Below are 57,671 nucleotides of genomic sequence, written 5' to 3'. Positions count from 1 at the left end.
GCGCGTTTTGCGTTTTTGCTATTGACCGCCTGAACCACCCATCCTTTCTGGAACGGGTCGGTTCATGGCGAGTTCAACGCCGACACTGCAAGGAACGGCGATGAACACGATTTTGATAAAACTCCACAAACTGGGCCGCCCTTTGGTGGCCTTTTCGCTTGTCCTGGGCACTGCGACCGCCGCCATCGCGCCCGTTGCCGTATCGGCACAGGCCCCGTCCGCCGAGGTTGACCGCGCAGTTGCTGCCTTGCGCGGCATTTCCACGCTGCGGGCAAACTTTGTCCAGACTGACCGTTCGGGCAAGAACACCACCGGCGTGTTGACGATGAAGCGCCCCGGCAAAATCCGCTTCCAATATCAAAAAGGCGTGCCGCTGCTGATCGTGGGCGATGGCAAGGCCTTGACCATGATCGATTATCAGGTCCGCCAGGTGCAGCGCTGGCCCATCGGCAACAGCCCGCTGGGCGCCTTGCTGAACCCGAGCAAAGACGTGGCGCGCTTTGCCAAACTGCTGCCCACTGGCGATGCGGGCGTCACCAGCCTGCAAGTGCGTGATCCAAAGCACCCCGAATATGGCACGATCACGATGATCTTCGTGCGCAACGGCGCAGCGCCAGGCGGCCTGCAACTCGATTCGTGGGTCGCGCTCGATTCGCAGAACAAGCGCACCACGATTCGCCTTTCGGGCCATCAATACGGCATCGCGGTGGACGACAAGACTTTTAACTGGACCGACCCGCGCCGCCCGACCACGCGCTGAGGACGACTTATGATTCGGTGCATCTGTTTGCCCTGCGCCACAGCCCGTCGCCTGTTCGCATCAGCTCAACTGCAAGGCGTGCTCCTTATGCGACAACTTGCGACAGGCTTTTCAGCCCCGTTCATCCAAGGGCAAGCGGCAGGGGCTTAAACAGATTGTCGACGCAGCGGTTGAGACAGGTTTCCCCCCTGTTGCCGGTCTCTTACAAGCCGCCCAGTCAAGCGTGACGAACGCAAAATGGAACCCTCGGACCAATGCCCCCGGTCCGGGGGTTTTGTTATGGGGCCAGCCGGGCAAACAAGGCTGCCCTAGCCCAACGCCTCAAGCCGCGCGCAGCAACTTCGGCAGATCACCGCTCATCCCGCGCGCCTCATCCATGAACCAGCGCTTTAGCGGTCCCATACGTTGCACACCTGCCATGCCGAAGCGGCGGATGGCCGAGGGCACGCGTCCGGGTAGGCCGAACAGGCGCGTCAACACATCGGTTGCGGTGGCCACCATGAAGGTATCGGCGGCACGCCAGCGCTCATAACGCGCCAGCAATTGCGCATCGCCCACATCCAGCCCCAGCCGCGCGCCATCTGACAGCACTTCGACCAGCGCGGCCACATCACGCAGACCAAGGTTCAGGCCCTGCCCCGCAATCGGGTGCATCCCGTGCGCCGCATCGCCGACCAGCGCCAGCCGTTCCTCCACGACGCGCACGGTGTGGTGGAAGTTCAGCGGATAGGATGTGCGCGGGGCCGCCAGTTCGATCTTGCCAAAGATGCCGTGCATCCGTGTTGCCACTTCGCCGATGAACATTGCATCAGGCATGGCCAGCACAGCGGCAGCGTCCTTTTCCGCCACGGTCCACACCAGCGCCGAACGGTGCACGCCGTCTGCGCCATCCAGCAGCGGCAGCAGCGCAAAAGGCCCTGCCGGATAGAACACTTCCCACGCCACATTGCCATGCGACTTTTCATGCGTCAGCCCCCCGATGATCGCGCGGTGGCCATAGTCCCAGCGGGCAGGCGTAAAACCAGCCTCGTCGCGCGTGGGTGATTTGCGGCCCTCGGCCCCCACCAGCAACCGCCCTTTCAGTACGCGGCCATCGGCCAGCGTGACACTCACCCCATGCTCGCCGCGCTCACGCGTGACGACGTGCGCGTTGGGGTGGAAGCTAATCGCCTCTTCACGCGCAGCGGCGGCATACATCGCGATGCGCAGATCGCGGTTGGCATACATTCGGCCCAATGAGCCATCGGCTTCACCCGGCTGGAAATCGATCCGCCCCGGCTTCATCGCATCGGTCACCGCAATCGACGCAATCGGGCAGCCCAGCGGAGCCAGCGCCTCGGCCATGCCAAGGTGTTCGTACAAGTTCCAGCTTGCGGTTGAAATCGCCGAAGCGCGGCCATCGAACCCTTCAGCGGTTTGCGCCGCAGGGTCTGAATTGTCCACCACGTGGCTGCTGATCCCGGCTTTCGCCAGACCAATCGCCAAAGTCATGCCGACGAGGCCACCGCCCAGGATCACAACGTCAGCATGTGCTTCATTCATTTGGCCGCTCCACAAGTATTGCCCGCGCCACCATCCAGATCAAGGCAGCGTCCGTCAAACGAACCTTCGGGCACTTTCAGCCCCACCAATGCGGCAAGGCTGGGCGCGATGTCCACCGTTTCAATCGCGCTGGGCTGTTCAAACCCGGTCATCCCCTTGCGCCAGAACAGGATCGGCACGCGGCGATCATAGTCCCACGGGCTACCGTGCGTTGCCACATAGCCTGCACGCGGCGTCGGAATCGGCACCACGCCGCGCTTTAAAAACACCACGAAATCGCCCGAATGCAGCGGATTGTATGATGCACGAGCGCGTTCGGCCATGGTCCACACTTCGGGCGAGTGTGTTGGCATCGGCGTTGCGGCAATCTCGGCAGCGGTCAGCACAACCTCTACTTGGCTGTTGGATTCCAGCATAGCTTTGGCATCGTCCACGATCTTGCCCTTAAGGCCCGGGGCCACATCGGCGCGCACCCAGTAATCGCCCGATGCCCCGTCCGACAGGATCAGATCCTTGGGCTCAAGCCCGTAACGCTTGCCCAAAGTGGCCGAAAGCGCCTCGGGCGAAACATCGTTGGTCACGCGCGCCGATACTTCCAGCGCTTGTTCATGCAAACGCTCGGGCAAGTCGAACCCGCCGTGGTCTGCGGTCAACACCACCGCGTAATCAATGCCGCGCTGATCAAGGCTGGCGAAGAAATCGCCCAGTGCCAGATCAAGCTGCGTCAACTGGATGCACATTTCTGCGCCCTCGGTGCCGGTAGCATGGCCAACATAGTCTGTGGCCGAAAGGCTGACCGAAAGCACATCGGGCACGGCGTCCTTGCCCAGCTTCTCCTCGTCGACCAGCTTTACCGCCAGATCCAGCGTTGCACGGTCCAGCCGTGGTGAAACGCGGAAAGCATCTGTTGCCCCGGCCTTCAGAGCAAAGCGCCCTGTGCCGACGGTAGCAGTGCCTGCCTGAATCGCGCGATCATTGCGCGCGCACCAGGCCGGCAATGCAAAGGCAGGCGCGCCCTTGGCCAAAGTTGCGGTGATCGCGGCGTTTTGCGCGACGGCGGTTGCGCCCAAGGTGCGGCCTTCCAGCGTGGTGAAGCCTTTGCCCTTCCACCAGTACACCTGATCGATATCGTGCCCGCCCATCATCAGCGCGCCGCGATCCTTACCCGAAACCGCGATGTTGCGCGCCGCCGGATTGACCCGCTTCAGCAGATCGCCCAGCGTCGGCACCAGAAGGTTTTTGACAGAGGCCACGTAATCGCGCGATCCGGCGGTCCGCTTGGCAACGTCTTCGGCGCAATAGACCAGCTTCGGTCCCACGCTTACCGACTGGTCGATCCACGAATTGGCGATGATGCCGGTATGCGCCGGACGGTTGCCCGTCAGGATCGTTGAATGGCCGGGGCAGGTCTCGGTCGCCGCGTGGCTTTGATAGCCCGCCGGAAACACCGCGCCGCTGGTCAACCGCGCAAAGCCGCCGGTAAAGCGCTGGCGATATTGGGCAAAGATATCGGACGAAAGCTGGTCAATCGCAATGGCCACTACCAGACGCGGGGCGTTGGCGGGCACGGTTTGCGAAACCGGCTGGGCGGCTTCCTGCGCCATGGCGGGCACCACGGGAAGAGCACCAGCGGCAAGCAACAAGGCGGCTTTGCGGGCAAAGTTTTTCACGCAGGACATACTCCATCGGGCACGCAGACTGGACTTGGGCCGAGGCCAATCGTAGGACGCTGCCAGAGCGCTACGCATGGCCCCGGCGGCGTTCCGGTTCAAGGGGCTTGTGGTGGAAACCGATGCCCTTCTCGCCGACAATGCGCACTATAGCGATGTTTGTGACGGCCTTGTGGCTTTCGCTCAGCCTGTCGATCATTCCTGCCCGCGCCGCACCCAATCACATGCGCGCCTCGCTGCTCGCCGAAGGTCCGGTCGCGCCGGGTGAAGCTGTCACGCTGGCGCTGCTGATGCAACCAGAGCCGGGCTGGCACGGCTATTGGTCCAACCCCGGCGATGCGGGCTATGGTCTTTCGCTCGATTGGACCCTGCCTGCGGGTGCCAGCGCGGGCGCGATGCAGTTTCCTGTGCCGCAAACGCTGCTGATTCAGGGGCTGATGAACCATGTTTACGAACACGAATATGCCGTGCTCGTCCCGATCAAAGTCCCCGCCAATGCCGCCCCCGGCACGCTGCTGCCGATCAAGGTCAAGGCGCAATGGCTGGTCTGCACAAACGAAATCTGCGTGCCCGAACGCGCCGAATTATCGGGCACGATAACCATCGGCGTAGGTGCAAAGGACGCGCGGTTCGAAAGCTGGCGCGCGGCCCTCCCCGCTCCGCTCGACCGCACCGGCACATTCGCGCTCGGCCCCAAAACCCTGCGCATCGCCCTGCCCTTCCCGGCCAGCGCCCCGCTCGATGCCCCGCACCTGTTCCTCTCGACCGAACGCCTCGCTGATTACGCCGCCCCGCAGCGCTTCTTCCGCAATGGCGATACGCTGGTCGTCGAAGTGCCGCTCGGCCAAGGCTCTGCCGCCCCCGCGACGGTCGAAGGCGTACTCACCATGGACAAGGATGCGGGCGGCATTGCCTTCACTACCGCCCCTGGCACCGTGCCAAGTGGCGGTGATGAAGTGGGCGGCGCGGCCTTTTCTGTATCAGTCCTCGGCCTTGCGCTGATCGGGGCGTTCCTTGGCGGACTGGTGCTGAACGTCATGCCCTGCGTCTTCCCGATCCTCAGCCTCAAGGCACTGGCCTTGGCACGCGGCAATTCGCACAACGCCAAAGCCGAGGGCCTTGCCTATACCGGCGGCGTGGTCCTCGCCTGCCTTGCGCTGGGCGGCGTCATGCTCGCCCTGCGCGCGGGCGGAGAACAAGTCGGCTGGGCGTTCCAGTTGCAGGAACCCGGCGTCGTCGCGGTTCTCCTCTTGCTGGCTGTCGCCATCACCGCCAACTTTGCGGGCCTGTTCGAACTCCCGGGCCTCTCGATTGAGCGTGGCGCGGGATCATCGGGCGCATTTGCCACCGGCCTGCTCGCCGCATTCGTCGCCACACCTTGCACCGGCCCGTTCATGGCCGCCGCGATGGGTGCGGCGCTGGTCCTGCCGTGGTGGGCGGCGCTGGGAGTGTTTGCCGCACTGGGCCTAGGCCTTGCGCTGCCGTTCCTGCTGCTCGGCTTCATCCCCGCACTGCGCCGCCTGCTGCCCAAACCCGGCGCATGGATGGACCGCTTTCGCCGGATCATGGCCGTGCCGATGGCGCTCACCGCGCTGGCGCTGGGTTGGCTGGCATGGCGCTTGGGTGGCGAGACCTTCGCCGCCGCCGCCGTCGCGCTCTCGGCCGCTTTCGTCGTCGTGCTGGCCTTTGCCGGAAAGGGCCAGCGCCAAGGCCGCGCCGTCGCCCGCTGGGTCGCGCCTGCAACGCTCGCCCTTGCCGCCGTGGCCTTCTCCGGAGCGCCACGCCTTGCCACCGCTGGCGCGGGTGAAAGCGGCGGTCTCCTTGCCGCCAAGCCCTTCAGCGAAGCCGCCTTGGCGCAGGCCCGCAAAAGCGGACAGCCCGTCTTCGCCTATTTCACCGCCGATTGGTGCCTCTCATGCAAAGTCAACGAAGGCACATCCATCGAACGCGAATCCACCCGCGCAGCCTTCAAAAAAGCAGGCGTCGTCGTGCTTATCGGCGATTGGACCCGCCGCGATCCGGCCATTACCAAATTCCTCACCACCCAAGGCGCAGCAGGCGTCCCGCTCTACTTGTGGTATCCCGCAGGCGGCGAGGCCCGCCAATTGCCGCAAGTCCTGACGCCGGACATGCTGGCGGGTCTGCCTAACCAGTAAGGGTTCGCGCAGAGGCGCAGAGGAAAATGAGACCGCTGAGAGTGACCTGCGCCAATCCGCGTAACCTTTGGCGATTTCCTACATTGCAACCAAGCCATCGTCATTGCGAGGAGGCGAAGCCGAGGAAGCAATCCAGAGTGGCGCATAACGGCTCTGGATTGCTTCTCCCCGCTATGCGGGGCTCGCAATGACGAAGTTGGGGGGACGAGGTAAAGGGACATTCGCCGCCCCCTGCGCCCTCTTTTTCCTCTGCGCCTCTGCGCGAAACCCCTTAAACCCCTTAAATCCCTTACAACGACTGCCCGTCATCCAGCGAAATGAAAGTCCCCGTCACCTGCCGCGAGGCATCCGATCCGAAGAACAGCACCATATCATCCAGCGCCGAAACATCGGTCAGGCGCTTGCGCGGCCAGGATGCGATTTGCGCTTGGCCACCGGGACTATCGAACCATTCGCCATCAATTTCGGTGCGGATATAGCCGGGCTGAATCACGTTGACGTTGATCCCCAGCCGCGCCCATTCGCGCGCAAACTGGCGGCCCAAATGCTGCACCGCCAGTTTGGTTGCGGCATAGGCGGCATCGCCCGTCGCGGTCATCTGCGCGGTGATCGATCCGGTCAGGATGATCCGCCCCCGCTCGCTCTGCTTTGATCCCGCCGCGATCATGCGGCGTGCGCCCTCACGCGCTGTCAGATACACCCCGTTGAAATTGGTATCGACCACTTGGCGCATCGCAGCCGCCGATATGTCGATAGATCGGGCAGCATCCACCACCCCAGCATTTGCCAGAACCACATCGGGCACACCAATCGCCGCCTCTGCCGCATCGAACGCCGCGATGATCGATCCCTCGTCGGTCACGTCCAACGCCACAGCCAGCGCCTTGCCGCCTGCGCTGTTAATCTCGTCGGCCAATGCCGCAACACGCTCAACCCGCCGCGCACCGACAATCACTGCCGCCCCTGCCGCCGCATAGAGCCGTGCAAAATGCGCCCCCAAGCCAGACGATGCGCCGGTAATCAGCGCGATACGGCCCTCAAGCGAATAACGCGGGCGTTCCATTGGACTCTCCTGTTCAGGAGCGGACGTCTACCGGGGCCGCACCCTCATGCAAGAGGGAACGCTGCTCAGAACTTGTTATCCCGCGGAAACCCGTTCGGCGGCAAGCGTCCTGCCGCCCCGCGCGCGACCTTCCACGGCAGCAAGTCCTTCTCCGTCCGCGTTCGTCCGCTGTCGCCGCCCATCGTCCAAGAAAGCCCGTCTTCCAGCTTCAGCGTGATCACATCGGCCATGCCGCCGTCTTTATAGCGTTGCAGCGTCACGCCCTGCCCTTTGGCGAGGATCGGCACTTCGGAGAGGCCGAACACCACCAGTTTGCGATTGTCGCCGATCACCGCGACGTGATCATGCTCGGCGGCGATTTCGCGCACCACGGCCAGCTTTACGCCGGGTTTGGTTGAAACCACACCGCGCCCTTTGCGCGTTTCGGCAAGCAGCTCGTCCATTTCAGCCGCAAAGCCGCGTCCGGTATTGGCCGCCAGCAGCAATTGGCCCTTGGGTTTATAAATCACAACGGCAATGATGTGCGCTTCGGGATCAATGTCTACCATCGTGCGGATCGGTTCGCCAAAGCCGCGCGCGCCGGGCAGTTTATCCGCGCCCAGCGTATAGAACCGCCCGTTGTCCACTGCCACAAGCAGCTTGTCGGTGGTCTGGCAGTGCATTGCAAAGGCGGGGCCATCGCCTTCTTTGAATTTGAAATCGCTATCCAGCGGCAAATGCCCCTTGGCCGCCTTGATCCAGCCCTTGGCTGACAGGATCACCGTCACCGGTTCCTTCTCGATCATCGCATCCATGCTGAATTCACGCGTCGGCGCGGCTTCTGCAATCGTCGTGCGGCGGCGGCCCAGCGGCGTGTCCGGCCCATATTCCTTGCGCAGCGCATTCAGATCGCGCTTCAGACGTTTTTTCTGAAGCTTGGGATCGTCGAGAAGCTTTTGCAGCTCTTCCTGCTCGGCGATCAGATCGGCCTGCTCCTTGCGCAGCTCCATTTCCTCAAGCTTGCGCAACGACCGCAGCCGCATGTTGAGGATGGCTTCTGCCTGACGGTCGGTCAGGTCAAACTCGGCCATCATGATCGGCTTGGGCTCATCCTCGGTGCGGATGATCTCGATGATCCGGTCAAGGTTGAGGTAGGCGATGATATAACCGCCGACCAGTTCCAGCCGCGCCGCGATCTTTTCCAGCCGGTGCCGCGAACGGCGCAGCAGGATGTCGATCTGGGAGATCACCCATTCCTGCAATAGCAGCTTCAGCCCCAGCACACCGGGCGTGCGCCGCGCATCGAGCACGTTGAGGTTCAGGCCGAAGCGGTTTTCCAGATCGGTCAGCCGGAACAGCGATTCCTTGAGCAGATCGGGATCGATGTTGCGGCTCTTGGGCACCAGCACCAGCCGGATCTGCTCGTCCGATTCATCGCGCACATCTTCAAGGATCGGCAGCTTCTTGTCGGCAATCAATTGCGCAATCTGCTCGATCAGCTTGCTCTTCTGCACCTGATAAGGGATTTCGGATATGACCAGTTGCCACTGGCCACCGCCCAGCTTTTCGATCCCCGTCTCTTCCCAGTTGCCCGCTTCATCGCGCCCCGTGGAAAAGCGCCCGCGCACCCGGATCGCCCCGCGCCCGCTGGCATAGGCCGCCGAAATCGTGGCAGGACTATCCACCACGATGCCGCCGGTTGGCAGATCAGGCCCGTGGAACACTTCCATCAATTGGGCGTGTTCGACCGCCGGATTATCAATCAGCAGCAGCGTTGCATCGACAATCTCCGCCACATTATGGCTCGGGATATTGGTCGCCATGCCCACGGCGATGCCGCTGGAACCATTGGCCAGAAGGTTGGGGAACAGCCCCGGAAAAATCTCGGGCTCTTCTTCCTCACCGTTGTAGGTCGGCTGGAAATCAACCGTGCCATCTTCCAGCCCCGCCATCAGGCGCATCGCGGTCTTGGTTAGCCGCGCTTCGGTATAGCGGTAGGCCGCTGCGTTATCGCCATCGATGTTGCCGAAGTTGCCCTGGCCTTGGACCAGCGGATAGCGCAGCGCAAAATCCTGCGCCAAACGCACCATCGCATCATAGACGCTGGAATCGCCATGCGGGTGATACTTGCCGATCACATCGCCCACCACGCGCGCCGATTTTTTGTAGGCACCGGTTGCGTCCAGCTTCAACTGGCGCATCGCCCACAGCAGGCGGCGGTGGACAGGCTTCAACCCGTCGCGCAAATCCGGCAGCGATCGCGCGGTGATGGTGGACATCGCATAGACGAGATAGCGCTGCGACAGCGCTGAATCGAAAGGCGCGTCGACAATAGCGTCAAACGGATCGGGTTCGTTGTCTGTGGTGATCGCCATGGCCCGTCCGGCTTAGCAACCTGTACCCCTAAACAAAAGGGCGCAGACCAAAAGCTGGGGAACAACCGCTATCCCGGTCAATTGTAAGGGCACGGCCCGCCCCTCTTGCGCAGGCCACCCCTTTTTCCCGGAGACCCCCCCATGACCAAGCGTGTCCTGATCCTTGCGACCGACGGCTTTGAACAATCCGAATTGCTCGGCCCCAAAAAAGCGCTCGAAGATGCCGGTTTTGCAACCGTCGTCGCCAGCCCGAAGCCCGGCTCGATCAAAGGCTGGAAGGACCACAACTGGGGCGATAGCGTACGCGTTGATGCCACGCTGGATGAAGTTTCCGCCGCAGATTTTGACGCACTGCTGCTGCCCGGCGGCCAGATGAACCCCGATATCCTGCGCATGAACGAAGACGCGGTCGATCTCGTCATCGATTTTGACGATGCGGGCAAACCCATCGCCGCGATCTGCCACGGCCCGTGGTTGCTGGTAGAGGCAGACATCGTCGATGGCCGCACGCTCACCGGCTGGCCTTCGATCCACACCGATCTTGCCAACGCCGGTGCCAACGTGGTCGATCAGGAAGTTGCCGTGGACGGCAACTTCATCACCAGCCGTATGCCCGATGATATCCCCGCATTCAGTGCCGCGCTGATCGCAGCACTGGCGGACTGAACAAGCGCGCCATCTGATTCCAATCAATCAGATGGCGCGGGTTACTGCCATCAACGGATCGTGCATTCCGGCGAAAGGCGGAAGTCGAGGTAATTGTCGACCGAACGCATCATGTCGTCCATTTCGTTTTCGAAGAAATGGTTGGCGCGCGGGATTTCATCGTGATGGATCGTGATGTGCTTTTGCGTGCGCAGCTTGTCGACCAGCTTTTGCACCGCGTTGGGCGTGACCACCGTATCAGCCGTGCCCTGCACGATGATGCCCGATGCAGGGCATGGTGCAAGGAAGCTGAAATCATACATGTTGGCAGGCGGCGCAACCGAGATGAAGCCACGGATTTCCGGGCGGCGCATCAGCAACTGCATGCCGATCAGCGCGCCGAACGAATAGCCCGCGATCCATGTGGTGCTGGCTTCCGGGTGGATCGATTGCACCCAATCAAGCGCCGATGCGGCATCGGACAATTCGCCAATGCCGTTATCAAACGAACCCTGGCTGCGGCCAACGCCACGGAAGTTGAACCGCAAAGTGGCAAAGCCGCGCGCGACAAATGTCTTGTACATCGCCTGCGTGATGCGATCATTCATCGTGCCGCCCGCTTGCGGATGCGGGTGCAGGATCATCGCTACTGGCGCGCGGGGGCGCGAGGCAGGTTGGAAACGGCCTTCGAGACGGCCTTCGGGGCCGGGGAAAATGACTGAGGGCATTGGGTGCCTGCGTTCTGGCCGCGACGGCAGAAGCTGCCGGGGCTGGGAAATGTGTTGCTGGCTATATAGAAAGCAACGTCCTAAAAGCAACTTTTCCGGGAATAGCCTTGCCGATCTATCTTGACCACGCTGCGACCACGCCGATCCTGCCGCAAGCCTTGGCCGCGATGGAGGAGGGTTTCCGCATCTGGGCCAACCCCTCCAGCCCGCACAAAGCAGGCCGCGCCGCACGCGCTGCGCTGGAAGATGCCCGCGCGCGGGTGAAGGCAGCGCTCGGCTGGACCGGCGAGGTGATCTTCACCAGCGGAGCGAGCGAGGCGCTCTCTCTGGCGATCAACCACGCCCCGGCAAACCGGCGCTTCCCCGCCTTGACCAGCGCGGTTGAGCACGAAGCCGTGCTGCGCCTCACTCCCGATGCCCTGCGCATCAGCGTAACCCCCGAAGGACTGCTCAACCTTGCGGAACTGGAACAGGCGCTTGTCAGCCAAGCCCCGGCGCTGGTGGCCATCCAGCACGTCAACAGCGAAACCGGCGTCGTGCAGGATCTGGCGGCGCTTGCCGGACTTGTGAAAGCCCACAACGCCCGCCTGCTGGTCGACGCCGCCCAAGGCGCGGGCAAGCTCCCATTGCCGCAAGCCGACATGATCGCGCTCTCGGCGCACAAATTTGGCGGTCCTGTCGGCATCGGCGCGCTGCTGGTGCGCGATTACGCCCTGCTCGCCCCCACCGGCGGGCAGGAACGCGGCTATCGCGCGGGGACCGAGCCTTTGCCGCAAGTTCTCGCCATGGCCGCCGCGCTGGAGGCGGGCCACGATTGGCTCAAGTCCGCTTCAGCATTGCGGGAATCGCTGGAGGCTCAATTGCTTGATCTGGGCGCTGAAGTAATCGCCGCCCATGCCCCGCGCAGCCCAACCATCGGCGCTTATCGCATGCCGGGCAAATCGAGCGCCGCGCAATTGATCCGCTTTGATGGCGCAGGCATCGCCGTATCGGCAGGCAGCGCCTGTTCGTCAGGCTCGCTCAAGGCTAGCCACGTGCTCACCGCAATGGGCGTTGAAGGCCTTGGCGAAGTCATCCGCGTATCGATCGGGCGCGAGACAAGCGCGGACGACATCGCACGGTTCGTCGCGTTGTGGCGGGAGATTCGCGGATGATCTACCTCGATTATCAGGCCACCACCCCGCTTGCCCCCGAGGCCCGCGCGGCCATGCTGCCTTGGTTGGCAGGGGCCGAAGCAACCGGCTTTGCCAATCCGCACAGTCCGCACAAGATGGGGCGCATGGCCGCTGCTGCCGTTGAGGTCGCGCGCGCGCAAGTCGCCACGCTGTTTCCGGCAGGGGGGCGGGTGATTTTTACCTCGGGGGCCACCGAAGCGCTCAATCTTGCCATAATCGGATCGGGGCAAAAGCGGCTGGCCGTCTCGGCCATCGAACATGCCGCCGTGCTTGATACGGCGCGTTTTGTTGATCCGGATGTCGCGATGCTGCCGGTCGATTCAACAGGGCTGGTCGATCCCGACGTGGCAATCGACGAGGGCACCGGTCTCGTCGCGGTAATGCAGGTGAACAACGAAATAGGCACCGTGCAACCGGTCGATGACATGGCGCAGCGGGCACGCGCAATGGGCGCGCTGTTCGTGTGCGATGCGGTGCAGGGCGCAGGCAAACTCGCAGCGCCAGCCCTTGCCGATATGATCGCTGTGTCCTCGCACAAGCTGTATGGGCCCAAGGGCATCGGCGCGTTGTGGGTGCGCGATGGCATAGCCCTTGCCCCCTTGATCCACGGCGGCGGGCAAGAGGGCGGCTTGCGCTCCGGCACGCTCAGTCCTGCGCTCTGTGCCGGATTTGGCGCGGCGGCGGCCTTGTGCACAAGTTTGCGAACAAGCGACTCACAGCATGTGGAAAAGCTGTGGACGGTTGCCCGTTCGCTGTTCGCCGGCTGGACGCTGAACGGCTGCCCCACCCGGCGCTGGCACGGCAATATGAGTTTGCGGCTGGATTGTCTTGATGTGGGACGGTTGTTGTCAGAATGCCGCACTGTTGCATTTTCTGCCGGTTCTGCCTGCGCCAGCGGCTCTGGCAGGCCAAGCCATGTCTTGCGCGCGCTCGGACTTTCGGACAGGGATAGCAAAACCGCGATCCGGCTCGGCTTCGGACGCTATACACGGGAAGAGGATCTGATTGAGGCCGCTGCGGCCGTCCATGCCGCTGTGAAACTTCAGGGAGTAATTTAAGCCATGGTCAGTGTCACCTTCGTAACCCCGCAGGGCGAAAAGATCGCCGCGCAAGGTGAGGTTGGAACGCGTCTGCTGGAACTGGGTCAAGCCAAAGGGATGCCATTGGAAGGCACTTGCGAAGGCCAGATGGCCTGTTCCACATGCCACGTGGTGATTGATGCAGCATGGTTCGACAAACTGCCCGCCGCCATCGATGACGAAGAAGACATGCTCGATCTCGCCGCAGGCGTCACTCGCACCAGCCGCCTTTCGTGTCAGATCGAACTTACCGAGGCGCTTGAAGGGCTGGTGGTGCATATTCCGGCCGAAGCGCGCGATATGCAGGGCCGATAATGAACTGATCGAAAAGGCCGGGGAGCTTCCCACGCCCGAGCACGGCAGCCGATCTGGCGGCGGTGTGGCAACTGACGTTGGCTCGCGCGCGGCCTTAGATGGGGCAATGGGCCGCGAAAATTACGTCGAGTGCGTCAAGGGCGCTGACGACCCCAACGCTGACGCGCAAAAAGGCGCTAAAGCGCTAAACAAATTGCGCGGCAAAAAATAGCATCGGCGCAGGTGCCCTCTACGAATTGCCCGATGCGATGGTGCAATGCGGGCTTAAACGCCCATTCGTGGTGACCGATAGCTTTCTTTTGCAATCGGGGATGGCGGCGCAATTGGTGGGCCTATTGGAAGCTGCAGGAATGCCGGTGCAGGTCTTTGCCGAAACCGTGCCTGATCCCAACCTTGGCCGTGGTCGAACAAGCGCTGGAGGCCTTGCGCTGGAGCGGCAGCGATTGTGTGATCGGCTTTGACGGCGGCAGCCCGATTGATACAGCCAAGGCGATTGCCGCGCTTGCGCTTGATCCGCGCCTTGCCGAATTGAACGAGATCGAAGCACTTTACGGCGCGGTCTACGGCAAGGCCCTGCTGCTTCACAACTGCGTCGGCATCGCGTCGATCAGGATCGTCTTCAACTCCATGTAAGGGAACAGCCCTTCCGGTCCGCCCTCGCGCCCGATGCCCGATTGCTTGAATCCGCCAAACGGCAGGCCAAAATCCATGCGCAAACCGTTCTGGCCAAAGCCGCCGGTGCGCACGCGCCGGGCAATGCGATACGCTGCATCAGCATCGGTCGTAAGCACCGACCCGTTAAGACCAAACTCGCTGGCGTTGGCGGTGCGGATGGCGTCTTCCTCGTCCTCGACCGGGATAAGGCTCAATACCGGACCAAAGATTTCCTCCTGCGCAATGCGGCTATCATTCCTGACGTTGGCAAACAGCGTCGGCTCGATAAAGTAGCCGCGATTGAGATGCGCCGGGCGATTGCCGCCAGTGATCAGGTCGGCGGTTTGCTTGCCCTCTGCGATATACATTTCAATGCGTTCCAACTGGCGCTTCATCGCTACCGGGCCAAGCTGCGTTTCAGGATCATCGGAATAGCCGATACGTGTCTGACGCATTTCAGCCGCAATAGCCTGAGCCAATTCATCATGGCGATGGCGCGGGACGATGACGCGGCTCAACATCGCGCAGACTTGTCCGCTCATCAGCGTGATCGTGCCCGCCAGCATCTTGGCCGCAGCCTCGATCGGGAAGTCATCGCGGATGATTGCGGCAGATTTTCCGCCCAGTTCCAGCGTGCAACGCGCCATGCGCCCGCCGCAGACAGAGGCGATGCGCCTGCCCGCCACGCTCGACCCGGTGAACGAGACTTTGTCGACGCCATGGTTGCACACCAGATGATCGCTCGCCTCGCGGTGGCCCGTCACCAGATTGACAACGCCTGCCGGAATGCCCGCCGCTTCTGCGGCCTCGGCGATGATATAGGCCTCAAGCGGGGTTTCGGGCGAAGGCTTCATGATCACGGTGCAACCGGTTAACAAGGCATAGGCAACCTTGTTGGCCATAATCCCGAACGGCCCGTTCCACGGGGCAATGGCCGCAACAACCCCCACCGGTTCATAGGCGATCAGCGCTGCTGCTGCCGCCTGGCTCGGCCGGGTCTGCACGAATTCGAACTGTTCGGCAAAGCCCGCAATCTGGCCCAGCGCAAATATGCCGCCGCCGTGCATCGGCCCTGCAAACGAGGCCAGCCCGCCCATTTGCGCGGTCCATGCTTTGGCCAGTTCGGGCAAACGCGTTTCCAAGTGCGCGATCATTGCACGGAAAGCCGCGATACGCTGTGCGGGCGGTGTGGTCGGCCAAGGCCCGTTGTCAAACGCCTCGCGCGCGGCGGCAACGGCTGCGTCCATATCCGCCTCGTCTGCCTCGGCCACGCGGCCAACCACTTGTTCGGTGTTGGGTGAGACAAGCTCGATTGTCCGGCCAGAATTGGCAGGCACCCAGCGTCCGCCAATGAACAGCTTATCGGGGTTAGCGACGTTCACGCCTTCGGGGTTCATGGCTGTCATCCTCTTATGGCTGGGCCAGTGCGCATTCAACGCGCGCAATCAGGCCGTTTTCAATGGTATAGAAAATAAACTGCCGCATTTCCTGCACTTCCCCCTTGGTGATGGGAAAGAAGCCGAAGAGCCCGCGTTCGTCCAGCGCCTCACGGGTTAGATCCTTGACCGCTTCAACGCGGATCACGCCGTCAATCGCGGTCAATGTTTCGGATGCGGCAAAGTTCAGCACACGCACGCTTTCGTTCACGTGATCATGCAGAAAGGCATAAAAATCTTTGAGCGCCTGCCGCGAACGGATTTCCACGCCGAAAAATGTCATCAACGGCGGATCAACATAGAAGTCGGCCACTGCGTCATAGTCTTTGGCGTTAAACGCTGCGGCATAGCGGTCATAATCAGTGCGCGTCAGCATAGACTCTCCCCCTGATCCCGCCGGATTCGGATCAGGTATGCAAGCTAACATTTGTTATGGTTTGAACCAATAGAAAAAGGGGCGGCCATTGCTGGCCGCCCCACCCCCATTTAACGCATCACCAATCAGAACTTCTTGCGAACCGTCAGCGCCCATTCACGTGGACGACCGACCTGGCCCAGAATGCTTCCTGCCAAACCCGATAGGTCAAACTTGTTGAGGAAGTAGTACTTGTTGAACACGTTGGTCACTTCAAGCGAGATATCCAGATCACGCTCTGCGTTGCGCCATGTCAGACGACCGTTGGTGATCGTGTAGCCTGGAACCTGACCGAACTGCTCGGATGGCGAACCTGGAGCAGCGCGCAGGACGTTGCCGGGCAATGCGTTCTGACGGTTGACGTCAATCCGCGGAGTCAGCGAACCTGCGCTACCAAGATCGGCTTCATATTGCGCACCAAAGTTCCACTGCCAGCCTTGCGCTTGATCAGCCAAGCGCGAAATAACCGCTGGATCGGACGAACACGCACCACCAGGCAAGCCGACAACTGCGGGGTTTACGCAGTCATAAGTGTATTTGAGGTACGAGGCAGAAGCATCGAACTGAAGGCCGGCAACCGGATTGAAGAACGCTTCAAATTCAAAACCCTTGATCGTTGCGTCACCAGCGTTTTGCGGCAAGGCGCATGGGCCGGGGCCACCGAACTGCGGGCATTCCAGCAGCGTGAGCTGGGCATTCTTCAAGTTGTTGTAGAAGCCGGACACGTTCACCCGCAGACGACGGTCCAAAAGGTCGGTTTTGATGCCGAGTTCATAAGACGTCACTTCTTCCGGACCGAAGCCGCGTGCTTGTGCAGCATTGAACGGACGTGGTCCAACACCACCAGCCTTATAGCCCGTCGCCGTCGTGGCGTAGGCCATGACTTCTGGCGAGAAGCGGTAATCCAAGCTGAGGCGATAGTCCCAACGGCTGCCACGGAAGCTGGCGGTACGGCCGGTCAGTGACGAAACGATTTCGGTCACATTGCCGTTTCTGTTTGCATCGCGAACATCGGGCCCGCTGAAACCTGCGCCATAAACTGCGCCGATGCCATCAAGGAAGGCGTTGATCGTGCGCCCGTCAAGATTGTAGCGGAAGAACGTATAGTCCTTGGCGTCTTCGCTGTAGCGCACGCCAGCCGTGATCGTCATGGCTTCGGTTGGCTTGTAGATCAGCGTACCGAATGCACCCTTGGCTTCGGTGTCAACCGGGTCATTCCCAATGAACTGAAGCGGGAACAGCGGTGACAGTGCCGGAGGAAGACCAGGAACGGAAACGTAGCGGATGTCCTGCAACGTGTAATACGTGGTCAACTCGTCCGAATAGTAACCACCGACAGTCAGATCCAGATTGTCGGCGAGCTTTGCATTGAGGCGCAGTTCCTGGCTCCAGAACCAGTGGCTAAGCGCGTTGTTGCCGAACTGGGTGTTGGCCGGCGACAAATCACCATCCACACTGAACGACGTATCCCAAGCACGATAAGCAGTGATCGACTGGATTTGCAGGCTGTCGGTCAACTTGTAATCGATGTTGGCCGAAACACCCCAACCCTCATAAAGGGTTTGCTGCTGGCCTGCCACTGCGGCCAGAGGCAATCCTTGCAAGCCCGGAATGGCCACGCCAGCCTGCCAGCTGCCTGCGTTGCTGCCGGTTGTTGTATAGTTGCAGCGCGGCCCGCAGATGAAGTTGTTGCTAAGCGGTAGGCCGTTGGATGTGCGGGTGTTAGGATTGCCGCCTGTACCAAACAGCAGAACTTCAGGCGCATTGTTGCGCGCGTCGTTCATGTAATCGGCAGTAATCATGATATCGAGATCATCGTTGGGGGCATAACGCAGCATGCCCTTTAGCGCGCGATAGCCGACATCGCCCTGCTTATAGAGATTGCAATTGGTGCCACCGACGGTTGATGGGACGCCGCTGGCAGGGACTGCGCAGCCATAGTCGATCACATCAACATAGCCGCCTTGGTCTGCAAACGTGCCCGAAATCCGTGCAAACAGGTTCTCGGTCAGCTTGAAATCAGCCGTGGCGCGCAAGTTCATGCGGTTTCGGCTACCATAAGTAGCCGAGACATTGCCGCCTTCGCCGGTAGGCTTGCGCGAAACGAAGCGGATGGCACCACCTTCTGAGTTGCGGCCTGTCAACGTGCCTTGTGGGCCGCGCAGCACTTCGACACGCTCAACATCGAGCAGATCGAAGTTTGCCCCGGTCAGGCGCGGGTAATACACATCGTCGATATACATGCCAACGCCGGGTTCAAGCGCAGGATTGAAGTCCAATTGCCCAAGCCCGCGAATCGTGGCCGTAATCGAGTTACCGAACGAAGCCGACGCAGGACGCAGAACCACGCTTGGTGCAGCTTTGGCTACATCGGCAAGGTTAGTCGCGCTGCGTGCTTCGATCAATTCTGCAGTGACGGCCGTAATCGCCAGCGGCGTATCTTGCAGCTTCTGTTCGCGGAACTGTGCAGTAACAACGATTTCTTGAATCGTCTGCGATTGCTCGTCGGCTTGCGCTTCTTGCGCAAACACTGTTGTCGTGGCACTAAGAGCCATTGCTGCGGAGCTAGCCGCAGCAAAAAGGCGCACAAACGATGCGGTACGTGTGGCGTTCGCCATATCCCTCTCCCTTAAAGTCTTCTGCGAGACTGTCCTCAATAATTGTTAGTAAGGCATACTAATTTCAGCTTTGCAAGCCTAACATTTGTTTGGATCACATCGCACCGCAAGTGGTGCAAAAAATCCACAGTGGTTCATGGCCGCCCTCACGCCCTCTTGCCCACCGGTGCGAACACGGCGATAAAGGCTTGCGATGAACAACCAGATACCACCAATCCCGAAAACCGAAGTCGCAGTTGCCGATCTCGGGCTTGACAGCGAGGTTGCCCTCCTGATCGATCTGCTCAAACTGGGTACGTTTATCGGTGGTCCGATGCGTGAAGGTGTGGCTGATCCGATGAACATCACCACCACCGATTTGCGAATCGTGCTGGCGCTGGGCGGTGAAGGCGAATTGGCCGGACACGAATTGTCCGGTATCATGGGCGTTGCCCCGATGAACGTCAGCCGCGCACTTGCTAGCTTGATCCAGCGCGGGCTGGTCGAACCAGGCTTCGACCAAACAAACCGCCGCCGCAAACCTGTCCGCCTGACCGATGCGGGACAAGCGCTGTTTGCACGCACACTGCCCGCCATGGCCAATGTCAGTACCGATTTGTTCAAAGGCGTTCCCACGCGTGATCGTGAGGCTTTTCGGCGCACCGCTGCGACCGTGCTCAGCCGGATCGGACGCTGGACGATTTGATCGTCCGCATTCAAAACTGCTGCCCTGGCGGTCATCACCTTGGGCCCCACTCTGAAACAGAGCGCCTTGCGCCATCAATCATGCCGACTCTCCCAAGCCGTTTATCATTGCGACAACGCTAACAATTTTTACGATGAATGCGAGAGGAAAATTGCAAGGCTCGTGCTTTTCACCTTTCTTTTCCAGTCTCTTGTTTAGTCATGCATCCCCGCTAATCTGGGCAATGGACGGTTAGCGAAGGAAACTGGCGCATGTGCGATGAATTCACCGAAGCCGAGAACGCTGTGTGGGAACGCAAAGCAGGCGTGAACCGACGCGATTTTGCAACAATCGGCGCAGGCGTCGCAGCATTCTCGCTGCTGCCGGGTTGCACCACCGCCAACGGGGCGGCTGGCCCTGCAACGAAGAGTCGCACCGTCACCATCGATACGCCTGATGGCAAGGCCGACGCCTTCTTCGTCACCCCCGCCAAGGGCAAACACGCCGCCGTGATCATGTGGCCCGATATCGCCGGCTTGCGCGATGCTTATAAGGCGATGGGCACGCAATTGGCCGAAGCGGGCTTTGCCGTGCTGGTGGTCAACCAGTATTACCGCTCCAGCCCGGTCCCGATCCTCAATTCGCTGATGGAATGGCGCACGCCGCCGGGGCAGGAAAAGCTCAAGCCCATGATCGCCGCGATCACGCCTGCGGGCACGGTTTCCGATGCCGCCGCCTTCGTGAACTGGCTCGATAAACAGCCTGAAGTCGATACCCAAAAGAAGATCGGCTCGTGCGGCTATTGCATGGGCGGCCCGTTCACCGTGCGCACCGCCTTTGCCAACCCCGCCCGCGTCGGCGCTGCCGCCTCGTTCCACGGCGGCGGCCTTGTTGGCGATGCGCCCGAAAGCCCGATCAACCTGCTGCCCAAAACCAAAGCCGCCTACCTCATCGCCATCGCCCAAAACGATGATGAACGCGCGCCAGACGAAAAAACCAAACTCCGCGCCGCCGCCGATACCGCTGCCCGCCCCGCCGAAATCGAAGTTTACCCCGCCCAACACGGCTGGTGCACCCTCGACGCCCCGATCTATGACAAAGCCCAAGCCGAAAAGGCATGGGGCCGCATGCTGGCACTGTTTGCCGCGAATTTGTGAGCGTGAGCGGCGGCTTTTCGTCCTGAGAGGATTGAAAGCCGCCGTGCCGCCCCGCGTTACAAAGGCTGCCAAGTGGACAAGCCTTGCATCGCGTAACGATACGCGATACAAATAATCATGATAATCGGATTCCGGCACAAAGGGCTTGAGGCTTTTTATAACACCGGCACAACGCGGGGCATCCAAGCCTCGCATGTGAAGAAAATCCGGAACATTCTGGGTCTCCTCGAAGTGGCGGCTGGTCCAGAGGACATAAATTTGCCGTCCTTCAAACTGCACCCGTTGAAGGGCGATTTGAAAGGTCATTGGTCAGTCTGGGTCAATGGCAATTGGCGCATCACCTTCCGCTTCGTCGGGACAGACGCCGAACTTGTTGATTATCAGGATTACCATTGAGGTCATGACCATGATGCACAACCCTCCCCATCCCGGCGAACTGCTCCGCGATGAAGTGATCACGGCGCTCAACCTGTCCGTCACCGAAGCGGCCAGTCGCCTTGCCATGTCGCGTGTTGCGCTTTCACGAGTGCTGAACGGCAAGGCCGCGATCAGCCCCGATCTGGCCTTGCGGCTGGAACAGGCAGGCGCAAGCACGGCGCGGGCGTGGTTGGCGATGCAGGCGAACTACGATCTGTGGCGCGCGCGCCAGCATGTGCAGCCTGTTGTGCGGCGGTTGCAGGAAGCGGCTTGAGGAAACAGACCTTCGCGAAAGCGCCGATGTGGTGGTGATTGTCGTCCGTTTCTTAAGATCATCGCGTTATCCATTTGCAGCACAGCTTTGGTGATTATGTGGTTTGCCAGCACGATGGGTTCGGAAACCCTCCCCGCGGCGACTAATTTCGCCTTTGGCTCAATAAGTCTCGCTCTCCTCCCTTAAGGGAGGGGCCGGGGGTGGGTTTACGGCGGGTGTGTTTGCAAATGCCATAATCGCGACAGATTTGCAGGTGAGCGTGGATGAGTGATCGGGGCGGCAATGGAATCGCGCGGCGGGCGGCGTTGGGATGGTTTGCTGGCGGTGCGATGGCGCTGTTGGGCGGTTGCGGGCTTGTCAAAAGCTATAAACCCTTCCGCTATCGCCTGACGGTCGAGGTTGATACGCCCCAAGGCTTGCGAACGGGATCAAGCGTGATCGAAGTGACCGCAGGCGAGGTCGGGACCACGCTGGGCGGTGCCTCTGCGCAGGCCAAGGGGGAGGCGGTGGCGGTGGATATTGCACCGGGCCAGACCCTGTTTGTCCTCCTGCGCAGTGAAGCTTCGCATGGTTGGGCGGCGGGCATCATGTCAGGTGTTACGCCCGAGCCTGATGATCCATCGATTCCCATTGATGATCGCTTTGGCGCGAAGATTGAAGCTGTGCGTGCCAACCGCAAGCTGAACGTCGTCCCGCGCTGGTTTGCTCCACGTTTCGCCGATCAAAAGCCGGTTGGGGGTTATCCTATCATGGTGCGGTTTCGCGATGTTCGTGATCCCAAGACGGTGGAGCGGGTCGATCCGGACAATCTTGCCGCATCCTTTGGCCAAGGCGTGTCCCTGCGCCGCATCACCGTGCAAATCACCGATGATCCGGTGACGACTGGCATCGAGAAGAGGCTGGTGTGGCTCCTAACCCAAAGGGGCCAATTGATTTCCGCGACTCAGGATGACCCGGAAATTCTCCGTAAGCTATCAACAGTCACGGAAGGCGATTTTTATTTGGGAACACTCCAATAAAACGGGCTGTGTTTCGGTCTGCGCGGGGACTGATGCGATGGCAGATGCACCTCGACATTAGATCGCCTACCCCCACATCCCATCTAGCAAACCCCGCCTCACAACCCTAAAGCCCATGGCATGATCTCTATTGCCACTTGGAACATCAATTCGGTCCGCCTCCGCGCCGATCAGGTCGAACGCTTTCTTTTGCAGGAAGCGCCTGATGTGCTGTGCTTGCAGGAGATCAAGACGCCGGAGAACCTGTTTCCGCACGAAGTGTTTGAAAAGCTGGGCTATACCCATCGCGCAGTGCATGGCCAGAAGGGCTATCACGGCGTCGCCACGGTCAGCCGCATTCCCTTCCGCGAATTTAGCAAACACGATTGGCAGGACAATGGCGAGGCGCGGCATATCGGCGTTGAACTGACCGGGCCGGGTCAGGGGTTGATCCTCGAAAACGTCTATATCCCCGCAGGCGGCGATGTGGCCGACCGCGAGGTGAACGCCAAGTTCGGGCAGAAGCTCGATTTCCTTGAACGCATGACGCGCTGGGCCGAAGCAATTGATCGCCCCACCATGATCGTCGGCGATTTCAACATCGCGCCGCTGGAGTGCGACGTTTATAACCACAAGGCGCTGCTCAAAGTCGTCAGCCACACCCCGCTTGAGGTGGAGACGCTGCAACGCTTTGCCGATGCGCATGGCTGGGTCGATCTGGGCCGCAAGCATATCCCCGCGCCGGAACGCAATTATTCGTGGTGGTCGTACCGCTCCTATTGGCGCGCCAAGGATCAGGGCCGCCGCCTCGATCACATGTGGGCCTCGCCGCAGGCCGCAGCGCAAACGCGCGGGCACCGCTTTGTCGAAGAAACGCGCAAGTGGGACCAGCCTTCGGACCACATCCCGCTGATCACCGAGATTGACGTTTGAGCGGGTCGCGCAACGTCGCCCTTGCGCTTGACGCATTGCGCCACGGTTGGGCCATCCGCGTCACCAGTGCGGACGGCGCGCTTGATCTGTTGCCCGCCGAAACCGCCTTTGCCCAGCCCGGCATCTATGCCGCGCGCCTGCTAATTTCTGATGCGCGCGCCGCCACGCTGAAGCTGGCGAACCAGCGCGATGCCGCCGTTCCGCAAGCGCCTGTGCTGATCCGTGGTGCAGACCCGTTCAGCCTTTCAGCCGCGCGCAACCTTGCCGATCCGGCGCAAGACCTTGGCAGCCCCTTGCGCGGGCCGTTCAAGGCTGACCCCATCGAAGCAGTTGAAGCCGCGACAGCAGCGATGGAACTGGCGCGGCTGGCCGGTATCCTGCCCGCGTTCATGGTTTCCACCGGCATTGAAACCGCTGCCGAAGTGTCTGCCGCCGATCTGGCGCAGTTCAAAGACCCGCTGAACCTGACGATCCAAGCCCGCGCGCGCCTGCCCGTCCATGCCTGCGAACACGCCGAAATCGTCGCGTTCCGCGCGCGCGATGACTTGCGCGAACATGTCGCGCTGATCCTTGGCACGCAAACCAGCGAGCGCGAACCGCTGGTGCGGCTGCACAGCGAATGCCTGACCGGTGATGTGCTCGGCAGCCTCAAATGCGATTGCGGCCCGCAGCTTGACGCGGCGCTATCACAAATGGCGCAGGAGGCCAATGCGGGCGGCTGGGGCGTGCTGCTGTATCTGCGGCAGGAAGGGCGCGGGATCGGGCTTGTGAACAAGCTGCGCGCCTATGAATTGCAGGATCAGGGCTTTGATACAGTCGATGCCAACGAAAGGCTCGGCCTGCCCAGCGAAGCGCGCGATTTTCCGGTGGCGGCACGGATGCTCGATCTGCTGGGCGTCAACCGGCTGCGCCTGCTCACCAACAATCCGCAAAAGGTGGCAACCTTGCAGGCACTGGGCGTGGAGGTGACCGAACGCGTTGCGCACCAGCTTCCCGCCAACCCCCACAACCAGCGCTATCTCGATACCAAGCGCGACCGCACCGGGCACTTGCTGCTTTAAGCTTAGCGCTTGTCGAAGCGGGTCAGCCCTGTGCCCAGCGTGTTTTCCCCGATGGTCAGCGGATCGCCCGACCAATCGGCCACGAATGCCGACCAACGGCTGACGCCGGGGGCAAAGCGCGCGTCGTTGCCGGAAATGGCAAGGCCCGACGAGCTGTGCAGCTTGCCCTCGGCGGCCACGGCGATGAACGCGCTGTGGTTTTCCTTGTCGCGCCCTTGCACGAAAATGTTGTCATTGATCCGCCCGGTTGCTCCTGCTGGCGCATCGATCATGTAATTGGTGGTGGAGCCGGCGGTATCGTCAAAGCTCGATTCGCTCACTTCAATGCGGCCCGCACGGCTTTTCACATAATGCCCGCCGCGCCCTGCCTCAAACCGGCTGCGGCGGATCGTGACACTGCCATAATCGCCGAAGTAAACCGAATGCGCGCAAGACAGCCCGCGATCGCACCGGCCCAACCGCGAGAATGTGGACTTTTCAATCAGCACCGCGCCCGTCGGATCATCGGCGGAAAGGATGCCCTGTTCGCTATCGCGGAACCACGATTGGCGCACGATCAGGTTGCCGCGCTCCAACCTGATGCCCGAACCGTTGGCATCGGGAACGGTAATGTTCTGGAAGATCAGCCCTTCAACCCGCGTGGAGCGACCGCGCGCCACGATGGTCGCCTTGCCTTCGCAGGCCCCGCCATCAAACACCACTTGCCCTGGCACTTGCGCCACAAAACCGATATCCCCCGCCGCCTGCACCGCGCAATCGCGATAAGTGCCGGATTCAATGCGTATCGTGCCGGTGCCCTCGCCAATCGCGTTCACCGCCTCTTGCAGCGCGGCAAAGCTTCGCCCCGTTTCAGCCACGGTATAGGGCGTACGCGCACCTTGTGCCCATAGCGCCGTGGCCGGAATGGCGGCGATCAGGCCGATGATGGCGAGCGCAGGTTTGAAGGCCTTCGGGGTGTTCATCATGCGCTATCCGCTTCGCTTCTCTGGCGGCAGGAATAGCGCGCAATGATTGACAGGCCGTTGCCTCAGCTTGTCAAATCGATCCGGCGTTCAGTGTGGGCTGCGCATCGCGTTCACCGCACAGCACGACCATCAGGTTCGAAACCAGCACCGCGCGCTGTGTCGCGTCCAATTCCACCACGCCTTTTTCGGAAAGCTGGTTCAGCGCCAGTTCGACCATCGAAACCGCACCCTCAACCAGTTTGCGCCGTGCCGAAATCACCGCTTCGGCCTGCTGGCGGCGGAGCATCGCTCCTGCAATTTCAGGGGCATAGGCAAGATGCGTCAGCCCGCATTCGTCCACGGTGATGCCCGCCAGCACCAGCCGCGCGTTCAGTTCGGTGCGCAACTCATCATTGATCTGGTCATGATTGCCGCGCAGCGTCACTTCCATGTGTTCGATATCGTCATAGGGGTAGCGCGAGCCGATGGAGCGCACCGCACTTTCGATCTGGACGATCACGAACGCTTTGTAATCATCCACATCGAACAGCGCTTGCGCCGTATCGGACACACGCCACACCACGTTGCACGCAATTTCAATCGGGTTGCCGCGCAGATCGTTGACCTTAAGCTTTTCCGACACGACGTTGTTGGCGCGCACCGATACGCGGGTCTTGCTCATCCACGGCCACACCCAGCGCAAACCATGGCTGCGATCGGTACCGCGATAGGAACCGAACAAAGTAATCGCCGCGGCCTGATTGGGCTGAATGATGTAAAAACCCTTGGCGATCAGTACGAAGCCAATCGGCCCCAAGATCATGCCGAGCAGAAATCCAAGAATATCGTTCTCGCTGACATTGCCGGCGGCCACACCCATGAAACGCGCCGCTGTCATCACGAACAGCGCGATGAGGATAATCAGCATAAAGTAGCCGCTAGTCGTCCAAGCAGGCGTTTCCTTGCTGGCGGTATGCATGTCCGTCATGAGGCACCTCAAAATCCGATATCGGGTTTGTAATCATACCACGAATAACAGCAATGCATTGCGATTCTGTTTGTACGTAACACTTCTTGCGCACGATTTAATGTCAATTGGAAACGATTTGACACTGAGAAATGCACGTCAGGGTGATGTATAGCCGCCGGGCCTTGCATCGGCGAAACGATGAGCGGAGCAGACTGATGGATTTTCTCTTTGCCGATTGGCTCGGTACCCCCGCCTGGTTCTGGCTGGCGTTCCTGAGCATCGTCATCGTGCTCACCGCGTTCGATCTTGGCATCCTCCACAAGGAGGACAAGGCGATGGGCATTGCAGAATCGGTGAAATTGACCGTTTTCTACATCACGATTGCATTGGCGTTTGGTGCTTGGGTCTGGGTGCAAAAAGGCCCTGAACTGGGGATGCAGTATTTCACCGGCTTCGCCATCGAAAAGGCGCTGTCGATCGACAATGTCTTTGTCATCAGCATGATTTTCACCTTCTTCGCCATCCCAGCCAAATACCAGTACCGAGCCTTGCTGTGGGGCATTGTGGCGGTGATCGTCTTGCGCGGTTTGATGATTGCCGGCGGTGCAGCACTGGTGGAGCAAGCCTATTGGGTGCTCTATATCTTCGCGGCGTTTCTGGTGTTCACCGGCATCAAGATGTTCTTCGCATCCGACCACGATCCTGACATCGGCAACAACGTGGCCGTCCGCTGGATCAGCCGCCACATGCGCGTGACCAAGGAACTGCACGCCCAGCGGTTCTTCGTGAAAGTGACCGATCCCAAGACCGGCAAGCTGGTGAACGCTGCCACGCCGCTGTTTCTGGCGCTGGTGGTGATCAATCTGGCCGACCTTGTCTTTGCGGTGGATTCGGTGCCTGCGATTTTCGCGATCACCACCGATACCTTTGTTGTCTACACCTCAAACATCATGGCGATCCTTGGCCTGCGCGCGCTGTACTTTGCATTGGCCGCGATGATCGACCGCTTCGTTTACCTCAAATATGCGCTGGCAGCGGTGCTGGTTTTCATCGGCTCGAAGATCTTTGTTTCAGACTTCCTGTTGGGCGGTGACAAATTCCCGCCGGGGCTGAGCCTCGGGGTTACCCTCGGCCTGATTGCAGGCGGGGTGGTGTTCTCGCTGTGGAAAACGCGGGGGGAAGCTCCAAGGGATATGACCGAGGCGTGAGTTAAGCCGCTCCTTTCCCGAAGGAGCGGCTTCTCCCTCAAAACTGCCGGATCACCTCAAGAAACCGGTCGCCATAGGCCTCAAGCTTGCGACCGCCCACGCCCCCGATCTGGCCGAGTTCGGCAAGGCTGGCGGGCCGCGTTCCCGCCATTTCGCGCAAGACCGAATCGTGGAAGATGACATAGGGCGGCAAGCCCGCCTCGCGCGCCATATCGCGGCGCAAAGACCTTAGCGCATCAAACAGCGGATCGCCCACCGGATTGAACGCAGCGCCCGGAGAGGCAGCGCGGCGGCGGCTGGTGCGCTCCTTCTTGGGCACGACCACCAGTGGCACCTCTGCCTCACCCTTCAGGATCGCCCGCGCATCACCGCCAAGCGCCAGCCCGCCATGTTCGGTCGCCACCAGCGCGCCCCGCGCCTGCAAGGCACGCGCCAACGGGCGCAGCAGAGGTGCTTCATCAGCGGTCACGATGCCAAACACCGAAAGCTGATCATGGCCGCGCTGCGTGATGCGTTCATCCGCCACGCCGGTCAGCACTTTTTCAACATAGCCAAAGCCGAACAACTGCCCCGTGCGATAGACCGCCGAAAGCAACTTGCGCGCCACGTGCGTACCATCGGTGATGCCCGGCGCTTCCAGGCAATTGTCGCAATTGCCGCACTTTTCGGGCGGGTCTTCGCCAAAGTGGCGCAACAATATGGCGCGGCGGCAATGCGGCGTTTCCACCAGATTTACCAGCGCATCAATCCTGACGCGCTCGCCCGCACGGCGGTGTTCCTCTACCTCGGAAACACGCTGGCGGGCGCGCACAAAGTCTTCAGAGCCCCACAGCATCACGGCCACTGCCGGATCGCCATCCCGCCCCGCACGGCCGGTTTCCTGATAATAGGCCTCAATCGATTTGGGGCAGGCCGCATGCGCCACAAAGCGCACGTCGGGCTTATCGATGCCCATGCCGAACGCCACCGTGGCAACCATCACCATATCTTCGGACGCCACAAACGCGGCCTGATTGCCCGCGCGCACCTGCGGATCAAGCCCGGCATGATAGGGCAGAACCCGGCGGCTTACGGTGCTCAATTGCCCGGCCAGTTTCTCCACTTGCGCGCGGGTGGGGGCATAGACGATGCCGGGGCCGGGATGCTCTTCCATCAATTGCTTGATCTGGCGCAAGGGGTTGTCACGAGGGCGCATGGCATAGCGGATATTGGGCCGGTCAAACCCTGAAACGATCAGGCCTTCGGCGGGAATACCCAGTTGCTCAAGGATATCAGCGCGGGTGTGGCGGTCTGCCGTAGCGGTCAGCGCCAGTCGCGCGACATCGGGGAACGCGTCCATCATCGGACGCAACAAGCGGTAATCGGGGCGGAAATCGTGGCCCCATTCGGAAACGCAATGCGCCTCGTCAATCGCGAACAGAGAGATACGCCCGCGCGTCAGAAGATCGCGGAAATGCTGCTGGCTGGCGCGTTCCGGCGCAACATAGAGCAGATCAAGCTCGCCGTTGGCAAAGCGCGCGATTGTCTCTTCGCGGTTGGTATCAACGCTGGTGAGCGTGGCGGCGCGGATGCCGTTGGCGGTGGCGGCGCGCAATTGATCATGCATCAGCGCGATCAGCGGCGAGACGACAATGCAGGTGCCCTCCATCATCACCGCAGGCAATTGATAGGTCAGCGATTTGCCCGCGCCGGTGGGCATCACCGCCAGCGTCGATTGCCCCGCCAACACGCGATCCACGACAAGGTTCTGCACCCCGCGAAACGCCGGAAAGCCGAACACCGCATGGAGCGCCTCATGGGCATCGGCGTAAACCGGTGGCGGCGGTGCAACTGGCCGGGGTGGCGCAACCTCGTCGTCATCAGGAAAGCCCGAATAGATACCTTCGGCAAAGGCATCGTCGGGTGGAAAATCGAGGTCGTAGGGGTCGTCGCCAGAAGTCACGTCTGGCTCTATGCCAGATCACAGGCTCCAAGCAAAACCCGGATCACCCCAAAATAATGTGAAGACGGCTGATTCGTGAAGTCAGGATGCGCCATTGTCCGGCATCCTTGCGGTACGTCTCGTGATAATGGCCCATGCCGTGCAGCACCACATCCGTGCCGGTCGCGTCCCAGATCTGGTCTTCCATCGCAATCACGCCACATGCCTCGGTTTCCGAAACCAGTTCGATCTCATGGCAATGGCCGTGATGGACCGTGCGCAACGGCGCGACAGCAGCCTCGACAAAGGCCGCGATGACATCCCCGCCGGAATGAATCCACGCCGCAGCATCCTCGGCCGGTTCCATGCTGAGCGAACAGCTTGCATCGAACGTGGCATCATCGGCGAACACGGCGCGCAGACCAATGAAGTCTTTGGTATCCATACAGCGGAAATAGCGCGCTTTGAGCTGCTTGATCTCTTCAATCGCGATCAGGCGGGCGACGGGATCGATGTGGGCCATGTCGGCATCCTCATGTTATGGTTTGCCGCACCCTAAACGACCTCCGGTCCGCAGCCGCCTGACAATTGTGCGAGACGCGCGCGAATGTGAGTTACCGCTTAACCATAATGGCGCTCCGGCATCGCGCGCGGGTTAAGATTAATCGCCCATTGGGCACATTGCCGCACCATTGCTGACATTGCGGGAACTCTTCCCGCCGGCGACTGGGAGACAATTCTATGGGCTTTGAAATGCGGTCCGCGTTTGTAAAACGGGAAGAATGCAAAGCGGCTTGGGAAAGCGAAGTGGAATTTGCCGAAATGGCGCGCGTGCTGAAATCGCTCGCCGCCGAACTCGGGCAAGATACCGACGCCGCGATTGATGAACTGGCACACCACGGCCTTGGCGCAGCGCTGGGCGTATTGGCAGGGCAAGCGGGCTGCGATGTAGAAGCGGATTATCTGCGGCAGCGTGCGCAATCGCGGATTGCAGCCAGCGGACTGCAATAACCAACCGGATTCCCGCCCACGGGGGAATGGCGACGCTGGGGTGGTAGGCCTGCGACGTCCGGTGTGGTGGCTTGTGGAGGGCCACCACGCCTTCTTAGTCGAGATTCGGACGCAGCCAGCGTTCCATCACCGGCAAGTCCATCCCGCGACGGCCTGCATAGTCTTCCAACTGGTCACGACCGATAGTGGCCACGCCGAAGTACTGGCTTTCGGGATGCGCGAAGTAGAAGCCCGATACCGCCGAGGTGGGCAGCATGGCTTGTGATTCGGTCAGCGTAATGCCCGCCGTGTTCGTGGCATCGAGCAGATCGAACAGAATCGGCTTCAATGTGTGATCGGGGCATGCAGGGTAACCCGGCGCCGGGCGGATGCCGCGATACTGTTCGCGGATCAGCGCTTCGTTGGTCAATTGCTCGCCCGGCGCATAGGCCCATAGCGTGGTGCGGACATATTGGTGCAGGCGTTCGGCAAAAGCTTCGGCAAAGCGATCCGCCAAGGCTTTGAGCAGAATATCCGAATAATCATCATTGTCCGCCTTGAAGCGCGCAAGGTGCTCATCAATGCCGTGAATGCCCACGGCAAAACCACCAAGCCAATCGCCCGCCGGATCGATGAAATCGGCAAGGCAGAAGTTCGCGCGATCACGGCTCTTTATCACTTGCTGGCGCAGGAACGGCAAACGGACCGAGATTTCATCGTCGTTCGGGTGCAGCACCACGTCATCGCCGTGCCTTGCGCAAGGCCAGAACTGGGCGACACCCTTGGCGGTCAGCCACTTCTCGCTGATGATTTTATCCAGCATCGCGCGCGCATCGGCATAGAGGCTGCGCGCGGATTCGCCGATGATCTCGTCATCAAGGATCTGCGGCCAGTTTCCGGCCAGTTCCCAAGCGCGGAAGAACGGGGTCCAGTCAAAGCAATCGACCAGATCGTTAAGGTCCCAATCTTCGAAAACATGGCGCCCCGGCTGTTCGGGCGGCGGAGCCTTTTCGGAAAAGTCCGGCGCATAAGAATTGAGCCGCGCATCTTCGAGGCTGAGCAGCTTGCTCGCGCCCTTGCCCGCACGCGCATCGCGCACGTGCTGATATTCGGCAGCAGTCGCCTTGATAAACGGCTCGGCTTGCGTATCGGACAGCAGTTGCGAGGCGACGCCCACCGCGCGGCTGGCATCCAGCACGTGGACGACCGCGCCTTCATAGGCCTGATCGATGCGCAGCGCAGTGTGCACCTTGCTGGTCGTGGCCCCGCCGATCAGCAACGGGATCGTCATGCCCGCGCGCTGCATTTCTTCGGCAACGGTGACCATTTCGTCCAATGACGGCGTGATCAGGCCGGAAAGACCGATGATATCGACGCCTTCCTTCTGCGCGGTATCGAGGATCGTTGACCACGGCACCATCACGCCCAGATCGATCACTTCATAGCCGTTGCACTGGAGCACCACGCCGACGATGTTCTTGCCGATATCGTGCACATCACCCTTGACCGTGGCCATGATGATCTTGCCCTTGGCTTTCGCGCCGGGCTGCTTGGCCGCTTCGATATAGGGGATGAGGTGGGCGACCGCCTTTTTCATCACGCGCGCGGATTTGACGACTTGCGGCAGGAACATCTTGCCCGATCCGAACAGATCGCCAACCGTGTTCATACCTTCCATCAGCGGGCCTTCGATCACTTCGATGGGCCTGCCGCCGCGCGCATCAATCGCCGCGCGCGCCTCTTCGGTGTCTTCAACGATATAGGCGTCGATGCCCTTGACCAGCGCGTGTTCAAGGCGGCGCACCACGTCCCAGCCGCGCCATTCCTCTGCGGCCTTTTCGGCGATCACATCCTTGCCCTTGTAGCTTTCGGCAAGGTCGATCAGCCGCTCGGTCGCAGTCAGATCGCCGCCCGCTGTGGGCTTGCGGTTAAGCACCACGTCTTCGCAGGCTTCGCGTAAAACGGGGTCGATCTGGTCATAGATATCAAGCTGGCCAGCGTTGACGATGGCCATGTCCATGCCCGCCGGGATCGCGTGATAGAGGAACACCGAATGCATCGCCCGGCGCACGATTTCGTTGCCACGGAACGAGAATGAAAGGTTGGAAAGCCCGCCCGAGATATGGACGTGCGGGCAGCGCGCCTTGATCTCGGCAGTGGCTTCGATGAAGTCCAGACCATAGCGGTCATGCTCTTCGATGCCGGTGGCAACCGCAAAGACGTTGGGGTCAAAAATGATGTCTTCGGGCGGAAAACCGATGTCCGTCAGCAGCTTGTAGGCGCGCGCGCAGATTTCGACCTTGCGCTCCTTGGTATCGGCCTGGCCCTTTTCGTCAAAGGCCATGACGACCACGGCAGCGCCATAATCCATGCACTTGCGTGCTTGGGAAAGAAACGCTTCCTCGCCTTCCTTCATACTGATCGAATTGACGATGGGCTTGCCCGAAACGCATTTAAGGCCCGCCTCGATCACGTCCCACTTCGAACTGTCGATCATGATCGGCACGCGCGCGATGTCAGGCTCGGCAGCGATCAGTTTGAGGTACGTGGTCATCGCCTCGACCGCGTCGAGCAAGCCCTCGTCCATGTTGACGTCGATCACTTGCGCGCCGTTCTCAACCTGCTGGCGCGCGACTTCGACCGCCTTGGTATAATCACCTGCAAGGATGAGCTTCTTGAACGCGGCAGAGCCGGTGACGTTGGTGCGTTCGCCGACGTTGACGAAGCGCGAGCCGGATGGTGTGTTGGTCATCTTCAAAATATCCGTTCGCATCGAGCGAAGTCGAGATGCCGCGTATTGTGTCTCGACTACGCTCGACACGGACGGGCAGGGGTTATAGGATCAGGCCGCCATGATGAATGGCTCGAGGCCTGCCAGCCGCGTCGCCGTTTCGGGTGTCGGCAACTTGCGCGGGCTAAGGCCTTCAACCGCCTTGGCCATCGCCGCGATATGCGCAGGGGTGGAGCCGCAGCAACCGCCCAGAATATTCACCTGCCCGTGGTCGGCCCATTCCTTGACAAGGCCCGCCGTGGTGGCGGGCATCTCGTCATATTCGCCCAGTTCGTTGGGCAAACCGGCGTTGGGATAGACCATGATCAAGGTGTCGGCGATTTCCGACAATGACTTAACATGCGGGCGCAACTGGGTGGCCCCGAACGAGCAGTTGAGGCCGATCGTAACCGGCTTGGCGTGGCGCACGGCATACCAGAAAGCCTCGACCGTATGGCCCGAAAGGTTGCGGCCCGAAAGGTCGGTCAGCGTCATCGACAGCATGATCGGAATTTCGCGCGACAATGCCTGTTCAACATGGCGAACTGCCATGATCCCAGCCTTGGCGTTCAGCGTATCGAACACCGTTTCGATCAGAATGAAGTCCGCCCCGCCTTCAACCAGCGCATGTACTTGCTCGGCATAGACATCGACCATGCCGTCCCAATCAACCTCGCGAAAACCCGGGTCGTTCACATCGGGGCTTAGCGAAAGCGTCTTGTTCGTAGGACCGATAGCCCCTGCCACAAAGCGCGGGCAGCCATCCTTGGCAGTGAATTCATCCGCAACGCGGCGGGCGAGTTGCGCCGATTCGACATTGATTTCGCGGACGAGATGTTCGGCCGCGTAATCGGCCTGGCTGATGCGATTGGCGCTGAAGGTGTTGGTTTCGGCGATGTCTGCGCCTGCCGCAAAATAAGCGCGGTGGATCGATTCGGGCACTTCGGGCTTGGTCAGCGCGAGGATATCGTTGTTGCCCTTCTGGTCCTTGGCAAGGCCGAGCGCTCCCGCATAATCGGCTTCGGACAGCTTGAAGTTCTGGATCTCGGTGCCGAACGCGCCATCGGTGATGAGGATGCGCTGGCTGGCCTGTTCGAGCAAGGCGGCGCGCGCCGTGGAAGGAGCGAGGGTCATGCGGCTTTCTCCAGCGCGGGGCGTGTCGGGCGAAGGCCGAGCAAGCGGCAGATCGCGTAAGACAGCTCGGCGCGGTTGAGGGTGTAAAAGTGGAAATCGCGCACGCCACCGGCATAAAGGCGGCGGCAAAACTCGGCAGAGATCGTCGCCGCAACAAGCTGGCGCGAGCCGGGGTGCGTATCGAGCCCTTCGAATAGGCCGTCCATCCAGGCCGGGATCGCAGCGCCACAGGCCGCAGCAAACTTGCGCGTTTGCGCGACGTTGGAGACGGGCAGGATACCGGGCAACACGGGCGCATCGATACCAGCCGCCGCCAACTTGTCGCGGAAGCGGAAGAAGGTTTCGGGCTCGAAGAAGAACTGGCTGATCGCGCGCGTGGCCCCGGCATCCAGCTTGCGCTTCAGGTTATCGATATCGGCCTGTTGGCTGGGCGAATCCGGGTGGCTTTCGGGATAGGCCGCAACCGAGATTTCGAACGGAGCGATGGTCTTCAACCCCGCGACCAGTTCCGCCGCATTGGCATAGCCTTCGGGATGCGGGGTGAACGGCACGCCCGGAGCGCCCATGTCTCCGCGCAGTGCAACGATGTGGCGCACGCCTGCTTCCCAATAGCTTTCGGCCACTTCGCGGATTTCGGCCTTGGTGGCATCCACGCAGGTCAGGTGCGCAGCTGCGGGCAGCTTGGCATCCTTGATGATCCGCGCGACGGTGCCGTGGGTACGATCACGGGTTGATCCGCCTGCGCCATAAGTGACCGAAACGAAGTGGGGCTCCAAAGGTGCCAGAGTTTCCACCACGTCCCACAATTGCGCCATCAGCGCATCGGTCTTGGGCGGGAAGAATTCGAACGAGACGTTGATATCGCCCGGAAGCCCGGCAAACAGCGGGGTATCAAGGGCGGTGCGCGCTTCACGCAACTGGTCGTAGCTGGCGTTCATGGGGATCAGGTCTTCCGGGCAAGCTGGCGGGGTTCAAACTGGGCAACGCTGTCTTCGCGGCGGATGCCGGTCCACAATTTGACGACGAGTTCATGGCCCGCGAGCGCGCGTGTAGCGTGCGGGACAAAGCCGCTGTCGAGCAGCATGGCCTCTATCTGCGCGTCGGAGAAACCGAGGCGCGCGTGGGCGTGCGTCTGGCGCAAGTCTTCGCGATCATGCGCGGCGAAATCGACGATGGCGACGCGGCCTCCGGGGGCCGTGACGCGGGCAGCGCCTGCCAGAACGGCCTCGGGCGCCTGGGCATAATGCAGCACCTGATGCAGCAGGACCGTATCGAAGCTGCGCGCGGCAAAGGGCAATTGCGCGAAATCGCCCTGCACCAGTTCCACGCTATCGGCAGGCAAGTGCTGAAGCCGGGCACGGGCAATCCGCAGCATATCGGGGCTTTTGTCAAACGCAACGATCCGCGCGGCGTGCGGGCCGAACAATTCAGCGATGCGTCCCGTACCTGTGCCAACATCGAGCAGCCGGCCAAGGGAGCCCTCGTCCGCCACTTCCATCAGCATTTCGGTGAGTGCGGCCTCAACCGGACCATCCGCAATATGGAGCGAGCGCAATTCGTCCCATTCGTCAGCGTGGCGGGAGAACCAATCGAGCGCGTGGCTTTCCCGTGCTGCACGGATGGCATCAAGGTGTTGGCGATCTTCGGCACAGCGGCGGCCAAAGGCGATGTCTTGCTGTTCGGCAACCGCCAATAGACGGGCGATAGCTGCTGCGAGCGGATTATCTGAAGCTTCGCCAACCGAGCTGCGCAGGAATACCCAGGCCCCTTCCTTGCGCCGTTCGGCAAGCCCGCAATCGCACAGGATGCGGATATGGCGGGACACACGGGGCTGGCTTTGGCCAAGCACTTGCGCCACTTCGCCCACCGCCAGTTCCATGCTGGCGAGAAGACGCATAATGCGCAGGCGCGTAGTGTCATCAAGCGCGCGAATGGCGTCGTGGATGTTCATGGCATATGGCATATAAGGAAACCTTTATATCCGTCAATAGACTTAAAGAATACTTTATATCATATGTTAGAAAATGCGTAGTGCATTGATGCAGGATGCATTTGCCTTCGCCGAGCGTGACCGATAATAACCGATTTTATACACCGCAAGAATACTTGCAGGTGATGTGTGTTCCGGGCGCCTGGCCCATGAGAGGGAATTCCATGAAGAAGTACGCCAGTCTTGCGATTGTTGCCGCAGCCAGCCTTGCGATCACTGCCTGCGGGCGCTCGGACGATGCATCGGAAGCTGCTTCTGAAGATACGGTTGAAATGCCCGCTGATGAACTGCCTCCGATGGAACCTTCGGCAGCTGCTGCGCCGATGGCACCAGCGCCTGATGCTTCTGCTGCCGCCGATGCCGAAGCTGACGCCGTGCGCGATACGGCCAACAATGCAGCCGCTGTTGCCGCTGCTGTGCAGGCGGCAGAAGCCGAAGACGAGGCAGACGCAAAGCCAGCGCAATAAGCCGATTTATCGCGGGTAACGACCCGTTCGGGAAAGACACTACCCCATGCGCACCCTACCCGCCTTCGCCTTGGCGATCATGCTGACAGCTTGCAGCGCAAGCGAAGAGGAGAAGCCGGGCGGGGTGACGCAGGACGAAGCCCGCGCGTTGGACGGCGCGGCAGACATGCTGGAAAAGCGCGAATTGCCCGCCCTGCCCGAAGCTGCGGTTCCAGCTCAGGCCGCACCAACCCCATCGGCATCCTGATCCGTAGCCGTCGTAACCAGCCATATCCGGATAGCCCCCGCAAGCCCCGGCGGCGTTGGGCTGGTTATTCTTTCAGCATCTATTCGCGCCACGAGAGCGTTGATTGGTAAGCCTTCACGCAACGCCGCATGGCGCAACATATCCCAGAACAACGGTTCGAGACTGATCGAGGTTTTGTGCCCGGCAATCTCGACCGAGCGTTTTACCGGAGGGTGATAAGGAATAGCCATGGAGAGTGGGGGCAGGCGCTGGGCACCTGCCCCGACACTATCAATACATGTGCTGGCCGCCGTTGAGCGACATCGTCGAACCGGTGACGAAAGCCCCTTCTTCAGCGGTCAGGAAGGCGACGCCGCGTGCGATTTCGTCGGCCTGGCCCAGACGCCCTACAGGAATCTTTGCCACGATCTTTTCGAGAACGGCAGGCGGAACGGCAGCAACCATGTCGGTATCGATGTAACCCGGCGCAATCGCGTTGACCGTCACGCCAAATTTGGCACCTTCTTGTGCGAGAGCCTTGGTGAAGCCGTGGATGCCAGACTTGGCAGCGGCATAGTTTACCTGGCCGTACTGACCGGACTGGCCGTTGACCGAGCCGATATTCACAATACGGCCCCAGCCACGCTCACGCATCCCCGGAAACGTTGCCTTGGCCATATTGAAACAACCGCCAAGGTTGATGCGCATGACATCGTTCCAGTCGTCGAAGCTCATCTTGTGGAGCACGCCATCACGGGTGACGCCGGCGTTGTTAACGACGATATCGATGGGTCCAACTTCTGCGGCGATCCTTGCACATCCTTCCAAGGTTGCCTCATGATCGCCAACATCAAAGCGGTAAGTGGGAATGCCTGTGTCGGCAGTGAAGGCGCGAGCCTTTTCTTCGTTGCCGGCATAATTTGCCACCACGGTGCGACCCTGCGCTTTCAACGCAAGACAAATCGCATGGCCGATCCCGCGGCTACCACCTGTAACGACTGCAACTCGCGTCATATCAATGCTCCCAATATTCCCTCTCGGAGGTCTATCGTAAGTCGGTGATCGCAAAGCTACAAGTTATAGAATGCCCTTATGCTGCACATGCAGCACCGAATTGGTGCGCAGCAGCAAATTGCAATAATAGTATTAATTAGAAACGGAACTGTGTTCCGACATAGACCGCCTGATTATCTTGCTTGCCATCTGTCAGAGGCAGCAAACGATCACGCTCAGGCGAGTAGCGCACGCCAGCGGTAACATTGAGATTGCGGGTCAGTCGGTAGCTACCGCCCAGATCAACCTGATAATCGCCTTGGCCTTCGAGCGTGCGCGGCGCACGACCCGCACGATCGCGGCCATCCAGTTCAACCCGCGGCGCAAAGCGCGATGGTGCAGACGGGGTTGAAGGTGCCGACTTCAGCTTTGCGAGATCGGGCATATCGATCCGCTGCAAATCCTGAAGCGCAGTTGACGATGTGCCAGCGAAGCTTGCAAAACCGCGTGCCATGCCAAGGTTATAAGCAACTGGAGCGATCCGCATTGGCAAAGCGCCTGCCTGAACAGCGGTATCAGCAAGTGGGGTACGCCCCGGGAAGCCGAAAGAACTTTGCGAATCAAGACGGACTGCAACGGTTACCGCGCGGTTTGCCCGCGTTTCATTACCCGCAGGCGTGAAGCGGAACAATTTGCCGGTTTTCAGTGCGCGAACCGTGATTTGCGATGCCAGCCGCGCATCAACAGAAGCGGGGGTGAACGAACCGATTCCGCCGCGCGCTGCAAGACTGACAGGTGTTGTATCAAAGCCGCTGGAGAAAGCGCTGCTCACCGTTGGTGCCAAAGCCAGCCCCACGACCACCGAAGCGGCGGCGACAAAAGGCGTACGGAAGCGACGGCGCATCACGCCTGCTGCTTTCGATTTTTTGCCATTGCCGACCATGATAAACTGATTCGCCCCGAAAAGCCTGATTTTGCTACTTATCCAAGCTAGACCCTAGCTTACAAAAACTCTAAGCTTTTGTCACCAAGTCCGACCTGCCATCTCTCTACGCCTGAAGGATTTAAATTTCTATAGCCCGCATCACTTTCAAGCCGTTCCTTTAAACGTGTGGCGCAATATCCACAGTTGCGCGCGCATTCAGCGAGCGTTCACCGCCATGGCGTGCATTGGGATCAATCCGATCCAGTGCGCTCAACGTGCTTGCGACACTGCGCGCGGGGGTGATAGAGGCATTCAAGACGCTGTATAGCACGATACGGTCTTGTGTTCGGAAATCGGCAATAAGCCGGTGTCTTCGCAAGGCCGCCAAGCCAAGGACTGTGACCACGTGACCAAGACTTTTAAGACCGCGCGCAACACCCGCACTTTGGTAGTTCGCGGCATCGTCATCGGAGCCTTGGCCATCCTTGCCACCGGTTGCGGCAAGAAGGATCGGCCACAAGCAGACCTTGCAGCCAGCCAAGTGACCACCATCGGCGTCAACGCCTATTTGTGGCGCGCAAGCCTTGATGCGCTATCGTTTATGCCTCTGCTTCAGACAGATAGCAACGGCGGCGTCATCGTCACGGATTGGTACACCAACCCCAAGAACCCCGGTGAGCGGATGAAGGTGACGGTATCCATCGTCGATAAAGACCTTCGCGCCGATGCTTTGCGCGTGGCCGCCAGCCGCCAGATCTCAACCACCGGCCAATGGGTGGATGCACCGGTTCAGGCCGTGACCGTGCAGAAGCTGGAAGACATCATCCTGACCAAGGCGCGTGACCTGCGCCGTGCCTCGATCACCGGCTAATCCCGTTACAGGCGAATCTTGCGTGTCATGGCTGCTCTGCCTAGAGGAGCGACCATGACCGCATCTTCAACCACGCCGCCCGCCACTACTTCATCAGATCGCTTCGATCCTGCGATTGCCGATACGCGTTGGCAAAAGGTGTGGGACGAACAGCAATCGTTCCGTGCAAATGATGCCAGCACCAAGCCGCGCAGCTTTGTCCTTGAGATGTTTCCCTATCCTTCGGGGCGCATCCACATCGGGCATGTGCGAAATTATACGATGGGCGATGTGCTGGCCCGCTACAAGCGGATGCGCGGCCATGAAGTGCTACACCCGATGGGCTGGGACGCTTTCGGCATGCCCGCCGAAAACGCCGCAATGGAAAAGGGCGTACACCCCGGCGGCTGGACGCGCGAAAACATCGCCAACATGAAGGCGCAGTTGAAGCGGCTGGGCTTCGCGCTCGATTGGAGCCGCGAAATTGCAACGTGTGAGCCGGAATATTACGGCCACGAACAGGCGCTGTTCCTCGACCTTTACGCAGCAGACCTCGTTTACCGCAAGGAATCGACGGTCAACTGGGACCCGGTGGATCACACCGTGCTGGCCAACGAACAAGTGATCGACGGGCGCGGCTGGCGCTCGGGCGCGCTGGTCGAAAAGCGCAAGCTGAACCAGTGGTTTTTGAAGATCACCGACTTTGCCGATGAACTGCTCGAAGGTCTTTCCACGCTGGATAACTGGCCTGAAAAGGTCCGCACGATGCAGGAAAACTGGATCGGCAAAAGCCAGGGGCTGCAATTCGCGTTCAATCTTTCGAGCGGCGATAAGCTGGAAGTCTACACCACCCGGCCCGACACGATCTTTGGCGCAAGCTTTGTCGCCGTGGCGGCAGATCACCCCGTGGCGCAAACCGCTGCGGTGGGCAATCAGGCCGCGCAGGATTTCATCGCGCTGTGCAAAAAGGGCGGGACCACGGCGGCTGAACTCGAAACGGCTGAAAAGCTGGGCTTCGATACGGGCATCACCGCCAAGCACCCGTTCACCGGGGCCGATCTGCCGGTCTACATCGCCAACTTCGTGCTGATGGAATATGGCACCGGTGCGATCATGGCGGTGCCGGGGCACGACCAGCGCGATTTCGACTTTGCCACCAAATATGGCCTGCCAATTGAGGCTCAGCATATTCCTACCGGGATAGATTGGGACGCATCATTGCAGATCGCATTTGAACAAACCTTCCTCGACGAAGGAAATTCGGAAAAAAGTGTTTATCACGACTTCCGATCATCAGCCTACGAATTGACAAAGCATAAGTTTAAATCAGAGCCTCAAGACTACCTTGATTCTGCAATGCATAAGCTGTTGGTAGGCAGTAGCGAAATTCTGCCCTGCACAGCAGAGGCTGCCTGTAGAGCAGTGATCGCCCGCGCCGAGGCCGGCGGCTTTGGCGAAGGCAAGACGGTGTGGCGTCTGCGCGACTGGGGCGTTTCGCGCCAGCGCTATTGGGGCACGCCGATCCCGTTCATCCACTGCGAAGTGTGCGGCGTAGTGCCCGTGCCCAAGAAGCACTTGCCGGTGACCCTGCCCGAAGACGTGACCTTCGATGTGCCCGGCAACCCGCTCGACCGCCACCCGACATGGAAGCATGTCGATTGCCCGCAATGCGGCCATGCCGCACGGCGCGAGACCGATACGCTGGATACTTTCGTCGATTCGTCGTGGTACTTCCTGCGCTTTGCCAGCCAGCCCGCCGACCGCCCGTTCGATCCCGAAGAGATCAAGCGCTGGCTGCCGGTCGAACAATACATCGGCGGGATCGAACACGCGATCCTGCACTTGCTTTACGCCCGCTTCTGGACCCGTGCGTTGGCACGTATCGGCAAGATCGAGGTGACCGAGCCATTCGCCAGCCTGTTTACGCAAGGCATGGTGACGCACGAGACGTATGAACGGCGCAACCCTGAAAACGGGCAGCCGATCTTCTTTGCGCCAAGCGAAATTGAGCGCAGCAGCGAAGGCGCAACGCTCAAGGCCGATGGCGCAGCGGTTGACGTCGGCCGCGTTATCAAGATGTCCAAGTCCAAGAAGAACGTGGTGGACCCGGACGAGATCGTGGCGAAATATGGCGCGGATGCGATCCGCTGGTTCATGCTGTCTGACAGCCCGCCCGAGCGCGACCTGCCTTGGTCCGAGGCCGGGATCGAAGGCTGCGCACGGTTTGTGCAGCGGTTGTGGCGCTTGTTCGGCCAGCTTGATTCTGATGCGACAGGAGAGGACAAGGCCCTCGACCGCAAGACCCATCAGATCGTGTTTGCCGTCGCGGCAGATATCGAAGCGCTGGGCTTCAACAAGGCCGTGGCGCGCATCTATGAGCTGACCGGTGCGATTGAAAAGGCTGCGCCCTCGGCCAGCCGCACGTCGGCAATCCGCAGCCTGCTGCTGCTGGTTGCTCCGATGATGCCGCATCTGGCCGAGGAAGCTTTTGCCAACTTCGATTCGGGCCTGATTGCCGATGCGCTTTGGCCTGAAGTCGATCCCGCGCTTCTGGTCGATGATGAAGTGACCGTGGCCATTCAGGTTAAAGGGAAGCTGCGCGATACGCTGACCGTGGCCAAGGGCACTTCGAAAGAAGACCTCGAACGCCTTGCCCTTGCTTCGGAGAAAGTGCAGCGTGCACTCGAAGGGGCGGAAGTAAAAAAGGTGATCGTTGTGCCCGACCGTCTGGTGAACCTCGTTGTTTAAGCGCCCTGCCCTGTTTGCTGCTCTGCTGATCGCGCCACTGGCGTTGGTGGGCGGCTGCGGGTTGCAGCCGATGTATGCCGGTGGCAGCGGCGGCGGCGTTGCCCGCGCGCTTTCTGGTGTGAGCGTTGGCCCGATCGAAGGCCAATCGGGCTGGCTGGTACGCAATGCCTTGACCGACCGGCTTGGCGCCGGGCAGGAAAACAGCACAGCGCGCTATCGCCTGGATATCCGACTGGATGATACGGTCGAGGGGCTGGGCCAGTTGTCCAATGATACGACCACGCGCGAGAGGCGGACCTTGCGCGCCCGCTACCAGTTGGTCGATCTGACCTCTGGCAATGTGCTGCTTGATGCCACTGCCGGATCAGATGCCGGGTTCGATGTGGTCAACAGCGAATATGCCGTTATCGCGGCCGAACAGACCGCGCTGGAAAATCTGGCACAGGAAGTGGCAGACCAGATCGTGACGCGCGTTTCGGTGCGGCTGCGCGACGCAAAATGATCCGGGCCCAGAAATGAACCAGGCCAAGTGAAGCTTAACCAGAAGACCTTTGCCGCAAGTGCTGCGCGAGCAGCACGCGAATGCCGTATCTTCTATTTTTGCGGCCCTGACGAAGCAGGCGCCAGCGATGCGGCGAACCGGATCGCCAGCCTGCTGGGTGAGGCAGAAAAGGTAGAATTAACCGGCGCGGAACTGAAACGTGATCCGGTAAAACTGGCCGACGAGGCGCGCTCGGTTTCCCTCTTCGGTGACAAACGAATCATCCATATCCGCGCGGCCGGTGACGATGCCTATGATTCTGTAGAAGCGCTGCTGGAAAGCCCTGTGGATGGCTGGCCGGTGCTGATTGTTGCGACATCCGCCACCGATAAGTCCCGAATCGCCAAATTACTGGACAACCAAGCAACCGCGATGGTCGCGATGTTTTATCTGCCAGACCTGAAATCCGTGGCGGATGCTGTGCGCGACATGGGCGATGCAGTGGGCGTTAAACTGAACGGCAGCCTTGCTGAACGCCTTGCCCGGTCAACCGGCTTGGACACGCGCATGGCGCGCAGCGAGATCGAAAAGCTTGCGCTCTATCTCGATGCATCACCACAAGCTCCGCGCGAAGCTACCGCCGCTGCGCTGGATGAAATTTGCGCGACAAATGAAGATGATAGTCTGATGCCCTTGGTCAATGTTGTGTTGGGCGGAGATGCGCGCAAATTGCCCGGAGAATTGGCGCGGATGCGCGAAATGGGCCTGAATCCGGTTGGTCTGCTTTTGGCATTCGAGCGCCGCGCCGCACAATTGGTGCAATTGGCTGCACGCATGGGCGAGCGCGGCGATGTGACGAGCTTCATGGAACAGGAAGTCGCTTCAAAGCGCGTCTTCTTCCGTGACCGGCCTGATCTTACTGCACAATTGCGGCGCTGGCGCGGCGCCAGATTGGTACGATTGACCGAACGCTTGTCGATGCTGCACCGCACATTGATTTCGGATAGCCGCAACGGCGAGCTGATGCTTGCGCAAGGCCTTGCTGAAATTGCGCGTGCCGCAGTGCGGTAGAGTGTTTTAGAATCGCGCTATATCGAGTGATTTTTATCACTTATGTCTATCTTCGACCTTGATATGTCCAAAACGGTTGGTAGTTTCCCGCAGTGCAGCAAGTTAATGGGTCAGCGCACCAATACGGGATTCTCCGGATTTTAGCTCGTCGTGTTGGACGGGCTTTAGTGGCATTTGACAGCGAGACACGTGATGACCAAGCACGTCCCTATAAGCGAGATGCGCCAGTCGCAAGACCGGCGCAGAATAACGCTTCCGCTTGCGCCACAACTTGAGCAGCGCCGGCTGCAACTCTACATCGGAATGCTGCTACTTGACGGTGCCGCAATCCTGGGCGGGCTGTGCGTGGCCAGCTGGGTTTATCTCGGCAGCTTTTTTGATGAAGCATCGCTTGTACACGGGCAGGTTTTGCTTCCGATTTATTGGACGATCGCGCTCAGTGTGCAAGTTTACTCGCTGCAATCTTTGCGGCGCACAAATTTTGCCAGGGCTCGGGCCACTTTCTCCTTGATGGGGGCGGAAAGCGTTTTGCTGTTCGTTGGCTTTGCAACGAAAAGCACGGAAAACTTTTCGCGTGTTTCGGCTATTCTTGGCCTTGTTTTCGCAATGCTGCTGCTAATTTGGTATCGCGGCCTTGTTCGGCCGGTCATCAAAGCCCGCTGCGGCGTGGCGGGAATCAACATACTGCTGATTGATGATGGCGGAGCGCCGCTGCGTGTGCCGCATGCGTACCATATAGATGCCCGCGAACACCATCTGGCGCCCGACCTGTCAGACCCCCACATGATGGACCGGCTTGGCCTCTACATGATGAACATGGACCGCGTGATGGTTTCGTGCTCGCGCGAAAGCCGTTCTGCTTGGGCACTTGTGTTCAAAAGCGCGAACGTTTCGGGCGAAATCATCGAGCCGGAAGTCAACAGCCTTGGCGTGATTGGCGCGCGACGTGAGCGTGGGTACGGCGCGCTGATCGTGGCGAGCGGTCCGCTGGGCTTTCGTGCACGGGCCATAAAGCGCGGGCTTGATATGGCACTTGCAGGCAGCGCAGTTCTTGTCCTTTCCCCTTTGTTGGTACTTGTTGCCGCATTGATCAAACTGGAAGATGGCGGGCCTGTATTCTTTGTGCAGAAACGCACCGGTCGCGGAAACAGGTTTTTTCCGATCTTCAAATTCCGTTCCATGCGGATCGAGAAGCTCGACGCCACAGGCGCACGTTCCGCCAGCAAGGATGACGACCGCATTACGCGGATCGGTCGCCTGATCCGCCGCACAAGCATTGATGAGCTTCCCCAGATATTCAATGTATTACGCGGTGAAATGTCGATTGTCGGCCCCCGCCCCCACGCGATCGGATCACTGGCAGGCGACAAGCTGTTCTGGGAAGTCGATCATCGCTACTGGCTCCGGCACTCGTTGAAGCCGGGTTTGACCGGGCTTGCACAAGTGCGCGGCCTGCGCGGTGCGACCGACACGGAAACCGACCTTGCCAACCGGTTGCAAGCCGATCTTGAATACCTTGATGGCTGGACAATCTTGCGTGACATCAAAATCATTTTGAACACCCTCGTCGTGCTTGTGCATGACCGGGCATTCTGACTACGCCAACCTTGACCTTTGCAGGGAATATCCCGGCCAAAACCGGTGGCCGAAATTTGCCTAATCAGGGCCTAACTGATCATGCAACCATCGTTAGCGCGCAAAGCCTGCGACATAAGTTCGATGCGAGCGCTGTACTTTCGATGGGTTGGCGCACGCAAAAACCCTAAGATATCCCGGCGTGCCAAACGACTGTAAAGGATCATTGCCTTTTGGGGATCAAACCCCGCGCAAGCAACGAGCCGTATACCGATCGCATCCGCCGCATCCTCGCGCGCGCGACGCTCAGTGAGACCAACCTTGCCGGAATGACGAGCAATTGCATGCCCGAATTCGTGGGCAATCGCGAGCGCCAGTTCGTCATCGTTATTGGAAAATTCAATCAATCCGGTCGTCACAGCGACATTTCGTCCATCACTATACGCATCGATTTTCGCATCAGTTTTGAATACTATTTTTATAGCGCATTGACTGAGCGGGAGTATGGTCATTTTCTCGGTGCGCGTTCCGCGACGTACCTCGATTACCAGCGGCTTCCCAGCCGGGCTCTGTTCTATCCAACGATCAAACACTTCGGCGGCAGACTCACCCTCGCGTCGCGTAGCGCTAATCTCTGCGCTCAACACCGATCCAATCGAAACCACAGTATCACCAGACGCCAAGCCAGCCTTCGATGCCGGGCTGCCTGGTGCCACACCAACCAGAACAGGATCGGCTGCCATGCCCAAAGTTTCCTCCAGCAATTGCCAATGGCGACTTGCGTAAGCCCCTCTATGGTCAAAGCCGGCACCTATATCTGTTACGGTCTTGGCACAGCGGCTATTCGAAGCTTGTCGCAACCGCCACTGCATTTGCCCAACGCGATCCAGATTTTGGCGGAGACTGGCGGGCCAAACGACTTCGCTGGCCGTTGCCCCCAACGCGGCAGTGGCGAATACGAAACCAACCAAATATCCAAACATTCTTGGGAACAAGGGCTTAACTCCGAAGCCAACCATTGCAAAAACACAAAAAATTTACGGTATTGGCAGAACGAAATCAACGAAGGCCGAAAGAACCTGACACGAAGCCCCCCGTTTAGCGTCGGCTGAACAATGATGTGTCCGGACTATTGCGCTGTCGATCATCTGAATGCTGGGGTTGCCACGCCCGCCTCCGTCTCCTTCGACACGCCAATGACCTGCTCTTCTGAAAACCTCGTTCGCTTCATCGTCTATCCTTACTTCAGGCCAGACTCTAATCGTTCTTGGAGGAAAACCAGGAGGTCACGTTTTCACACAAAAACCATTGACCGCAAGGCACAATATGCTGCAATGCACAAATGGTTGCGCTAGCAATCGATAGAAGCGCTATGTATACATCAGCAGTGCTTCGCGGGAATAGAAGGCTTGAATTGGATGGCACGAAAAGGAGTGATAGCTGCGACGGGCATGTATCTCGAAAACGTGACCGCTTTTTCGTGAAGGCATTAGTAACAGGCGTAAACGGTCAGGTCGGCAAGGCGCTCTTGCGCACTGCGCCTAAGGGGTGGACCTGCGTCCCGCTTGATCGCGCCGCGCTGGACCTCTCCGACCGTGATGCCCTCATTCGCATGGTCGACGCCGAAGAACCCGATGTCGTGTTCAATGCTGCCGCTTATACCGCAGTTGACAAGGCCGAGAGCGAGCCCGACCTTGCGCAAGCTATCAATGCCCGAGCGCCAGCCGCCTTAGCCGCCGCGCTATTGCGCACGGGCGGCAAACTCGTGCAGGTGTCGACCGATTTTGTGTTCGATGGGACTGCCGGGCATGGCTACCGTCCTGAAGACCTGCGTAATCCGCAATCGGTCTATGGCACCAGCAAGGCCGCAGGTGAGGATGCGGCGGGCGATGCGGCAATCATCGTTCGCACCAGCTGGGTTTACGCTGCTGGGGGCGCGAACTTCGTGCGGACAATGCTGCGCCTGATGCGCGAGCGCGATGAATTGCGCGTTGTGGCCGACCAGATCGGCTCACCGACCTGGGCAACAGGCCTTGCTCGGACGCTCTGGGGGCTCGCTATGGCTGACAAGCGGGGCATTTGGCATCACCGCGATGCGGGCGTTGCCAGCTGGTACGATTTCGCCGTCGCCATTGCCGAAGAGGCAACGGCCATCGGCCTGTTGCACCGTGTGCCGCACATCGTGCCCATCGCCACGACAGATTACCCGACGCCAGCAAGAAGGCCATCATTCTCCGTGCTCGACGTAAGCGCTACCCGCGCCGCGCTCGGCGACGAGGCCGTTCACTGGCGCGCTAACCTGCGGAAAATGCTCAAAGAGGAACAGGCACTTGGCTAACCTGCTAGTCACCGGCGGTGCCGGATTCATCGGCGGCAACTTCGTTCACTATTGGGGCAAGACGCATCCCGATGACGCGATCGTCGTGCTCGATTGCCTCACCTATGCCGGCAACCGCTCGACCATCGCAGGCGTCGAGCAGGCAGAGCTGGTTGTCGGTGACATCCGCAACACCGATCTCGTCGAAAAGCTGCTGCGCGAGCGTAATGTCGCTACGATTGTCCACTTTGCAGCAGAAAGCCATGTCGATCGCTCGATCACCGGGCCGGATGCGTTCATCGATACCAACATCCTTGGCACCAACAGCCTGCTCAAGGCCGCGCGGGCGGTCTGGCTCGACGGTGGCAGCGGACAGCCGCACCGGTTCCACCATATCTCGACCGACGAGGTCTACGGATCGCTCGGCCCCAATGATCCGGCCTTTGCCGAGACGACGCAGTACCAGCCCAATTCACCCTACTCGGCATCCAAGGCTGCGTCCGATCATCTCGTGCGTGCCTATCACCATACCTACGGGCTGGACGTCACGACGACGAATTGCTCGAACAACTACGGGCCGTATCACTACCCCGAAAAGCTTATCCCGCTGTTCATGCTTAACGCCTTGTCGGGCAAACCTCTGCCGATCTACGGCGATGGCATGAATGTGCGGGACTGGCTCTATGTCGAGGACCATTGCCGGGGGATCGAGGCGGCCATCCGCCACGGCAAGCCGGGCGAAACCTACAACATCGGCGGCGGCGAAGAGTTGCCCAACATGGCAGTGATCGACCGCATCTGCGCCGAAGTCGATCGCGCCTTCACCGAGATCGAGGGCCTTGCAGAACGCTACCCCGATGCGCCTGCTGCCCGGGCTCGTCCGACCAGTGAGCTCAAGACGTTCGTCGAGGATCGCAAAGGCCACGACCGTCGCTACGCGATCGACGAGACAAAGGCGCGGGCCGAAATCGGCTATGTCCCGCAGCACGATTTCGAGAACGGCCTACGCAATACGGTCCGCTGGTATCTCGACAACGAGGACTGGTGGCGCCCGCTGCTGGCGCGTTGAGCGCTTGCTGCATATGCCGCAGACGCAGACCTTTTCGTCATTCTCGCCGATGCGTGACCTTCGTGCCAGCGGAGTTCGTTCATGGCGGTGAAGCGCAACGCTGCGTACAATCTGGCTGGCCTGATCGGGCCGTTGGCGGTCATGTTCGTCACAGTCCCGATGTTCATTTCGCGGATGGGCGAGGATCGCTACGGAACTCTGGTGCTGGTCTGGCTGCTAACTGGCTTCCTGTTCTTCTTCGATTTCGGCGTAGGACAATCGGTCCAGTACGAAATCTCGCGCCGCGCCAAGGACGAGGGTCGCGAGAAGGAGGAGATATTCTGGACTGGCTTGGTCCTGAGTCTGGTGTTCGGCGCTGCCGGCGCTGTGGTCGCAATGGCCGGGGCGTGGGTGATCTTCGGCCATTTCATGGACCTGTCTCCGCAGCTTTACGGCGAAGTCATGGGTGTGCTGGGCTGGATCGGAGTGGGTTTGCCGATCACCACCGTGAATGGCGTCCTGAGCGGTGCGCTGATCGGGCGGGAGAAGTTCCTGCTCTACAACATCCGCAATTTCATGGGCACGATGCTCGAACAGTTGTTGCCGTTGCTTGCGATCATCGTGTTCGAACCGACCCTGACCTATGCTGTCCCGGCCAGCATGATCGGCAAGCTGATCTCGCTCGCTTTCCTGCTGTTCGTTACGTTCAAGCACGTGCCCGCAGGCTGGAAGCCCCGTTATCGGCGGCAGTGGATGAAGCCCATGCTGGGCTACGGCATCTGGACCAGTGTGGGCGCGCTGGGTCGGCAGCTTCTGGTAAATTCGGACCGCTTCGTCATCGGCAGCCTGCTAGGCCCGGCATCGGTGGCCTTATACGCGGTGCCTGCCAACCTGCTGCAACGCACACAACTGTTCTCGCGTGCCGTCGGTCAAGCCATGTTCGCCAAAGTCTCGCGTGCCGACAAGGATGGCTTCACGATTATCGCTGAAAAGCTGACGCGTGTGAATCTGGCGGCATCGACCTGCATGTCGGCCGCGGCCATCGTTGCTATCGAGCCTTTTTTCGCGATCTGGATCGACCCCGATTTCGCCCGCCGATCCGCTCTGGTCGGTCAGCTTGTCGCCTTTTCCTCTATGTACCTGTCGGCAAGCGTTGTGCCCGCGATGATGCTGCGAGCGACCGGTCGCCCGAAAGATACGACGACCACGCTGCTTATGGAAGTGATACCGTTTCTGCTGATCATTTATCTGGGGGCGAAATGGTATGGAATTACTGGTGTGGCGGTCGGCCTGATCATCCGGGGCGCAGCCGATTTCCTGTTACTGGGCTGGCGTTCCGGCATCTTGGGCATGTCGCTGCGTCTTTCGCTGCAAGCCGTTGGCCTGCTGGCGCTGACACTGGCTGCAACGCTGCTATTGCCGGGTCTTAGCCTGCTTGAAGTGATTGCCAAGCTGGCGGTGCTGGGCATCATCGGGGTGTGGTCGCTGTGGCTGTCTCCGGATATCCGCAACTTCGTTGTCGATATTCTCGGCAAAGTGCGGAGACTCAAACCAACTCGCACGAAACGCTAAACGTGATACTGCATTCCTGAATTAGTCTTTGCGCAACGGAGAAACAACAGTGCAACCCAAGGTTTTTGGTATCGGATTTCAGAAGACCGGCACGTCGTCACTGGGCGAAGCGCTAGAACATCTCGGCTATTCGGTGATAGACTACTTCGGCACCACCCTGCCGCTGGACGAACTGCGCGCTCGCTATGTAGAACTTGGGCTGGAACTGGCGCAAAAGTACGACGCAGTGCAGGATATGCCTTGGCCGCTGATGTTCCGCGAGCTTGATCAAGCTTTCCCCGGTGCCAAGTTCATCCTAACCGAGCGCGATGCCGACACCTGGTATGATTCCATGGTCAAGCACTTCGGCGAAACGCCCACACCGATGCGGCAGATGACTTATGGCGAAGACGCCCCTGCACCAGCCGGGAACAAGGAGCGCTATCACGAGGTTTACCTGGCGCACAACGACACCGTGAAGGCTTACTTCGCCGATCGGCCCAACGATTTTCTGGTCTTGAATCTCGAGAAGGGAGATGGATGGCGCGAATTGGGCGCCTTTCTGAACCGGACAGATGTACCCGAGGGATCGTTCGTTCACGCCAACAAGGCCGAGAAGCGCAAGACGCTGGGCTATCAACTCGAACGACTGAAAACCCGTGTTAAGCGCAAACTCGGCCTGATGCCTGATGGTAAGGGCTAGCGGTAATCCCTGATTGCCGCGTCGACATGGGCCTGTGTCGCCGGGTTGACCGGTCTGATCGAGAAGATAGCCGAGCGTCCGATCCTTTGCGGCGCGCCGAGAATTTCCTCGACGACATGATAGTGTTCGCGACCGGTGTCGAAATAATCGTCGAACAGCAATTCAGCGCTGGCTGCGTGTTGTCCAGCCTCAAGTGCGGTTTTGAGTGCGCAGGCGCGGCGAAAGCGGCCGTCCACGAGAACCAGATCGGGGAACGGCCGCTGCTGTGCAGCCAACGCAGTAAAGGGAGCGTTGACATAGTTTGCCCACCGGGCAGCGCGCTGATCGTTGGGCTTGCCAGGTAAAGGAATCGCCCATTCGACGGTGGTGCCAATACCAGCATCCAGAACGGTTACCTGATGATCGGCTGCCAGCCCGCGGCGGACAGACCTTGCAAAGTAGCGATCCCCTTCGACCGAGATGGTAGGCACTTTCATTCGCCCCGCCAGCCTGGTCGACCCGCCAGCACCGAACTCCATGTACATCGCAGTTTTCGCCAGACGCGCTTCCAGCCACTGGGCGGTCTCTTCGTCGAGCCAAGGTGTATCCGACACGTCGAACCCGACGATGCGTTGCGCATACATGAAGCGGGCGATATCACGCAGCCGACGAATCTTCTTCAGCATTAAAGGGTGTCCTTGGCGTTCATGAGTGAGAAGCTGGATGTGCTCGAGTTCTAGAATGTGATGCTATGTCATAGAAAAACATCACATTCCTTTTGCGAGGAGTTTGTTGAGGGACGGGAATAGCTTGTCCCTTGTGCAACAGCGAAGACGGATGAGCAATATTGCTGGTGAAAATTCTCTTGCACGTCGATAAAGATTGCGGTGCAGCAAGGGGACAATCCTTTGTAACCGCTACGCCGTACCTGAAGGACATTGCCGTTCATGTCTGATATTGTTTACCGCCGCGATCTCGATGGGCTGCGCAGCCTTGCAGTGGTGCCGGTGGTATTGAACCATGCCGGGCTTTCGGCGTTTCCTGGTGGCTTCGTCGGCGTCGACATCTTTTTTGTGATTTCGGGGTTCCTGATCACCGGTATTCTGGCGCGCGAACTCGACGAGCGCCGGTTTTCGATCATCGGGTTTTATGAACGGCGCGCCCGCCGCATCCTGCCTGCATGGCTGGACGGACGATGCCCGACCGCGCGTCCATAACTAAAGGGTGTGCGATCCGAAGCGCTTTCTAAGGCCCAATGCGGGCATGGCCAGCACACGGAAGCTGATCCACGCCAACAAGAAGGTCACGGCGATGCCAAGCGGAATGAACATGAGCTTGGCGGTCAGGCTTGTACTTCTCGTGCCAAGACCAATGGCTGCGAAGACGCGCAGAACCTCGCTATGCCAGAGATAAGCGCCATAGGAGAGTAGTCCGCCTACCCGCGAAACCCTTGATTCGAGGAGGAACATTAATGGGCTTCTGTTTTGGGAAAGGTACAAATGCACAAAGATGAGAAATAAAGCGATGCCTTGTACCGAGTAACGCAAGATCTCGCGAAACTCTGGGTTTCGTATAGCCAGTGACAAAGCGAGCAATGTTAGCCCGCCCATCAGGCAAAGTCCGCTTGCAAGAGGACCTACACGCCGTCGCTTTTGGGCGATGAACGCGAACAGGGCACCGTAAGCTATCGAATCCATCCGTGCTTCGGAGGCCATATATGTGTAAGGATTTGTCCAAGTTAGCGGGAAGGTATCCATCACGACAAGAAAGGTTCGCCAAGCAAGGCAGCCCCCTAAGATAGACGCAAAAAAGACCCTCCTTATTCGCGCGTTGCTGAACACGAAGCCGAAGATGGCGGGGTATGTCAGGTAGTAGTGCTCTTCAACGGATAATGACCAAAGGTGCGTCCAATACGGCACCGAATCTGCGCCAAAATAAAAATAGAGCCACGCAATATAGTAGTTGGTAAAATAGAAAATCGCGGCAAAAATATCGATCAGCTTTGGCCCGGTGCCAATAATTGCCCCCAAGGCGATCGAACCCGCGATTAGACCAAGCAACTCCGGCCCCAAGCGAAGAAAGCGCCGAATATAGAAATTCTTGACCCCGATGAAGCCGTTCTCCCGCATCTCTTGCGAAAGGAGAACCGTGATCAAGAAGCCGCTTATGAAAAAGAAGATCGTGACACCAAGACCCGCCGGCACGAGGGGCAAACCGAAGTGCCCAAGGAGCACAAGCCCCACTGCAAAAAGCCTTAGTCCATCAAGCCCTTCAATCCGATTGATCGCGGTAAAGTTGTACAATGGACGCCCTTTTTGATAGCCAGATCATATTGCGGATGGACGATAGTCTATAGCGTTTTTCATTCCCGCTTGCCAAACCCGTTTCCGATGAACAGATTCACACAGCCTTGCGGGACGCCTTAAGTCGCTTGGCTTTTTCGCGCTCGATCTTGTCACCAATGCGCCGACGGAAGGCGGAGGCCTTCCACAACAGCTGGTCTACTGTTGCCGTGATACCCCCCTTTCGGAAGATGTCGGCCATACGCACAGTGCCGAAGCTGTACTGGTTTGAGATCGAATAATTGTCGGCCGAGTGCCATACCAAGGCACAGCGCAACGGGTCGAGGTTCGCGTCCACCGGCACAACATAACGCGAATGCAGGCCTTCCGGTACGTTCCAGTAGGTCAATGCCCAGGCCGACTGGACCCGGCACGAATGCTTGTACGATTGCGGCATGGTGTCTGCCTTTTCCAGATCTGACCACGGCGAGGCAAAGTATTCGGCGCACAGTTCGCGGTCGAGGATGAAACCCGCCCAATACGAAAAGGTCGGCGCGACGTAGACCTGCCCGTCGATCGTTTTCGTCTCCTGGGGCTGGACGATCTGGTACCCGAGGTAGTCGGGCGACATGATCACGCCATCGGCGCGCTTTTCGAAGCGCAGAAAACCGGGGAGGCAGCCGACTGCCTTGGTCTTGGGCAACTCGCGCGTAAAGTACGCGACGTTGTCTGCATCGACGACAATGTCATCCTCGATATACATGAACAAGTCCTCGGTAGTACCCTTCCGTTCAAACCATTCACGAAGGTGAGCCTTGTGCCACCAGGTCAGGTGCCACGGGTGGGCCATCCCGTGCGCGACATCGAAGCGTACCTTAAAGCCGCGCTTTTCCAGCGCGGCTTGCGCCTCGACAATCAACGGTTCGTCGGCGATCGCAATATCGTTGGTGACCAGCGTCACTGTTACAGAAGGCCGGTCCCATTCGACGACCGCCTTAAGCACTTCAGCAAGGTAGGGAATGCGTTTCGGGACATAATGTGCAGCAATCGAAACATCGAACGTAGGCACTGCCATTGCAAACTCCGCTGGCTGTCAATCTTTTGAGGGCAAACCTGCACGCGAGCCTGCCTGTCATTGCCTTGTTGCACAATCTAAGCAGTTTGTGCACATACGAAATGAATTCATCCGTGGGAGCTGTAATTTTGCGGGCCAAGACGCTCAGGCAGGCTTTCGCGGAGGTGGGCAACCACGGCCCAGGCTTTGACACGATCCGCCTTGTGGCCGCCAGTTCTGTCGTGCTGCACCATTCACTGGTTCTTCAGATCGATCCGGTCCGCGATGACTGGCTGTTTGCATTCAGCAATGGCTACACCCAGCTGGGGCTGCTCGCTGTGTCGCTGTTCTTTGCGTTGAGCGGTTTTCTTGTTACCCCGGGCCTGACCAAAAACGGCAATGTTATCGAATATCTCAGCCGCCGCTTCATGCGCATTATGCCGCTGCTCGTTCTCGTGGTGGCAACCACCGCGCTGCTGGTCGGACCATTGCTGACTACACTATCGCTTGCCGATTACTTCGCAAATGCGAAGACTTGGCTCTATCTCAAGAACATGACCACGTCGCTCAGCTTGCAACTACCGGGCGTAACAAGCCATAACGGAACCAGCAACGTCAACGGCGCGCTATGGACGCTGCGCTACGAATGGATGTGCTATATCATTCTGGCCGGAGCGTCGCTGGCCGGACTCTTGCGCAGGAAGTGGCTGTTCCTCGCGCTCTGGGCGGGCGCGATGGTTGCTATGCTCATGCTCTACGGCCCGCTGACCGAAACGCAGGACAAAAATGCGCTGTTCGTGCTGCTGTTCCTGTTCGGATATTTCGGGGCTGGCACCCTGCTCTATCTGTTCGGCGATCGCGTTCCCGTCTCGTTTGCATGGGCATGCGGAGCGTTGGCCGCCTTGTTGCTGTGCCTCGGCAGCAAGGCCGCGTTTGTTCTGGCACCCCCGCTTATCGCCTATCTTGTGATCGTGATCGGCACCTGTCGGTTTCCGTGGTCTGACCTGCTGGCCAAGGCCGACCTTTCATACGGGCTGTACCTTACGCACGCGGTCGTGCTTACGATCCTGACCAACATCTGGCCGTTCACTTCTAGCCTTCTCCTGTTCGTGACCGGGCTCGGAGTTTCGCTCTGCGTTGCCTGGTGTACATGGACCTTTGTTGAGCAGCCGGCGCTGCAACACAAGTCTTTGCCGGGCCGGATTTGTCGAGAAGCGCTGAGCCGGGTCGGTCTAAGAGCCTGATCCAAAAGTCGCCGGTTGAGGAATGGCGAGGGATTATTTGTGCTGATGCGAAACGATTGCCGTCGCGAAGCGGGGCATCAAGGCATCCGGCAAAGGCGACGGGGCAGCAAACTGCCCCGTCTCACGTCATACAATCGCGTCGCATCCCGCTGCGTCCGAGGCAGAACGCCTGCGGCCCGTCCGGTCGAAAGCGACAACTGCCTCCTTGCGGTTTGATGCGAGTGAACCGCTAGGCGTGAAGTCTCCCGCTGTTCCTGAAGCTAGATTGGATTCGCTATTCCCGCCTTGCGAAATAAAAGATCCGAGGCCTTGCCCTGACGCGCCTTCCAAGAGATGGTTCTTGGAAATGAGAAGTCCTCCATCCGGGACACCGTACCAAAACATGTCCGCAAGCATGTTGTTGGTTAGCATGCAGTAGGAGTCCGGATTATAACCCTGATCGACCCGCAATAGTAGCCGCTGGTTGCTCCATGTGTTGTGCACGATCACGACGTGGCTGTGCACGGACCGGCCAAACTGGCTGTAATTGGTGACATCCGGCTTGGTGTGGAAGGCGTTGTTGAATACAAGGAAGTCAAGTGCGGGGGTGCTTGCCGACAGGAACAGAACCTGCCCGGCAAAATTCGTGACCGTATTGAATGCGATGGCGTAATTTTCGTTTGGTTCGCCCGTGCTGGCCGGATTCTGCTGATACCAGTCGGTGTGAAGATCGAAATAGGTGACCAGCGTCTGCGGGGTGTCTTTCACGTTTGTCGGAGCGACTGCAGAGCCGCGATTGCCGTCGATGGACAGCGCGGTCGCGCGGCGCGTGTCATCCAGCAATGTGGCTGCGAAACCGACACCGAGGCCGTTCAGCCAGTCTACGACATTGGCAACGTTATAGTTTGTGCCGGCGATGAATGCGGCCGAGGTGTTGCGGAGAACAAAGCTTGCGGACTGTGCGCCCCAAGTAACCGTGACCACACGTCCGTCGTTTTCGTTTCCGCCTGAGATTGCAATGGTCGCAACGCTCTCAGGCCCGGTATAGACGACCGACAATGCCGGCACATTCACCTTCCAGCCCTCGTTGCTGTCCAGATCGTCGAACCGGTTGTGTACCACGCAGACCGCGTTGGTCGCACCGTCGTTGTAGCCGCTGGCAAGGGTGTTGCCCCGGGCAAGGGTGGCGGCGGTCACCCCATAAGACAACGCGCTGATGGTACACTCGGTTATGTATGCCCGGCCGCCAAAGAAGACGGAAACCGGTCGCTGGCCTTTTCTCCACAGCGAGTAGCGGCCATTCGAGTTGATGACGCGCACGCCATCGAACCAGTGCTGGTTGCCCAGCCCTTCATGGAAGATGCGCAGCGTCCGTGCTGAATCGAGAGTGATATTCGCACCGCGCAGGCAAAGCCCGTCGATTCTGGCGCGCAAGGAGGCCTCGTCATTCCGGGTGATCGTGACCGGGGCAGATGCAGTAATCGTGTAATAACCGCTGCCTCCCGCATTCGAACCACCGGTGTCATCGATGCTGTATGTGCCTAGCTCGGTAATGGTCACCAGCGGGTTCTGTGCCGTCTGCTGGCGCAACCACCTCAGGGCGTCGGTGATCGACTGGTAACGTTTGCCCGCAACAATAGGCAGCGACGGCGCGATCTCGATCGTGTGGTCATGAAGCACCCGTTGCGGACTGAACCGGAAAGGGCCGATGACCCGGCGTTGCATCGTACTGTCGAGCGGAATCGCCTCGAAGTATATGTGAGCATGACCATAACGGCCATCGTTTACCAGTTCGGCCCACCACCCGAAGTATTCCCGCTCCTGACCATTTGCATCGACGATTTTCTGGAAACTCGGCGCGGTGATGTCGGCTGATCGCCCTTCATAATGGACCCGCACCATCTCCAGACCCATATTCTCGATCAGCGAGCCTGAATTGTTTGCACCGGCCATGACACCGATGACAATTCTTTCGGTGAAGTGCTGGCTGGGTACAACCATGAGCCGGAGGATGGGTTTGGCGGTTGTGCGCACAGGATCGGCGGGTAGGGCGGAGAAGCCCGAATTTGCTAAACCGGTCCAGGCTGCGCCTGGTACGAGCGAGGGCAATCGGGCACTGGATTGCCCTGCGCGCAGC

At 59.8% G+C, this 57,671-nt stretch carries 53 protein-coding genes and 1 pseudogene (1 of these 54 only partly in view); 30 read left to right on the top strand and 24 right to left on the bottom strand.

What is annotated here, in order from left to right; all coding sequences use genetic code 11:
• Positions 1-100: 100 nt before the first annotated feature.
• Complete coding sequence (locus IP81_RS00815; RefSeq protein WP_054106093.1) at positions 101-760, top strand: outer membrane lipoprotein carrier protein LolA; 660 nt, start codon at positions 101-103, stop codon at positions 758-760.
• 321 nt (positions 761-1,081) lie between these two features.
• Here the strand turns inward: IP81_RS00815 and IP81_RS00810 are convergent, their stop codons facing one another.
• Together IP81_RS00810 and IP81_RS00805 are read right to left on the bottom strand one after the other, a co-directional pair.
• Complete coding sequence (locus tag IP81_RS00810; protein ID WP_054106050.1) at positions 1,082-2,302, bottom strand: FAD-dependent monooxygenase; 1,221 nt, start codon at positions 2,300-2,302, stop codon at positions 1,082-1,084.
• Positions 2,299-3,981: an alkaline phosphatase family protein gene (locus tag IP81_RS00805; protein ID WP_054106049.1), complete on the bottom strand. Its 1,683-nt coding sequence runs from the start codon at positions 3,979-3,981 to the stop codon at positions 2,299-2,301. The genes IP81_RS00810 and IP81_RS00805 overlap by 4 nt, the downstream gene beginning before the upstream one ends.
• Before the next feature lie 146 nt (positions 3,982-4,127).
• Here IP81_RS00805 and IP81_RS00800 point away from each other — a divergent pair, with 146 nt between their 5' ends.
• On the top strand, positions 4,128-6,128 hold the full coding sequence (locus tag IP81_RS00800) for a protein-disulfide reductase DsbD (RefSeq protein WP_231626189.1): 2,001 nt from the start codon (positions 4,128-4,130) through the stop codon (positions 6,126-6,128).
• A gap of 289 nt (positions 6,129-6,417) precedes the next feature.
• Here IP81_RS00800 and IP81_RS00795 read toward each other — a convergent pair whose 3' ends face one another.
• Positions 6,418-7,191: an SDR family NAD(P)-dependent oxidoreductase gene (locus IP81_RS00795; protein WP_054106047.1), complete on the bottom strand. Its 774-nt coding sequence runs from the start codon at positions 7,189-7,191 to the stop codon at positions 6,418-6,420.
• 65 nt (positions 7,192-7,256) lie between these two features.
• A complete protein-coding gene (gene parC, locus IP81_RS00790; RefSeq protein WP_054106046.1) occupies positions 7,257-9,545 on the bottom strand; it encodes a DNA topoisomerase IV subunit A in 2,289 nt (762 codons plus the stop codon).
• 141 nt (positions 9,546-9,686) lie between these two features.
• On the opposite strand from parC, the gene IP81_RS00785 reads away from it, so the two are divergent.
• The gene (locus tag IP81_RS00785; protein ID WP_054106045.1) at positions 9,687-10,211 is read left to right on the top strand and encodes a type 1 glutamine amidotransferase domain-containing protein; all 525 of its coding nucleotides are present in this window, start codon (positions 9,687-9,689) and stop codon (positions 10,209-10,211) included.
• 50 nt (positions 10,212-10,261) lie between these two features.
• Here IP81_RS00785 and IP81_RS00780 read toward each other — a convergent pair whose 3' ends face one another.
• The gene (locus tag IP81_RS00780) at positions 10,262-10,918 is read right to left on the bottom strand and encodes an alpha/beta hydrolase (protein ID WP_054106044.1); all 657 of its coding nucleotides are present in this window, start codon (positions 10,916-10,918) and stop codon (positions 10,262-10,264) included.
• Positions 10,919-11,085: 167 nt separating this feature from the next.
• Here IP81_RS00780 and IP81_RS00775 point away from each other — a divergent pair, with 167 nt between their 5' ends.
• The 5 genes from IP81_RS00775 (at position 11,086) to IP81_RS19490 (ending at position 14,120) form a co-directional block, all read left to right on the top strand.
• Positions 11,086-12,072, top strand: a complete 987-nt coding sequence (locus tag IP81_RS00775; protein WP_231626190.1) for an aminotransferase class V-fold PLP-dependent enzyme — start codon at positions 11,086-11,088, stop codon at positions 12,070-12,072.
• On the top strand, positions 12,069-13,151 hold the full coding sequence (locus IP81_RS00770; RefSeq protein ID WP_054106043.1) for a cysteine desulfurase family protein: 1,083 nt from the start codon (positions 12,069-12,071) through the stop codon (positions 13,149-13,151). Before IP81_RS00775 ends, IP81_RS00770 begins: the two co-directional genes overlap by 4 nt.
• Positions 13,152-13,154: 3 nt before the next feature.
• A complete protein-coding gene (locus IP81_RS00765; protein WP_054106042.1) occupies positions 13,155-13,487 on the top strand; it encodes a 2Fe-2S iron-sulfur cluster-binding protein in 333 nt (110 codons plus the stop codon).
• A 248-nt stretch (positions 13,488-13,735) separates the two neighbouring features.
• Positions 13,736-13,948 (top strand): iron-containing alcohol dehydrogenase, encoded by a 213-nt coding sequence (locus IP81_RS21605; RefSeq protein ID WP_369800688.1) that lies wholly within the window; start codon positions 13,736-13,738, stop codon positions 13,946-13,948.
• Entirely contained in the window at positions 13,854-14,120 is a 267-nt protein-coding gene (locus tag IP81_RS19490; protein ID WP_231626188.1) for an iron-containing alcohol dehydrogenase, read from the top strand. The genes IP81_RS21605 and IP81_RS19490 overlap by 95 nt, the downstream gene beginning before the upstream one ends.
• On the opposite strand, the gene IP81_RS00755 is transcribed toward IP81_RS19490, so the two are convergent.
• The 3 genes from IP81_RS00755 to IP81_RS00745 form a co-directional block, all read right to left on the bottom strand.
• Positions 14,069-15,538 (bottom strand): aldehyde dehydrogenase, encoded by a 1,470-nt coding sequence (locus tag IP81_RS00755; RefSeq protein WP_082355860.1) that lies wholly within the window; start codon positions 15,536-15,538, stop codon positions 14,069-14,071. The genes IP81_RS19490 and IP81_RS00755 overlap by 52 nt on opposite strands.
• A gap of 13 nt (positions 15,539-15,551) precedes the next feature.
• Positions 15,552-15,953, bottom strand: coding sequence for a nuclear transport factor 2 family protein (locus IP81_RS00750; RefSeq protein WP_082355849.1), 402 nt, complete (start codon positions 15,951-15,953; stop codon positions 15,552-15,554).
• Between the two features lie 125 nt (positions 15,954-16,078).
• Entirely contained in the window at positions 16,079-18,610 is a 2,532-nt protein-coding gene (locus tag IP81_RS00745; protein WP_054106039.1) for a TonB-dependent receptor, read from the bottom strand.
• A 193-nt stretch (positions 18,611-18,803) separates the two neighbouring features.
• Here IP81_RS00745 and IP81_RS00740 point away from each other — a divergent pair, with 193 nt between their 5' ends.
• From IP81_RS00740 to ribA, 7 genes are all read left to right on the top strand, one after another.
• Positions 18,804-19,295, top strand: a complete 492-nt coding sequence (locus IP81_RS00740) for a MarR family winged helix-turn-helix transcriptional regulator (protein WP_054106038.1) — start codon at positions 18,804-18,806, stop codon at positions 19,293-19,295.
• A gap of 251 nt (positions 19,296-19,546) precedes the next feature.
• A complete protein-coding gene (locus tag IP81_RS00735; protein ID WP_054106037.1) occupies positions 19,547-20,431 on the top strand; it encodes a dienelactone hydrolase family protein in 885 nt (294 codons plus the stop codon).
• Between the two features lie 117 nt (positions 20,432-20,548).
• Positions 20,549-20,827 carry a type II toxin-antitoxin system RelE/ParE family toxin gene (locus tag IP81_RS00730; protein WP_054106036.1) on the top strand — a complete coding sequence of 93 codons (279 nt, stop codon included), beginning with the start codon at positions 20,549-20,551 and terminating at the stop codon, positions 20,825-20,827.
• Positions 20,828-20,831: 4 nt separating this feature from the next.
• Positions 20,832-21,122, top strand: a complete 291-nt coding sequence (locus IP81_RS00725) for a HigA family addiction module antitoxin (RefSeq protein ID WP_082355847.1) — start codon at positions 20,832-20,834, stop codon at positions 21,120-21,122.
• Positions 21,123-21,385: 263 nt separating this feature from the next.
• Entirely contained in the window at positions 21,386-22,141 is a 756-nt protein-coding gene (locus IP81_RS00720) for a hypothetical protein (RefSeq protein WP_054106035.1), read from the top strand.
• A gap of 120 nt (positions 22,142-22,261) precedes the next feature.
• Entirely contained in the window at positions 22,262-23,053 is a 792-nt protein-coding gene (locus IP81_RS00715) for an exodeoxyribonuclease III (RefSeq protein WP_054106034.1), read from the top strand.
• Positions 23,050-24,114, top strand: a complete 1,065-nt coding sequence (gene ribA / locus IP81_RS00710; RefSeq protein WP_054106033.1) for a GTP cyclohydrolase II — start codon at positions 23,050-23,052, stop codon at positions 24,112-24,114. The genes IP81_RS00715 and ribA overlap by 4 nt, the downstream gene beginning before the upstream one ends.
• Positions 24,115-24,116: 2 nt before the next feature.
• Here ribA and IP81_RS00705 read toward each other — a convergent pair whose 3' ends face one another.
• Both IP81_RS00705 and IP81_RS00700 read right to left on the bottom strand, forming a co-directional pair.
• A complete protein-coding gene (locus tag IP81_RS00705; protein WP_054106032.1) occupies positions 24,117-25,079 on the bottom strand; it encodes a hypothetical protein in 963 nt (320 codons plus the stop codon).
• Positions 25,080-25,149: 70 nt separating this feature from the next.
• Positions 25,150-26,046 (bottom strand): SPFH domain-containing protein, encoded by an 897-nt coding sequence (locus IP81_RS00700; protein ID WP_054106031.1) that lies wholly within the window; start codon positions 26,044-26,046, stop codon positions 25,150-25,152.
• Between the two features lie 197 nt (positions 26,047-26,243).
• On the opposite strand from IP81_RS00700, the gene IP81_RS00695 reads away from it, so the two are divergent.
• Complete coding sequence (locus IP81_RS00695) at positions 26,244-27,236, top strand: TerC family protein (RefSeq protein ID WP_054106030.1); 993 nt, start codon at positions 26,244-26,246, stop codon at positions 27,234-27,236.
• A 37-nt stretch (positions 27,237-27,273) separates the two neighbouring features.
• Here the strand turns inward: IP81_RS00695 and recQ are convergent, their stop codons facing one another.
• Together recQ and IP81_RS00685 are read right to left on the bottom strand one after the other, a co-directional pair.
• On the bottom strand, positions 27,274-29,178 hold the full coding sequence (recQ, locus tag IP81_RS00690) for a DNA helicase RecQ (RefSeq protein ID WP_255352410.1): 1,905 nt from the start codon (positions 29,176-29,178) through the stop codon (positions 27,274-27,276).
• Between the two features lie 43 nt (positions 29,179-29,221).
• Positions 29,222-29,680, bottom strand: a complete 459-nt coding sequence (locus tag IP81_RS00685; protein ID WP_054106029.1) for a nuclear transport factor 2 family protein — start codon at positions 29,678-29,680, stop codon at positions 29,222-29,224.
• Between the two features lie 218 nt (positions 29,681-29,898).
• Here IP81_RS00685 and IP81_RS00680 point away from each other — a divergent pair, with 218 nt between their 5' ends.
• On the top strand, positions 29,899-30,168 hold the full coding sequence (locus IP81_RS00680) for a hypothetical protein (RefSeq protein WP_054106028.1): 270 nt from the start codon (positions 29,899-29,901) through the stop codon (positions 30,166-30,168).
• Positions 30,169-30,262: 94 nt separating this feature from the next.
• Here the strand turns inward: IP81_RS00680 and metH are convergent, their stop codons facing one another.
• The 4 genes from metH to IP81_RS00660 all read right to left on the bottom strand — a co-directional run bounded on the left by metH (position 30,263) and on the right by IP81_RS00660 (position 36,002).
• Positions 30,263-32,920 carry a methionine synthase gene (metH, locus tag IP81_RS00675; RefSeq protein WP_082355846.1) on the bottom strand — a complete coding sequence of 886 codons (2,658 nt, stop codon included), beginning with the start codon at positions 32,918-32,920 and terminating at the stop codon, positions 30,263-30,265.
• A gap of 69 nt (positions 32,921-32,989) precedes the next feature.
• Positions 32,990-34,051 carry a homocysteine S-methyltransferase family protein gene (locus tag IP81_RS00670; protein WP_054106026.1) on the bottom strand — a complete coding sequence of 354 codons (1,062 nt, stop codon included), beginning with the start codon at positions 34,049-34,051 and terminating at the stop codon, positions 32,990-32,992.
• Positions 34,048-34,989: a methylenetetrahydrofolate reductase [NAD(P)H] gene (gene metF / locus IP81_RS00665; protein ID WP_054106025.1), complete on the bottom strand. Its 942-nt coding sequence runs from the start codon at positions 34,987-34,989 to the stop codon at positions 34,048-34,050. The genes IP81_RS00670 and metF overlap by 4 nt, the downstream gene beginning before the upstream one ends.
• Positions 34,990-34,994: 5 nt before the next feature.
• A complete protein-coding gene (locus IP81_RS00660) occupies positions 34,995-36,002 on the bottom strand; it encodes an ArsR/SmtB family transcription factor (protein ID WP_369800687.1) in 1,008 nt (335 codons plus the stop codon).
• A 188-nt stretch (positions 36,003-36,190) separates the two neighbouring features.
• Between IP81_RS00660 and IP81_RS00655 the strand changes: the two genes are divergently transcribed.
• Together IP81_RS00655 and IP81_RS19985 are read left to right on the top strand one after the other, a co-directional pair.
• Positions 36,191-36,508 (top strand): hypothetical protein, encoded by a 318-nt coding sequence (locus IP81_RS00655; RefSeq protein ID WP_231626187.1) that lies wholly within the window; start codon positions 36,191-36,193, stop codon positions 36,506-36,508.
• 46 nt (positions 36,509-36,554) lie between these two features.
• Positions 36,555-36,755 carry a hypothetical protein gene (locus IP81_RS19985; protein ID WP_157573021.1) on the top strand — a complete coding sequence of 67 codons (201 nt, stop codon included), beginning with the start codon at positions 36,555-36,557 and terminating at the stop codon, positions 36,753-36,755.
• Here the strand turns inward: IP81_RS19985 and IP81_RS19485 are convergent.
• The 3 genes from IP81_RS19485 to IP81_RS00645 all read right to left on the bottom strand — a co-directional run bounded on the left by IP81_RS19485 (position 36,725) and on the right by IP81_RS00645 (position 38,631).
• Positions 36,725-36,985, bottom strand: a complete 261-nt coding sequence (locus IP81_RS19485) for a ribbon-helix-helix domain-containing protein (RefSeq protein WP_082355844.1) — start codon at positions 36,983-36,985, stop codon at positions 36,725-36,727. The two genes, IP81_RS19985 and IP81_RS19485, sit on opposite strands and share 31 nt — an antisense overlap.
• Positions 36,986-37,025: 40 nt before the next feature.
• Entirely contained in the window at positions 37,026-37,748 is a 723-nt protein-coding gene (gene phbB / locus IP81_RS00650) for an acetoacetyl-CoA reductase (RefSeq protein ID WP_054106022.1), read from the bottom strand.
• A gap of 136 nt (positions 37,749-37,884) precedes the next feature.
• Entirely contained in the window at positions 37,885-38,631 is a 747-nt protein-coding gene (locus IP81_RS00645) for a hypothetical protein (protein WP_054106088.1), read from the bottom strand.
• Between the two features lie 466 nt (positions 38,632-39,097).
• On the opposite strand from IP81_RS00645, the gene IP81_RS00640 reads away from it, so the two are divergent.
• From IP81_RS00640 to IP81_RS21200, 5 genes are all read left to right on the top strand, one after another.
• Positions 39,098-39,523: a DUF3576 domain-containing protein gene (locus IP81_RS00640; protein WP_157573025.1), complete on the top strand. Its 426-nt coding sequence runs from the start codon at positions 39,098-39,100 to the stop codon at positions 39,521-39,523.
• Positions 39,524-39,577: 54 nt separating this feature from the next.
• Positions 39,578-42,250: a leucine--tRNA ligase gene (leuS, locus tag IP81_RS00635; RefSeq protein ID WP_054106021.1), complete on the top strand. Its 2,673-nt coding sequence runs from the start codon at positions 39,578-39,580 to the stop codon at positions 42,248-42,250.
• 70 nt (positions 42,251-42,320) lie between these two features.
• Positions 42,321-42,752, top strand: coding sequence for an LPS assembly lipoprotein LptE (gene lptE / locus IP81_RS00630; RefSeq protein WP_197274469.1), 432 nt, complete (start codon positions 42,321-42,323; stop codon positions 42,750-42,752).
• Positions 42,753-42,779: 27 nt separating this feature from the next.
• Complete coding sequence (gene holA, locus IP81_RS00625; protein WP_054106019.1) at positions 42,780-43,802, top strand: DNA polymerase III subunit delta; 1,023 nt, start codon at positions 42,780-42,782, stop codon at positions 43,800-43,802.
• A 192-nt stretch (positions 43,803-43,994) separates the two neighbouring features.
• Entirely contained in the window at positions 43,995-45,398 is a 1,404-nt protein-coding gene (locus IP81_RS21200) for a sugar transferase (protein WP_231626186.1), read from the top strand.
• A 71-nt stretch (positions 45,399-45,469) separates the two neighbouring features.
• Here the strand turns inward: IP81_RS21200 and IP81_RS00615 are convergent, their stop codons facing one another.
• Positions 45,470-46,120, bottom strand: coding sequence for a M48 family metalloprotease (locus IP81_RS00615; protein WP_197274467.1), 651 nt, complete (start codon positions 46,118-46,120; stop codon positions 45,470-45,472).
• A gap of 737 nt (positions 46,121-46,857) precedes the next feature.
• On the opposite strand from IP81_RS00615, the gene rfbD reads away from it, so the two are divergent.
• The 4 genes from rfbD (at position 46,858) to IP81_RS00595 (ending at position 50,996) form a co-directional block, all read left to right on the top strand.
• Positions 46,858-47,715 carry a dTDP-4-dehydrorhamnose reductase gene (gene rfbD / locus IP81_RS00610; protein ID WP_054106017.1) on the top strand — a complete coding sequence of 286 codons (858 nt, stop codon included), beginning with the start codon at positions 46,858-46,860 and terminating at the stop codon, positions 47,713-47,715.
• Positions 47,708-48,763, top strand: a complete 1,056-nt coding sequence (rfbB, locus tag IP81_RS00605; protein WP_054106016.1) for a dTDP-glucose 4,6-dehydratase — start codon at positions 47,708-47,710, stop codon at positions 48,761-48,763. Before rfbD ends, rfbB begins: the two co-directional genes overlap by 8 nt.
• 81 nt (positions 48,764-48,844) lie before the next feature.
• Positions 48,845-50,314 carry an oligosaccharide flippase family protein gene (locus IP81_RS00600; RefSeq protein ID WP_054106015.1) on the top strand — a complete coding sequence of 490 codons (1,470 nt, stop codon included), beginning with the start codon at positions 48,845-48,847 and terminating at the stop codon, positions 50,312-50,314.
• Between the two features lie 49 nt (positions 50,315-50,363).
• Positions 50,364-50,996 carry a sulfotransferase family protein gene (locus tag IP81_RS00595; protein ID WP_054106014.1) on the top strand — a complete coding sequence of 211 codons (633 nt, stop codon included), beginning with the start codon at positions 50,364-50,366 and terminating at the stop codon, positions 50,994-50,996.
• Here IP81_RS00595 and IP81_RS00590 read toward each other — a convergent pair.
• A complete protein-coding gene (locus IP81_RS00590; protein WP_054106013.1) occupies positions 50,993-51,661 on the bottom strand; it encodes a hypothetical protein in 669 nt (222 codons plus the stop codon). The two genes, IP81_RS00595 and IP81_RS00590, sit on opposite strands and share 4 nt — an antisense overlap.
• A 261-nt stretch (positions 51,662-51,922) precedes the next feature.
• On the opposite strand from IP81_RS00590, the pseudogene IP81_RS00585 reads away from it, so the two are divergent.
• Positions 51,923-52,156, top strand: a pseudogene (locus IP81_RS00585) (acyltransferase family protein); the annotation flags it as partial.
• Between the two features lie 36 nt (positions 52,157-52,192).
• Here the strand turns inward: IP81_RS00585 and IP81_RS00580 are convergent.
• Both IP81_RS00580 and IP81_RS00575 read right to left on the bottom strand, forming a co-directional pair.
• Positions 52,193-53,278, bottom strand: a complete 1,086-nt coding sequence (locus IP81_RS00580; RefSeq protein ID WP_082355841.1) for an acyltransferase — start codon at positions 53,276-53,278, stop codon at positions 52,193-52,195.
• A gap of 97 nt (positions 53,279-53,375) precedes the next feature.
• Positions 53,376-54,332: a hypothetical protein gene (locus IP81_RS00575; protein ID WP_054106010.1), complete on the bottom strand. Its 957-nt coding sequence runs from the start codon at positions 54,330-54,332 to the stop codon at positions 53,376-53,378.
• Between the two features lie 113 nt (positions 54,333-54,445).
• Between IP81_RS00575 and IP81_RS00570 the strand changes: the two genes are divergently transcribed.
• Positions 54,446-55,555, top strand: a complete 1,110-nt coding sequence (locus IP81_RS00570) for an acyltransferase (protein WP_197274466.1) — start codon at positions 54,446-54,448, stop codon at positions 55,553-55,555.
• 126 nt (positions 55,556-55,681) lie between these two features.
• Here IP81_RS00570 and IP81_RS00565 read toward each other — a convergent pair whose 3' ends face one another.
• Positions 55,682-57,671, bottom strand: partial view of a hypothetical protein gene (locus IP81_RS00565; RefSeq protein ID WP_054106008.1) — the 3' portion only. The gene runs 35 nt beyond the window's last position; the window shows 1,990 of its 2,025 coding nt (coding positions 36-2,025); its start codon lies beyond the right edge, outside the window; it ends in the stop codon at positions 55,682-55,684.

Origin of the sequence: Novosphingobium sp. AAP83, from assembly GCF_001295795.1 — a bacterium.
GTDB lineage: Bacteria > Pseudomonadota > Alphaproteobacteria > Sphingomonadales > Sphingomonadaceae > Novosphingobium.
This window is presented reverse-complemented; position numbering and strand designations above follow the sequence as displayed.

Coding starts and splice junctions, on each gene's coding strand:
- IP81_RS00815 (WP_054106093.1), top strand. CDS start 101: ATGAACACGATTTTGATAAAACTCCACAAACTGGGCCGCCCTTTGGTG.
- IP81_RS00810 (WP_054106050.1), bottom strand. CDS start 2,302: ATGAATGAAGCACATGCTGACGTTGTGATCCTGGGCGGTGGCCTCGTC.
- IP81_RS00805 (WP_054106049.1), bottom strand. CDS start 3,981: ATGTCCTGCGTGAAAAACTTTGCCCGCAAAGCCGCCTTGTTGCTTGCC.
- IP81_RS00800 (WP_231626189.1), top strand. CDS start 4,128: ATGTTTGTGACGGCCTTGTGGCTTTCGCTCAGCCTGTCGATCATTCCT.
- IP81_RS00795 (WP_054106047.1), bottom strand. CDS start 7,191: ATGGAACGCCCGCGTTATTCGCTTGAGGGCCGTATCGCGCTGATTACC.
- parC (WP_054106046.1), bottom strand. CDS start 9,545: ATGGCGATCACCACAGACAACGAACCCGATCCGTTTGACGCTATTGTC.
- IP81_RS00785 (WP_054106045.1), top strand. CDS start 9,687: ATGACCAAGCGTGTCCTGATCCTTGCGACCGACGGCTTTGAACAATCC.
- IP81_RS00780 (WP_054106044.1), bottom strand. CDS start 10,918: ATGCCCTCAGTCATTTTCCCCGGCCCCGAAGGCCGTCTCGAAGGCCGT.
- IP81_RS00775 (WP_231626190.1), top strand. CDS start 11,086: ATGGAGGAGGGTTTCCGCATCTGGGCCAACCCCTCCAGCCCGCACAAA.
- IP81_RS00770 (WP_054106043.1), top strand. CDS start 12,069: ATGATCTACCTCGATTATCAGGCCACCACCCCGCTTGCCCCCGAGGCC.
- IP81_RS00765 (WP_054106042.1), top strand. CDS start 13,155: ATGGTCAGTGTCACCTTCGTAACCCCGCAGGGCGAAAAGATCGCCGCG.
- IP81_RS21605 (WP_369800688.1), top strand. CDS start 13,736: ATGGTGCAATGCGGGCTTAAACGCCCATTCGTGGTGACCGATAGCTTT.
- IP81_RS00755 (WP_082355860.1), bottom strand. CDS start 15,538: ATGAACCCCGAAGGCGTGAACGTCGCTAACCCCGATAAGCTGTTCATT.
- IP81_RS00750 (WP_082355849.1), bottom strand. CDS start 15,953: ATGCTGACGCGCACTGATTATGACCGCTATGCCGCAGCGTTTAACGCC.
- IP81_RS00745 (WP_054106039.1), bottom strand. CDS start 18,610: ATGGCGAACGCCACACGTACCGCATCGTTTGTGCGCCTTTTTGCTGCG.
- IP81_RS00740 (WP_054106038.1), top strand. CDS start 18,804: ATGAACAACCAGATACCACCAATCCCGAAAACCGAAGTCGCAGTTGCC.
- IP81_RS00735 (WP_054106037.1), top strand. CDS start 19,547: ATGTGCGATGAATTCACCGAAGCCGAGAACGCTGTGTGGGAACGCAAA.
- IP81_RS00730 (WP_054106036.1), top strand. CDS start 20,549: ATGATAATCGGATTCCGGCACAAAGGGCTTGAGGCTTTTTATAACACC.
- IP81_RS00725 (WP_082355847.1), top strand. CDS start 20,832: ATGACCATGATGCACAACCCTCCCCATCCCGGCGAACTGCTCCGCGAT.
- IP81_RS00720 (WP_054106035.1), top strand. CDS start 21,386: ATGAGTGATCGGGGCGGCAATGGAATCGCGCGGCGGGCGGCGTTGGGA.
- IP81_RS00715 (WP_054106034.1), top strand. CDS start 22,262: ATGATCTCTATTGCCACTTGGAACATCAATTCGGTCCGCCTCCGCGCC.
- IP81_RS00705 (WP_054106032.1), bottom strand. CDS start 25,079: ATGATGAACACCCCGAAGGCCTTCAAACCTGCGCTCGCCATCATCGGC.
- IP81_RS00700 (WP_054106031.1), bottom strand. CDS start 26,046: ATGACGGACATGCATACCGCCAGCAAGGAAACGCCTGCTTGGACGACT.
- IP81_RS00695 (WP_054106030.1), top strand. CDS start 26,244: ATGGATTTTCTCTTTGCCGATTGGCTCGGTACCCCCGCCTGGTTCTGG.
- IP81_RS00685 (WP_054106029.1), bottom strand. CDS start 29,680: ATGGCCCACATCGATCCCGTCGCCCGCCTGATCGCGATTGAAGAGATC.
- IP81_RS00680 (WP_054106028.1), top strand. CDS start 29,899: ATGGGCTTTGAAATGCGGTCCGCGTTTGTAAAACGGGAAGAATGCAAA.
- metH (WP_082355846.1), bottom strand. CDS start 32,920: ATGCGAACGGATATTTTGAAGATGACCAACACACCATCCGGCTCGCGC.
- IP81_RS00670 (WP_054106026.1), bottom strand. CDS start 34,051: ATGACCCTCGCTCCTTCCACGGCGCGCGCCGCCTTGCTCGAACAGGCC.
- metF (WP_054106025.1), bottom strand. CDS start 34,989: ATGAACGCCAGCTACGACCAGTTGCGTGAAGCGCGCACCGCCCTTGAT.
- IP81_RS00660 (WP_369800687.1), bottom strand. CDS start 36,002: ATGAACATCCACGACGCCATTCGCGCGCTTGATGACACTACGCGCCTG.
- IP81_RS00655 (WP_231626187.1), top strand. CDS start 36,191: ATGAGAGGGAATTCCATGAAGAAGTACGCCAGTCTTGCGATTGTTGCC.
- IP81_RS19985 (WP_157573021.1), top strand. CDS start 36,555: ATGCGCACCCTACCCGCCTTCGCCTTGGCGATCATGCTGACAGCTTGC.
- IP81_RS19485 (WP_082355844.1), bottom strand. CDS start 36,985: ATGGCTATTCCTTATCACCCTCCGGTAAAACGCTCGGTCGAGATTGCC.
- phbB (WP_054106022.1), bottom strand. CDS start 37,748: ATGACGCGAGTTGCAGTCGTTACAGGTGGTAGCCGCGGGATCGGCCAT.
- IP81_RS00645 (WP_054106088.1), bottom strand. CDS start 38,631: ATGCGCCGTCGCTTCCGTACGCCTTTTGTCGCCGCCGCTTCGGTGGTC.
- leuS (WP_054106021.1), top strand. CDS start 39,578: ATGACCGCATCTTCAACCACGCCGCCCGCCACTACTTCATCAGATCGC.
- lptE (WP_197274469.1), top strand. CDS start 42,321: ATGTATGCCGGTGGCAGCGGCGGCGGCGTTGCCCGCGCGCTTTCTGGT.
- IP81_RS21200 (WP_231626186.1), top strand. CDS start 43,995: ATGACCAAGCACGTCCCTATAAGCGAGATGCGCCAGTCGCAAGACCGG.
- IP81_RS00615 (WP_197274467.1), bottom strand. CDS start 46,120: ATGGCAGCCGATCCTGTTCTGGTTGGTGTGGCACCAGGCAGCCCGGCA.
- IP81_RS00600 (WP_054106015.1), top strand. CDS start 48,845: ATGGCGGTGAAGCGCAACGCTGCGTACAATCTGGCTGGCCTGATCGGG.
- IP81_RS00590 (WP_054106013.1), bottom strand. CDS start 51,661: ATGCTGAAGAAGATTCGTCGGCTGCGTGATATCGCCCGCTTCATGTAT.
- IP81_RS00575 (WP_054106010.1), bottom strand. CDS start 54,332: ATGGCAGTGCCTACGTTCGATGTTTCGATTGCTGCACATTATGTCCCG.